Here is a 57,671-nt window from a genome sequence, read left to right as displayed (position 1 = left end):
TCAGGAACATTTTCATTTGCGCATGAGTAGTATTCTGAGCTTCATCAAGAATTACAAAAGCATCATCAAGTGTACGTCCTCTCATAAAAGCCAGCGGCGCAACTTCAATCACCTTTTTCTCCATAAAACCTTCCAGTTTTTCATGAGGAATCATATCTCTCAGCGCGTCATATAGAGGCTGTAAATACGGATCCAGCTTTTCTTTAAGGTCTCCCGGCAGGAATCCCAGACTTTCCCCTGCCTCTACAGCAGGCCTTGTCAAAACGATTCTTTTGACTTGCTTATCCCTTAAAGCTCTTGCCGCCAATGCGACACTCGTGTAGGTTTTACCTGTTCCCGCAGGACCAATGGCAAAAACCATATCCTTTTTCTCGGTTTCTTTTACCAGCTTCTTAAGATTCGTGGTTTTGGCCTTGATGATTTTCCCATTGACTCCTTTTACAATAATATCCTGATCAAAAATTAAATGTTTTTCATTCTCATCTTTGATATTCAGGACATTTTCAACATCTTTCAGCGCGATAGAATTGTTTTTAGAGATAAACTTTACAATATCATCCAGTTTTAGTTTAAATATATCTAAAGCTTCCTGATTACCCATCGCAAAGATAAAATGATCCCGTCCTGTGATTTTAAGCGTAGGAAAGCTTGATTTTAACAAATTGAAATATTGATTATTAACGCCATAGAAGGTCTTTACATCGACATCTTCCAAATCATATGTTAATTCGAACATGCAGTATTTTATTTTTATTAGATTTTAAAATTAAAGCTTTTTTTCAAATTTATGTCAATTCTTTTCTACAATCTTTCGGGCTTTCTTTTTATTTTAAATAACTTTGCAGTAAACACTATTTATTCTACACAAAGATCCATGTCAATTATCACCCTTACTTCGGATTTCGGAAATTTAGATTACAGAGTCGCCGCTGTGAAAGGCAAAGTTCTGTCTCTAAACCCTGAGGTAAATATCATTGATATCACCCACGACATCCAGGCATTCAACCTTATACAGACCTCGTACATTATACGAAATGCATATAAATACTTTCCTAAAGGCACCATTCATATCCTTTCTGTAGACAGTTTTTACCATAAATCAAGGAAAAATATACTCTATAAAGCAGACGGCTCCTATTTTCTGGCGGCAGATAACGGCCTTTTAGGTCTGGTCTTTTTCGATATTAAACCGGAAGCCATCTATGAGATCACTCTGAACAATCGTTTTGATGATATCGTGAACTTCACTTCTACCGACGTTTTTGTCCCTGCTGCCGTACATTTGGCCAACGGTGGACTTCCGGAAGTAATCGGACGGAAAATAGACTCGGCCAAAGAGCTCCTGTTTCCGAAACCCGTTTTCAATGAGTCTGAAAAGATGATCATTGGTGAAGTAACGTATATTGATAATTTCGGAAATATAATCTCAAATATCAGTAAAGACTTTTTTGAAAGCACCGGAAAAGGCAATGAAGGTTTCACCATAAAATTCAGAAATTTAACACTTTCAAGAGTCTTTTCAAGTCATACCGAGGTAGTTTCCGACTGGGAAAGGGAAACGGAATTCCACGGACAGTCGGCAGCGATCTTCAATGACAGTCAGCTTTTGGAGCTCACCATCTATAAAGGAAGTAAAAAAAACGGGGCCAAAAGCCTGTTTGGACTTAATGTAGGCGAGAATATTTATGTTGAATTCGTCTAAGATTATATATTTCATAAAAAAACCGATTTTTTTTATATATTTGTCAAAATCTAAAAATTAAAAATGGCAGAATACAAATTATTGCTTCCTTCCATGGGAGAAGGTGTTATGGAAGCGACAATTATCACTTGGTTATTCAATGAAGGTGATAATGTAAAAGAGGATGATTCCGTAGTTGAAATTGCAACAGATAAGGTAGATTCAGACGTTCCGACACCAGTTTCGGGGAAAATTATAAAAATCCTGAAACAGAAGGACGAAGTTGCTAAAGTTGGTGAAGCCATTGCTATTTTAGAAATTGAAGGAGAGGGCGGAAATACAGCTTCAGAGGAAGTAAAAACTGAAACTCCGACAGCCGCTCCGGATACTGAAACCTTAAAAACGATTGAAGAGCCGTTACAAGCTGCTTCAACAGTAGAATTCTCAGGAGACCTTTACCTGTCACCACTTGTAAAATCTATTGCACTGCAGGAAAACATCTCTGAATCTGAACTGAAGTCTATTAAAGGAAGTGGTTTAGAAGGAAGAATTACAAAAGAAGATATATTAGCCTACGTTTCCAACAGAGGAAGCCAGCCAGCTCAACAAGCTGCGCCTGTACAAGAGGCAGCTCCAAAAGCTCCGGTTTCAGCACCGGTTTCTACTGTTTCTGTGGCAGCAGGTGATGAAATCATCCCGATGGACAGAATGAGAAAGATCATTGCTGAAAACATGGTAAAGGCAAAACATATTGCTCCACACGTTACTTCTTTCATCGAAACAGACGTTACCAACGTTGTAAAATGGAGAAACAAGCATAAAGATATTTTCGAAAAACGAGAAGGTGAAAAACTGACTTTCATGCCGATTTTCGTGAAAGCGATTGTCAAAGCGATTCAGGATTTCCCGATGATCAATGTTTCTATCAGTGGTGAAAACATCATTAAGAAGAAAAATATTAATATCGGTATGGCCACTGCTTTACCAGACGGAAACCTTATCGTTCCTGTGATTAAAAATGCTGACCAGTTGTCACTTTCAGGTTTGGCAAAAGCCATCAATGATCTGGCTTACAGAGCGAGAAATAAAAAATTAAGACCGGAAGATACTCAGGGTGCTACGTACACGATTTCTAACGTAGGAAGTTTTGGAAACCTTATGGGGACTCCTATTATTCCTCAGCCTCAGGTAGCTATTTTGGCTATTGGTGCTATCGTTAAAAAGCCTGCAGTTCTTGAAACTAAAGACGGCGATGTGATTGCCATCCGTCAGCTGATGTTCATGTCTCACTCTTATGACCACAGAGTGGTAGACGGATCTTTGGGAGGAATGATGCTGAAACATGTTCATGATTATCTTCAGAACTGGGATCTGAATACGGAAATTTAATACCTGATGACTGATAAGTGACCCTTTATTTCAAAAGTTGTGCAGAGCTTGTCAAAACATCTTAAAATACAAAACCTTCGATCTTTTCGAAGGTTTTTCTATTAAAAGATTATCTGTACATTTGAGTCAGTACCAAAAGTAACCATATAACAGAATAATTTCAAATAAAAACACCAACCTATCTCAAAATATGAAAAGAGTAACTTTAATTGCAATCATTTCCTTATGCCTGATTATAGCAACTTATTTCGTCGAAATTATCATAGGCTTTTTCAACCTGGATAATATGATTTACTTATACCGTTTTTTTGGTGTATTAAACCTCCTGGGTTATCTGGGCATCTTACCATTCTTTATTAAGTTATATCAAAAACAACGATAATGGATAATGAATTAAGAGAGCTTTTCGAGATCAAAGAAGATGATAAAATAAGTGTTTCAGAAAAGAAACAAAATGTTCTGCATCATATTCTGATCCGTCTTGCCATATTTATAGCCGGAACTATTGGTTTTACAGCGGTGATATTGAGTGTGAGCGGGTGGGATGTTTTAGGTTATCTTATCATTATGTTTGCTTTTCATGTTGTATGGTTTGTTTGCATTCTTATTGAAACATTCATTCTGCACATCAATAAAAAATACATTCTAAGGAATGCCAATCTGATATTTTCGGCTGTTGTACTGATTCTTTATGGTATAGCATATATTGCTATTTTCAATCCACAGTATTAATCATTACTCTCATCAATACAACATGAAAAGCTTCCTAAAAATGGGAGGTTTTTTTGATTTTTAAACTGGTAGAAGGGATATTATTACACCTTTTTTCCGTATTGGATAAAATGAATCTTTGCTTAGTCGTATTCCTGGGTATTGGAATTATGATGAAATAATTTTATCTTTAAAAACATTCAAATCTATATTAATGGAACTAGATTTCAGAAAACTACATGCTGCTAAACTATTTGATTTTTCTAAAGGAGAAGAAGAATTAATTCTGGAAATATATGAGAATCTATTTCAAAATTATGATCTTTCTGTCATTGATATTGAAAATTCGCCTTATAATGATTTTAAAACTGATGATGAAATCCCTTTGATCACTCCTAAAATCTGTTACTTTATTACAGACATATACAGGAAGTTTTCTTTTTATCTTTTCATAGTAAGCAAAACAGGAACAACGGTAAAAGGAGCACGTACAACCCGTGAATATGACAGTCTCCAGATCTGGGGACTAAAAAAATTAAACGAAGATTTCGGCTTCATCACCATCAATAAAAAGAAGCTCGCTGATAAAATAGCAGGAATTTTCAGCAGCTTTAATATTAATTTCAATAAAGATTTGGACTTTAAAGATTTCTATGTTTTGGGAAGTGACCAGTATAGAACCCTATCATTTTTAACTTCCGAGAGAAAAAAAACAATCAAAGCAGTTCCTGATGACGAGTTCCAGCTGACCGTTAAAAACGACCTGCTAAGTTTTGGACTTCCCAAAGAACTTTCTGTAAACAACGCTTTAATGACAGCTGCTTTTTTAAAAGAAATCTAATTCTATTCCATAAAACAAACAAATGCTGAAAATTTTCTCCCTCCTACGAAAAGGCCTGAAAAAGTCTTTTGACAATATCCGAAACGAGCAGCTGAAGAACAACTTGCTTCAGGCTATTCCTTTCTGGATTGGCTCTGTGATCACCGGCTTTTTTGCAGTGATGTATGCCAAGATATTTGCCTGGGGAGAACATCTGCTGAATTTTATGATGAACTGGCATGCGTGGATGATCTTCATCATTGCTCCAATCGGTTTTGTCCTTTCGTGGTGGCTCGTGAAAGAATTTGCTCCATACGCCAAAGGAAGTGGTATACCACAGGTGATGGCTGCTGTAGAACTGGCCAATCCAAAAGAACACACAAAGATCAGGAACCTTTTAAGTCTAAAGATCATTGTATTTAAAATCATCTCATCCGTTGTTCTGGTGATTGGAGGAGGCGCTGTGGGACGCGAAGGACCAACCATCCAGATTGCAGGTTCCGTTTTCAGGAAAGTCAATGAATATCTTCCGCACTGGTGGCCGAAAATCTCCAAGAAAAACATGATTATGACAGGCGCAGCAGCAGGACTTGCAGCGGCATTTAACACCCCACTGGGCGGAATTGTATTTGCGGTAGAAGAACTTTCCAAAACGCATATCAATTATTTCAAAACGGCCTTGTTTACGGCGGTAATCATTGCAGGTTTAACTGCCCAGACATTAGCCGGATCTTATCTGTATTTAGGATATCCGAAAACAAACGATGTTTCTTTAATGGTCATGTTTCCCATTGTTCTTGTAGCGGGAACCGCCGGAATTCTGGCCAGTCAGCTTTCTGTAATGATGCTTAAGATGAGTGACTGGAAGAAAAGGAAACTTAAAACCGATAGAGCCAATGTCGTTTTTCTTGTGATCTGTGCACTGTTCATCGCTTCTATCGCCTACTTCATCAACAGGGAAATCCTGGGATCCGGAAAGGAGATTATGGAACGGGTCCTTTTTACAAAAGATAAGCATGAAGACTGGTATGTCCCGATTTTAAGAATGCTCGGCCCTGCCCTTTCTTTCACATCAGGCGGTGCAGGCGGAATTTTTGCTCCTGCTCTGAGTGCCGGCGCCAGCATAGGATCCGTGATCTCCGGAGCCATCCATTTAACCCCCAACGAAACCAATGTGGTGATTCTCGCTGGAATGGTGGCCTTTCTTACCGGAATTACCAGAGCTCCGTTTACTTCAGCGATTATTGTACTGGAAATGACGGACAGGCATTCCCTTATTTTTCATTTAATGCTGGCGGGAATGGTCTCCTCCATTGCTTCTATTTTGGTGAGCAGACATTCTTTGTACGATGTAATTAAGGTGAATTTTCTGACGGAAATCAGGGAGAAGGAGTAGTTTCGGGATAAGTAGGTTGATTAAAGTTTACTATACTTATCTTCTTTTGTTTTTTGAGATCTGAAAATCTTTCTTCTTTTCTCTTTGTTCTTTCTATCTATCACTTGTAGAACCAGTTGATTTCTGCTCACAAATGTTCATACAACTATTGTATATTCAAAATATATTCTCTAATTTTGCACCTCGAAATAATTAACAAATTCATTTAACATTATGAACAATTACGAAACTGTTTTCATTTTAACTCCCGTTCTATCTGATGCTCAGGTAGAGGAAGCAGTGAAAAAATTTGAAGATCTTTTAAAAGAAAAGAACTGTGAAATCGTTGCCAAAGAAAGCTGGGGACTAAAAAAATTAGCTTATCCAATTCAATTGAAAAAGAATGGATTCTACACTTTAATTGAGTTTAAAGGTGAAGGTACTGTAGTTGCTGACCTAGAATTAGCATTCAAACGTGACGAGAGAGTAATCCGTTACCTGACTACAAAACTTGACAAGCACGCTGTTGAGTACGCTGTAACTAGAAGAACTAAAATCAAAGCGGCTAGAGCTTAATTATTAACCCTATTTTTTAAAAAAGACAAGACATGGCAATAGACGAAATGGCTAAACAAGCCTCTGCTGGAGGAGAATCAGAAGTAAAATTCCTTACTCCACTTGATATCAATACAAAATCTGAAAAGAAATATTGTAGATTCAAAAAATACGGAATTAAGCACGTTGATTACAAAGATGCTGATTTCTTATTACAGTTTGTAAACGAGCAAGGTAAGATCTTACCAAGAAGATACACTGGAACTTCTTTAAAATACCAAAGAAAAGTTTCTGCTGCGATCAAAAGAGCAAGACACCTTTCTTTACTACCTTACGTAGCTGACTTATTGAAATAAGACAAAAAAATAAATAAAAGAAGAGGGCAACCTCTTCTTTTGTTGCTGAATAAATAATTTTAATTCTAACTTAATTTAGATTAATAGATCTCAGATTCCAGATTTCAGACTTAATGTCTACTATCTAATGTCTAATATCTAGCATCTAAATTCTAAAAAAGGACAACAACAATGGATATCATCCTAAAAAAAGACGTAGAAAACTTAGGACTTGAGTTTGATACAGTAAGCGTAAAGCCTGGTTATGCTAGAAACTTCTTACTTCCTCAGGGAATTGCACTTTTAGCTACTCCTAAAAACAAAGCAGCTCTAGAAGCTACTTTAGAAGCTAGAAAAGAAGAAGAAGCTAAATTAATCGCTGCAGCTAACAGTGTAGTAGATCAATTAAAGAAAACTTCTATCACGATCCCTACAAAAGTAGGTTCTGGTGACAAGTTATTCGGATCTATCAACAATTCTGACCTATCTGCTGCTCTTGCTAAAGCTGGAGTTTCTGTAGAGAAGAAATACATCAAAATTCCAGGGAACACAATCAAAAGAACTGGTAAAGTGACTGCAAACATCAGACTACACAGAAATGTTGAGTACAACTTCGAATTTGACGTTGTATCTGACGCTCCGGTAGAAGCTCCTAAACCAGCTGCTCCTAAAGCTAAAGTAGTAGTAGAAGAAACTCCTTCTGAAGAAGCTTAATCGCTCCAGAGATTTTCTCAAATATATAAACCACTTCGTCTGAAGTGGTTTTTCTTTTTTAATCCTTGGAGAAGCTTAATCCCGCTATCCACTCATACTCCTCACGCCAACACGCCAGCTCCAAAATCCTTCTACTTTCCTGCTTCCAGTTGCGGGGTAACCGTTCCTATCGGGGCTAGGGCATTCGTCGCCATCATTACTTTTTGTCATTGCGAGGAGCGTAGCGACGAAGCGATCTCAAAACACATCAACTCTCTCACTCACCTATTCCCTCTCAATTTCTGCTGATATTCACTCGGAGCAACTCCTATTACTTTTTTGAAAATAGTACTGAAGGAAGACAAACTGTTATACCCTACCATCATGGCGATCTCATACATATTATATTTCCCTTCCAACATCAATTCCAAAGAACGGGTGATTCTCAATGCCCGCAAAAACCGGACGTAATTCATCCCTAAAATCTCTTTAAACTTCCGGGAGAGCGTTCTTGTACTCATTCCGAATTCTTTCGCCGTAGATTCTATCGTAAGAGGCTTTTCAAGGTTGGCATGAATGTATCTGGCAATCTTCAGCAGCGTTTCATCTTTTGGAAACGGATGCTGGACCGGAAAAGCCAGTTTTTTATCTCTTTTTTCAAGAAGAATTCCTTTTAAAGCTTTGAGGAAATAATATTTTGGAACATCATTTTTTGTGATTTTCCCATTCCAGTCTTTTGTATACAAAATCATTTCCCTAAGCAAGTGACTCACTGAATAAATATTAATTTCATCAAAAAAGCCATTTTCATGGTCTTCTTTTTTAAAATAAAAATTGTAAAGATCTACCTTGGGACTGGTTGAAAAAATATAATGAGGTATACCCGCCGGGATCCACATAAAACATCTTGCCGGAAGATACCAATGCTTGAGATCTGTAAATACATGCACTATCCCTCCCTCTGCGTACACCAGCTGGGCAGAACTGTGATGGTGAATCTCTGTGGTAACGTTTCCTGCGAGCACATTATAGACATAAAATTCTGCATCTTCCTCTTCTACTGCTTTAAAATGGCTGTCGTTCATAAAATAAAGGTAGGAAGAAAATTCCATAATGGCGTAAATGAGCAAATCTTTTTCTGTTTTCACAAATCGGGTCCGATGCTCTCTATCGTAACTTTGCAGCATCAAAATCACTTTAGCAAAAATTATTTAAATAAATTATGAATATGATATTTAACGCATGCAGATATCAGTGCATGTCGTTGTGCTTACTGCTGACAGGCAGTTTTTTACACTCACAGATGATCGACTACCAGCGTCTCAGTCTTCAACAGGCCATAGAGACTGGTTTGAAAAATAACAAAAACATTCAGATAAGCCATTTAAAACAGGAAATGTCTGTCACTAGGGAAAAAGACCTTGCGATGGAAAAATTACCGGATATTGAGTTTCATACCAGCTACAATCAGGTGACCAATCTTTTCCAGCATCAAAATGGTTTTTTCAATAAGGCTACCAAATATGATATTATCAACGGAATGTATGATTTTACCCTGTCTGCATCGATTCCGGTGTATATGGGCGGAAAAATCAGAAATACAGAGAAAAAAGCATCCATTGACACGGAGATCTCGGCATTGAAAACACACCGGAATGAGAGACAGTTTAAAATGGAGATCATTACAGCCTTTCTTCAGATCCATCATTTAAAAGAACAGCAGAGCCTTATCAATGACAAGATGAGGGAAGACTCTATCAACATCAAACAGGTAAAATCTTTAAAAGCCAATGGGGTGGTTACAGTCAATGAAGTTTTGAGAACTTCTTTACAGCTTTCCAATCATACCATGAGCCGGACGGAACTGGACAATGACATCCAGATTGCGGAACATAAGCTTAAAACCATCCTTTCGCTTCCGGAAAACCAGGAAATGCATGTAGACACCGAAGATCTTATCTCTGATAAAACAGTGATCCCTTATATTGATGAATTAACAAAAACCGCTTTAGCCAAGAACGAATCGGTGGAAATGACCCATAAAAACCTATCGTTAAAGGTACTGGATCAGAAGATCACGAAAGCGAATTATTTACCGAAGATTACAGCAGGTGGAGAATATTTTATAAAGTACCCCAATATGATGTTTTTCCCTCCTGAGCCTTATGCCTACCGTTTGGGAATGCTGGGCGTAAACCTTACCTACCCCATTGAAAATCTGTACAAAAACAAGTATAAAATGCAGGAAGCCAGGGAGAATATTGATCTGGCAAAACTTCAGATTGAAGAAAACGACGAAAATGTAAGACATACCGTTTACGAGGCCTATAAAAAGTTTGAAGAAACCGACCAGAAAGTAAAAATCGCAGAAGAAGCCATTGGCCAGGCCAAAGAAAACTATCGCATTGTAAAAACAAAATATGCTAATAAACTGAGTCTGATCACCGAGCTTATCGACGCCGATAATGCTTATCTGGAAGCTGAATCTAATCTAATCTCCGTAAAAATTAACCGACAATTAAAATATTACCAACTCCAGTACACGATTGGGAACTTATAAAAACTATGGCAAAGAAACAACTGACACAAAAGGAAAAAAGAATTAATAAAACGATCACGCTCCTGGCCTGGATCCTTATCATCAGCGGGATTACAGGAATGGTAAGTTTCTATCTTTTTTCAAGAAAAAATGTCACCACCAATGATGCTCAGATCGAACAATATATTACCCCGGTTTCCAGCAAGGTTTCAGGATTTATTAAAACCATACAGTTCGACGAAAACCAGTTTGTCCGTAAAGGGGATACATTAATCATCATATATAACAGAGAATTCGTTAACCAGGTTAAAATGGCCGAAGCAGGCCTTCACGCCAATGCTGAAAACATTACCACCATAGAAAGTGGAGTCAATACAAAAGAAAGTGATTCTAAAATCATCGATGCCAAGATCGCTTCCGCAAAAATCGATATATGGAGAACAGAACAGGATTTTAAGAGGTATAAAAATCTAGTTTCAGAAGATGCCGCAACCGAACAGCAGTTTGAAAATGTAAAAGCTTCCTATGAGCAGGCAAAAGCCAATCTTTTAGCTTTAGAACAACAGAAAAATGCAGTAAGAGCGGGCGCCAACGAACAACAGACCAAAGTTGCTCCCGTGAAAAGCCAGATCCAGCAAAGTTCTGCAAGCCTGAACAATGCCAAACTTTTCCTTTCATACACCGTGATTACAGCTCCTTATGACGGCTGGGTCGGAAAGAAAACAATCCAGGAAGGGCAACTGATCAAGGAAGGTCAGGCTCTGGTACAAATCGTGAGCAAAGAAAAATGGATCATTGCCAATTACAAAGAAACGCAACTAGGACAAATCGATCCAAAACAGGAAGTAACAATCACCGCAGATGCTTATCCTGATCTTGAATTTAAAGGGAAAGTGGTTTCCGTTTCGCCTGCATCCGGTTCACAATTTTCTCTGGTAAAACCGGATAATGCTACGGGAAACTTCGTCAAGATCGAACAGAGATTCCCGGTAAAAATTATTCTCGATAACAATCAAAATAACGAAAAACTACTTTCCGGAATGAATGTTCTGGTGAGTGCGAAGAAAATATAGTGATTTTGTGTGAATGTTAGAGAATGTGAGGGTGTGAAAGTTATTAGAACCGGAAGGTATTAATGCAGAAGAATACTTTAATAATGATCACACCAGCGCATTTCAAATAATCACACTTTCAATTCAATACATAGCCAGATTAGATTTTTTTTTTAGCGAAAAGACAGAACTGCAGTGACAAGCTTCTGATGATTCATTAGCGTTTGTCATTTACCTTTTACTTTTACAACCTGCTCTTTTGTCTTTTCGCTTTTTTTCAGAAAAATTCAAGAAGGCCAATTCACAAATTTATCTACCTGCTTTATAGCATCATCAAGTCACCACATTAACACATCCTCATGCAGCATAATACCGTTTATCATCAATGGGTGCCCCAATGGCTGAAACTGCCTCTTTTGGTACTCGCCCTGTTTCCCCATCTGATGCTGTTATCCATTTTACATTCCAACAGTGCCTTTACCTCTTCTTTTATGGATGTAGATTCAGATGACATTCAATATTTAATGATTCTGATGTACGGGACATTTGTAGTCACCCTTTTAGTTTTACAGAGATTTATGTCTTACTTCAGTGTGAAATATTATATCCTGCTGATGTCGTCCGTTTCTGTAATCATTCTATACGCTTTGTCCGTCACCAACAATTATCAGGTCATCCTGATTATCCGGTTTTTGGAAGGCATTTTCGGATTGATGGAAGGCGCCATCTTTCTACCACTGATCATCGCTGAATTAAAAACAAAACACGCTAAGGTCATAGCCTATCTTTTGATGTACACCATCATGCTGACGGGCGGAACAATTACAACTTCCTTACTGAAATCCAGTATTGAAAATTATAATTTCCAGCATATGATTTTAATGATGGTCTATTTTCACATTTTTGTCCTGATCATTGGCATCGCTCTTTTCAATACCAACAGATTTTTCCCTAAAATGCCCCTTTACCAGTTGGATATTACGAGCTGGTTCCTGTTATGGGCTTGTCTGCAGTCGGGAGGATATGCTATTATTTATGGTAAAAGACTGATGTGGTTTGAGTCTGATACGATTATCCTATGTCTTTTTATATTTCTGCTTTCAGGAGGATTATTTATGCTTAAACAAAGGAATTCCAAAAGACCGATCTTTCATTTTGAAGTGTTCACCTCAAAGAATGTCATTGCCGGAATGATCCTGTTTTTTATTTTTTACCTGATCCGCTCCGGGCTGAATAATGTCTACAGTATTATGGCTACCGTATGGAAATGGCCTTGGGATTATATTGTGAACATTCAATACTGGAATGTAGCAGGAACTTTATTGGGTGTGGTTTTATCAGGAATATGCCTGATACGGGGCGTTTCCTCAAGAATTGTTTTCTTTACCGGATTTCTGCTGCTGGCTGTGGATTGCGCATGGTTTACCTATACTTTTTATCCTGACACTACCCTTTCCACGATCTGCCCGCCTTTATTCCTGCAGGGAATTGCACAGGGATTATTGTTCACGCCTTTGGTATTCTTTTTAATTTCAGGAATGCCGGAGCAATACGTGGCCAATGCGACAGCTTTAGGAACAACAACCCGTTTCTGGACTACCGCGATTGGGTATGCATTGATGCAGAATTTGATGCTATTTTTAACGTTAAAACATTATGATACGTTGAGCTTTAACCTGACCGATACCAATCCTGTTTTCTACAGCCAATGGAGCCAATTGTTTGGGGCTAATCTGTCTAAACTTCCTGTAAATGAATCTTTATCCATGACTGCCGGAGCATTTAAAGCAAAAATAACCGCCCAATCTATCCTTCTTTCCAATATGGAAATTTTCACCGGACTGTTCTGGCTGGCTTTGATCACAGCATTCGCTTTACTACTCTATCATCCTGTGAAAATTGCAGTGAGAAATATTATGTAATTTTTAGGCCGGAAATTTGCTGTAATTCCTGAAATTTGATTGTATGAAAATTCAGGAAGTCGTATCGAATCAGAAAGCTTTTTTCAACACCCAGCAAACGAAGAACATCAAGTTCAGGAAAATGTATCTTGAAAAACTTCGCGATATCATTATCAACAATGAAAATCTTTTATGTGAAGCCATTCACAAGGATTTTGGCAAGTCAAAGTTTGATACTTTTACCACGGAACTTTCCTTTGTTCTTAATGATATTGATTATTATCTAAAGAATCTGAACTCCCTTTCAAAACCGAAAAAGGTAACCACCAATCTGGCCAATCAGATCGGAAAAAGCAGTATTCATCCTGAACCTTTGGGCTGCGTTTTGGTTATTGGTGCATGGAATTACCCGTACCAATTATCACTCTCTCCTATGATTGCTGCATTGGCTGCAGGAAATTGTTGTATATTAAAACCGAGTGAAATCGCTGAAAATACAATGAAAGCAATGGCAAAACTCATCAATGAAAATTTTCCTCCTGAATATCTATATGTTTACGAAGGCGGTATTGATGAAACCACAGAACTTTTAAAGTTGAAATTCGACAAAATATTCTTTACCGGAAGTACTAAAGTTGGAAAGATTGTCTATAAAGCTGCTGCAGAACATCTAACACCCGTAGTTCTTGAATTGGGTGGAAAATCTCCTGCCATTGTAACCAAAGATGCTGATCTTGAAATTGCCGCCAAAAGAATTGTATGGGGCAAATTTCTTAATGCCGGACAAACCTGCGTGGCACCTGATTACCTGCTCGTTGAAGAATCCATCCATGAGCAGTTTATGGAAATGTTACGAAAGTATATCACAGAATTTCAATACGGGCCGGATGCTGAACAGTACACAAGAATTATCAACCGGAGAAATTTTGATCGGTTAGTCAAGCTTATTCCTGAAGACAAACTTTATTTCGGAGGAAATTCCGACACAGAAAAGCTGTACATAGAACCTACTCTTTTAAATAATATCAACTGGGAAGATGATGTGATGCAGGAAGAAATTTTCGGTCCGATATTGCCTGTCATTAGTTTTACGAACTTTAATTTGATTCTTACAACCATTTTGGAGCTGGAAAAACCGCTTGCCGCTTACCTTTTCACCCGGAATTCAGAGGAAAAAGAAGCTTTTAAGTCGAAACTTTCTTTTGGTGGCGGGTGTATCAATGATGTGATCATGCATTTAGGCAATGACCGGCTGCCCTTTGGAGGTGTTGGAAACTCCGGTATCGGAAATTATCATGGAAAGTATGGTTTTGAAGCTTTTTCGCATCAGAAATCTATTCTCGAAAAAGCAACCTGGGGCGAACCGAGCATTAAATATCCTCCCTACACGGAAAAGAAGTTAAGCTGGATTAAGAAATTGCTTTAATTATTCCCTTTATTGAGATTTATATATAATACTTTGTATATTTATGGTGAAACTTTAAATATATACAATTATGAAAAATTTAAAAAAGTTATCTCGTAAACAGCTAAAAATGTTTTCTGGTGGCAGTTCATGTGCTGGTACTTGTTCAGATGGTTCCTTCGTATCTCTAAGTTCTTGCACTTCGTGCTTGGATTATCAGGGAGGAGGTGTGGCCTGTTTTAATTCACACGATAATAGTATACATGTGGAAAATTGCTAATCTAAAAAAGAGGCTATTCTTTTGGAATAGCCTCTTTATCTTATCTTAAATAGTATCGCTTAAGCTTTACCTGTTTGTAAAAACTTTTTTACTTTTTCTTTACTATATCCTTTTCCTTCCTCTAAAACTTCGCTTTGTTGTACATTTAATTTTTTTCCATTCTTATCTAATATGATAAAAAAGGGATAAAATTGTTGTTCATTTATATTGATGTATTGACTAAAAACTTTTTCGTTCTTGTTTTCCGGAGAATAGTTCAGATGATAATACAGATAGTTCTTATCTACAGTTTCCTTTAGTTCAGGAGTATTTTGGACAAAATTATTAAAACGGAGACACCAGATACACCAGTTTCCACCAGCCTGGATGATAATATTTTTTCCTTCTTTTTTAGCCTGGGCAACCAGCTTTTTAATATCAGCCTCTGCATTTGCTTTAGGGTCGTAAGGTTTGGGAAGTTTTGCCTTCTCCTCACCTGCTTTCTTCTTCGCGTCAAGCTCTGCATGATCAGCTTTTACCAGAAGTGCATTATCCTGCTTTCTTGCTTCCGGTTGATTTTTGGTATCCTGAGAAAAAGCAAATACGCTTAATCCAAGAAAGGCTATGATCGACAATTTTTTCATAACATAAAAATAAAAAAATAATACTTATTACAAGCAAAAATAGAACCATATTTTTTTTATCACTAAATTTGCATGTTTTATGAATTTCTTAATCAAAATATTATATTTCATTTCTAAACTTCCGCTTAAAGTATTATACATTTTTTCGGATGTTATTTTCTTTCTAAATTATTATTTGGTAGGATATAGAAAGAACGTGATCACCCAAAATCTACGAAACTCTTTTCCTGAAAAGTCAGAAGAAGAAATTGCCATTATAAGAAAGAAATTTTATGAAAATTTCTCAGATTATCTGGTAGAAACCATTAAATCTTTCAGCATTTCCGAGACAGAAGCCAGAGTCAGAATGCAGCACATCAATCAGGATGTGTTTCACGAAGCTAAAGCTGAAGGCAAAAATATTATTATGCTTGCCGGACACGTCTTTAATTGGGAGTGGATGAATGCTTTCGCCAGGATTATTCCGCAAAAACACTGCCACCCGGTATACAGAAAGGTAAACAGCGATTTCTGGGAAAATCAGATGAAGAAAGTGAGAAATAAGTTTGGAAATGAAGCACTGGAGGCCAATGAAGTGATCAAGAATATCTTCAGGTCTAAAAATGACGGCGAATCAGCTTATATGTTTGTTGCAGACCAAACTCCACATGTAGCCCATGTGAACTATGGATTAGAATTTTTAAACCAGAAAACGCCTGCATTTATCGGATATGATAAACTGGCTACCAGAATGGACCTTGCTTTTATTTATTGTGAAATGAAAAAAGTAAAACGAGGCTATTATCAGGTCAATTATCATAGAATTTATCCTGACGGTGAAAAGTTTACAGAGCATGAAGTCGTAAGAAAATTCCATAAACTTCTTGAAAACACGTTACACAAACATCCGGACAATTACCTATGGTCGCACAGAAAGTGGAAATATCAGGATTCCATTAAAACATTTGATGCTGAAAAAATATAATTCTCATGCCTAAAAATTTAGCAGTTGTCATTTTAAACTGGAACGGTAAAAACTGGCTCGAGAAATTTCTTCCAAGTGTAGTCAGCTTTTCTCAGAATGCCGATGTTTATGTCATTGACAATCTTTCTACCGATGATTCTATAGCATTTACAGAAACTCAATTTCCCACCGTAAAAATCATTAGAAACGATAAAAACTATGGTTTTGCAGGCGGATATAATGAAGGTTTAAAGGAAATAAAGAACGAATATTACTGTCTTCTGAACTCTGATGTAGAAGTTACTGAAAACTGGATAAATCCCGTTATGGACCTCTTTGAAAAAGACCCTTCCATAGCCGCTATTCAACCTAAAATTTTATCTTTCAACCATAAAAATCACTTTGAATTTGCAGGGGCTGCAGGAGGCCTTATAGATAATCTGGGCTATCCTTACTGCCGTGGACGTGTTTTTGATGATGCGGAGGAAGACAAAGGACAATACAATGACGAAACGGAAATCTTCTGGGCTTCGGGATGTTGCTTTTTCGTGCGTTCCAAAGATTTTTGGGAACAAAATGGTTTCGATGAAAGGTTTTTTGCCCATCAGGAAGAAATTGATCTTTGCTGGAGACTTATTAATTCAGGAAAGAAAATTTTCTATACCGGAAAATCAAAAGTCTACCACGTAGGCGGTGGAACACTGAACAAACAGAGTGCACAGAAAACTTATTTAAACATCAGAAATAATCTTTCGATGATGCTGAAAAACCTCCCATTTCCCCAACTGGTAGGACTGATATTCTTCAGGCTGTGTTTGGATGGAATTGCGGGAATTTATTTTGGATTAAAAAATGGGTTTCCCCATCTTTGGGCGGTTGTACGAGCACATTTTGGATTTTATGCCCAACTTCCTGGAACATGGAAACTGCGTCAGAACCACCAAAAAAGTGAATTCTACCAATCAAAATGGTTGATTTTTAAACATTTTTTAGGAGGCAAATAACCGTTTTATGATCCTGATGTCTGTTCCGGGATAAGGTTTAACTTTGATAAAAATAAGCGCGGGCTTTTCTCTAAAGTAGACTATTTTTCACCGAACAAACAGACAAAGTAGTTTAAAATTATGGGATGTTTTGATTTCGGAAAAAATGTATAACTTACACTTTAATAATTTTAAATTCTACCCTTTAAATTTCAAACTGTAAATCATCGATTTCTGCTATTTTCAGGCAGTATCAGGACATTCATCATTCATAACTCTTAATTTATCACTTAAAAAAAATGGATTTCTGCGCAATAGATTTTGAAACAGCCACTCACGAAAAAAATTCGGCCTGTGAAATGGGTATCTGTGTTGTTCAGGACTCCAAAATCGTTGAAACCAAGACTTGGCTTATAAAACCACCGAGTTTTCCTTATTTCAGCAGATTCAATATTGATGTTCATGGGATAAAACCCGAAGATGTAAAGGACGCCCCTACTTTTGATGAGATCTGGTATGAAGCTGAAGAAATGATGTACGGATCGCTGATGATTGCCCATAATGCCAGTTTTGATGCCGGTGTTTTAAGAGGGTGCTTTGAACATTACGGGATGTTTACCCCAAAACTGAATTACCTTTGCAGCATTCAGCTGGCCAAAAAATCATGGAACTATCTTCCTAAATACGGACTAAAACATCTGGCTGAACACCATCAGATCAGTCTGAATCATCACCGGGCCGGAGATGATGCGGAAGCTTGTGCAAAAATCGCTCTGTTGGCTTTTGAAAAGTTAATCATCACTCAAAATGAAGAAATACATGATTCCTTTTTAAGTAAATACGTTAAGAAACTATAACCTTAAAATGTAAAAAGTTTTTACTCCCAGCTGCTATACTCATCAATATGTACCCTAACCTAACCCTGCTGAGAACGCTTTCTTTAAAATTAAAGGCCTTAAATGTATCGAATGGACAAAGATTTACAGTTCTGAGGGAAAACTCATTCAGCAAAATTCTGCTAATTCCAAAATAGACGTTTCCAGCCTGTCAAAAGGAGGACATTTCTTAGAAATCAAATCTCAACAAGGTCTAAGCAGACATCAATTCATCAAGGAATCATACTAATTGCTTAAAACTTCGGACAACAGATTAAACTTCGGGATGTCTATCTCAAAGGTTTCCTGTGTGTCCATGTTTTTAACAAGGTATTTTCCGCTCATATTTCCTACACCGGACCGAAGCATTACATTGGAGAAGTAAGCGAAATTTTCGCCTATTGGAATCTCTGGTGTTAATCCGATTACTCCATCACCTATAATCTCAGTGTATCCAAAACCTACGTCGAAGATCAGCCATTTTCTTTTAATTACTTTAATAGGAAAACTGCCGTCATTTTCTATTGTAATATTATACTTGAAGACGTAACGGTTTTCAGATGGATAACTGTTTTTACTATCATATTCAGGTAATACTGAAACTTTGATATTGGAAGTCATTTTTGAGAACATCATCTTAGTATTTCTTTAACAAATACAAAAATCTCGCCTTTTTTAAGGCGAGATTGTAAGTTATAGTATAATTGTATTAAAATCTATAATCCAAGGCCTTTTCTTTCGTCACCTCCCATTAATATTTCAACAGGGTTGTCGATACCTTCTTTTACCGCTACAAGGAATCCTACAGACTCTTTTCCGTCGATAATTCTGTGGTCATAAGACATAGCCACATACATCATTGGTCTGATTACTACCTGTCCGTCAACAGCTACCGGTCTCTGGATGATATTGTGCATTCCTAAGATAGCAGATTGTGGCGGGTTGATAATAGGTGTAGATAACATAGATCCGAAAGTACCACCATTGGTAATGGTAAATGTACCTCCCGTCATTTCATCAACAGTAATTTTACCGTCTCTTACTTTGGTAGCAAGATCTTTGATGTTCGCTTCTACTCCACTGAAAGACATGTTTTCAGCATTTCTCAATACCGGAACCATTAATCCTTTAGGGCCTGAAACGGCAATTGAAATATCGCAGAAGTCATAATTGATTTTGAAATCTCCGTCGATAGATGCATTCACATCAGGATACATTTGTAAAGCTCTTGTAACCGCTTTTGTAAAGAAAGACATAAATCCTAGTCCAACTCCATGTTTCTGAGCAAATTCTTCTTTATATAATTTTCTTAATCTGAAAATTTCAGACATATCAACTTCGTTGAAAGTCGTCAACATCGCTGTTTCGTTCTTTACTGAAACCAATCTTGAAGCGATTTTTCTTCTTAGAACTGAAAGTTTAGTCGTCGTCGTTGTACGTGCACCGGTTGCAGTTGCAGGAGTTCCTCCTAAAGCAGGAACTGCAGCTAATTCTGCATCAGTTTTAGTAACTCTTCCGTCTCTTCCGCTTCCTGAAACCTGTCCTGCCTGAATCCCTTTCTCGTCAAGGATCTTTTTAGCTGCAGGAGATGGAGCTCCCGTTGCATAAGTTTGTGGAGCAGATACCGGAGCAGCTGGTTTTGGAGCTTCCTGTTTCGCTGGTTCAGCAGCTTTTGGAGCCTCTTCCTGTTTTGGAGCTTCCGCAGCTGGAGCGCTTCCGCCTGCAGGTTTAGGAGCATCCACATCAATTAAACAAACTACCTGACCAACCTGTACTACATCACCCTCTTCTGCTTTTAATGTAATTACACCGCTTTGTTCAGCTGGTAATTCAAGAGTTGCTTTATCTGAGTCTACTTCTGCGATGGGCTGATCTTTTTCTACATAATCACCATCTTTCACAAGCCAAGTTGCAATTTCAACTTCTGTAATGGATTCTCCCGGTGAAGGAACTTTCATTTCTAAAACTGACATATTGAGTATTTTTTATTTTTTAATTGGGTATTATTCTTAATTACGCTGTAACGGGTCTTTTTGCAGGAGCATCATCTCTGTCGAAAACTCTGTTGATCACTGCATTTTGGTTTTTCTCAAACATTTTGTGACTTCCCGGAGCCGGAGCACCACTTGGTACCGGAGAGACTACCTGAATTCCTGTATCTCTGAAGTTTCTCAGGATATAAGACCAAGCTCCCATATTTTCCGGTTCTTCCTGAGCCCAAACCAATTGTGTTCTGTTGTCATATTTGCTGAAGATAGCATCTATTGCATCTGCCTGAAGCGGATATAACTGCTCCAATCTTACCAATGCAATATTTTCACAGTTCAGTTCTTCTTTCTTCGCCAATAATTCGAAGTATAATTTACCTGAACACAATACTAATTTTTCAACTTTTTTAGGATCTGCCGTAGGATCATCCAATATTGGCTGGAATGAACCATTTGCAAAATCTTCTAATGGAGAAACCACTTTCGGGTGTCTCAATAAAGATTTAGGGCTCATCACAATCAATGGTTTTCTGAATGACCATTTAAGCTGTCTTCTTAATAAGTGGAAATAATTGGCAGGTGAAGTGATATTGGCTACCACCATATTTTCGTTCGCACAAAGCGTTAAGAATCTTTCTAATCTTGCTGAAGAGTGTTCTGCTCCCTGACCTTCTGAACCGTGAGGCAATAACATCACCAACCCGTCCTGGATCTTCCATTTTTCTTCTGCTGCAGCCAGATACTGGTCAACAATGATCTGAGCACCGTTTACAAAGTCTCCGAACTGAGCTTCCCAGATCGTTAATGTATTAGGAGAAACCATTGCATATCCGTAGTCGAAACCTAAAACTCCGTATTCTGAAAGGTGAGAGTTGAATACATCAAATCTGCTTTCTGATACGTGTCTTAACGGGATATATTCTTCTTCAGTATCTTCAGTTTTTACCACCGCATGTCTGTGAGAGAATGTTCCTCTTTCAACATCTTCTCCGGAAATTCTTACATTGTGGCCTTCCACAAGAAGTGTAGCATATGCCAACCACTCTCCAAGAGCCCAGTCTAATGAATTTCCTTCGATAGCCTTAACACGGTTATCAAACAGTCTTGTAATTTTATTGATGAACTTTTTGTCAGCTGGAAGAGACGACATTTTAATCGCCAGTTCTTTAAGCTTTTCTAAGTCATATTTTGTATCTACAGGAATCTGAACAGCTCCTCTTTTTCCGATAGGATAATTGATCCAGTCATCTGCCATGAACAGGTCCATTGCATTTTTCTCGATCTCTTTGGAAGCATCAAAGTCTTTATCTAAAAGCGCTTTGAAATCTGATTCCATTTTTGCGATCACATCGTTGGAAGTAATGCTGTCCTTAAGTAATTTATCTTTATAAATTTCTCTTGGATTCGGGTGTTTTGAAATTAATTTGTATAAATTAGGCTGTGTGAATCTAGGCTCATCACCTTCGTTGTGGCCATATTTTCTGTATCCTAATAAATCGATATAAACATCCTTACCAAACTTCGCTCTGAAATCTGCTGCAAAATGCATTGCGTGAACTACCGCTTCAGCATCGTCAGCATTAACGTGCATTACCGGAGACTCCGTTACTTTCGCAATGTCTGTACAGTAGGTTGAAGATCTTGCATCTGCATAATTAGTGGTAAATGAAACCTGGTTGTTAACAACGATATGAACAGTTCCTCCTGTTTTATATCCTTCCAGTGTCATCATCTGAGCTACCTCGTAAGCAATCCCCTGACCTGCAATAGCACCGTCACCGTGGATCACGATAGGAAGGATCTTAGAACCGTCTCCTTTGTATTTGTCATCTATCTTCGCACGGCAGATCCCTTCTACAAGAGCAGCTACGGTTTCCAGGTGAGATGGGTTCGGTGTAAGGTTGATGGCTACTTCTTCTCCTGAAGCTGTTTTCACTTTTTTGGATGATCCCAAGTGGTATTTAACATCACCAGAGAATACATCTTCTTCGAATTCTTTTCCTTCAAATTCTGAGAAGATCTGCTTGTAAGATTTCCCAAAAATGTTTGACAACACGTTCAGTCTTCCTCTGTGAGCCATTCCCAGAACCACTTCATCTACTCCTAATTGAGAAGATCTTGAGATCAACTGATCCAATGCAGGAATTAATGTTTCTCCTCCTTCAAGGGAGAATCTCTTCTGTCCTACGAATTTGGTGTGAAGATAGTTTTCAAAAGCGACTGCCTGATTTAATTTTAGTAAAATCTCAGTTTTTTCATTTGCAGAAAGACTTGGGTGATTTTCGTTCACCTGAAGCCATTTCTTGATGAAATCTTTTTCTTCAACATTGTTGATATACGTGTATTCTACCCCGATAGAACCGCAGTAGATACTTTCCAAATGCTTGATCAGGTCCTGTAGTGTTGCAGGCTCTTTCATACCTGTTTCAACAGCACAGTTGAATTTTGTATTTAAATCCTCCTTGCTAAGACCGAAGTTCTCGATGTCTAAAGTAGGCGTATAGTGTCTTCTTTCTCTAACTGGGTTTGTTTTTGTGAACAAGTGCCCTCTCGTTCTGTAAGCCTCAATAAGGTTTACTACCTTGAACTCTTTTTTGATGTGCTCAGGAACTTCTCCGCTGGATACTGCCTGAGAGATTTGCTGTACTGCCGGGGCAGCATTGGCCGAAGCCTGAATGTATTGAATGCTATCATCATCTCCATAGTTCTCCAAAGCAAAATCGAAGCCTTGAAAAAAGGCTTTCCATGATGGCTCCAAAGAATCCGGGAATTTTAAGTACTGTTGGTATAAATCCTCAATTAACTGAGAATGAGCTGCGTTTAGGAATGAAAATCTGTCCATTATTACAGTTTATCTATTATTAAAATTTATTTGTAGAATTAATCTTCAAATTTAATAAAAAAAACCGAGTTAAGACAGTCTGAGACCGTTAAAAAAAATTAAGAAAAAAATTACTTAAAAAAAATTACTTAAACACTGATAATGAGAGCTTCATGTTTACCTCCTGCCCTTCGACCGGACGTTCAATAAAGGTCTGACGGACATCTCCGAAGCGCATCTCGTCTTTTTTGGCCTTCTGAATCAGCTGCTGAACCGCCTTTATTCTGCCTTCATAATTTCCTTTGTAGTACATCACATAGTTTTGAGAAGCATTGATGGTACGGAAATTAAAATTATTATCTGTTACTCCAATCTTCTTGGAAAGTGGAATTCCCAGGAAGTAAGAAACCTCTTTATCTTTGTAATTATCTGCATCGGTAATCAACACGGGAAAGCCAAATTCATCGTCTCTTTTACCCAGATCCATTGTCACATAGTTATAAATTTTACTATAATTCATGACAATATTTTTATAAAGATTCTCCTTTTTGTTGGATGTACTTACGTTGATCCCCAACAGAAGCTTGTCTTCTTCATTTTCTACCATCAGACTGTCATACTTAATGGAAGCCATCTGGTGATCTTTTTCTACTTTATTGCCAAGCACATTTTTCAGGTTGATCATGCTTTTGTTAATATTTTCGGCAAACCGGTCTTCGGTCCAGAAGTTTTCAACTCTTCTCAATACCGAAAGTTTTGGCGTATGTACCATCCAGGTGATCTTTGTTTTTTCTGCAGAAACCGCTTTAAACTGAACATCAACTACCGTAGGATTTTCGTTTCTATCCTCAAAAAGCTGATATCGCAGACTCTTTTGTGGATTTTCATAACGGATAAACATTTCACCGTCTGTATCGTTTTTCGGATCCACATAACTGATTGCACCGCCCTGTCCTTCATAGGGAGTGTAATAATCGATATCAATAGACTGAGAACTTGTGAAAAAATTGTTCCAGCGGGTGAATTGCTGGAGATTATTGAACTGGGAAAAGACTTTATCTACTGGATAATCAATCTCTTTTTCTATCTTAAAATCCTTGTTTTCATCTACAAAATAGTACATGGAAGCAGCATAAGCTCCTACCAGTAAAACAAGAATCACGGCTGTTATTTTAAAAAAACGCATTACACAAAAGTAAGACAAATAAAAAAAGTAACCAATATCTTAGTTATTCTTAAAAGTTTATTTCCAAAAAAAAACAAAATAAAAAAGTGAATTATCTCACCTCCTACTCTTAAAAAAAGTGCATTATAATTGGAAATTTTAATTATAAATATATTATTTTATAAAAATAACTCCACTTTTAAATAACGAAAAAATGGTCTGTTTTTTGATGAGTGAAAAAGCCTAAAATTAAATATTTTTCTATGAAGAAGTTATTTGTATTTCCTTTGATTTTATTTTTTTCAATGGGCTTTTCTCAGTATTCAATTTCAGAAATCCCTGAAGACGGTTATCTCAAAGACTTCGATATTGCAGTTGATATTATTCAAAAACAACATCCTAACCCTTACAGATTTCACGGCAAAGAAGCTATTATCAGGAAACTGGATTCTCTCCGTAATGAAATTAAAAAAAATCCCGGCTATATCAATTTGCTTATTAACAACCCTACAAGAATAATTGGTGATGGTCACAGTTCTTTTGGTACTGATCCCAACTATTTTGAGGATGTTATACATTCTACCTACTATTTTCCTCTTTCAACGTATGTCCATAATGGTAACATATATGTGAACGGAGCCAACAAATACGCTATTGAAACAGGCAGCCAGATCCTTGAAATTAATGGTTTAAGTGCAGATGCTATTCTGAAAAAAATCCCTAAAGCTGCAGACGGAAATATTAAAGTGGAAGATCTGGATATCCCTTTCAATATCCCTTTTATTTTAAAAAACAGCCCCCATGATTTTACGTTAAAATATAAAGCTTTAAATGGAGAACAAAAAACAGTGAAAGTAAATGGCATAAAATACCCTCAGTATTATTATGAAACCAAACATGCTGTATTACCTATTGACTTAGTTTCAGAAAGCTACGGAATTTATGGGTATAAAATAGATGCAGAAACATATTATTTATCCATAAAATCCTTCTCTTACGATGAAAGTTTTTTCTACGAAAGATTAAAAAAACATTTCCAGGAAATAAAAAATCTGAAATCTAAAAAACTTATCATAGATATCCGTAACAATTCAGGTGGGGCGATCAGCAATGTAGCTTTATTATATTCTTTTATAGCCAAAGATAAAAACTTTAATAACGAGTATAAATACGGAACTAAAGTTGTTGACATCAATTATACCGATTATTTGGTAGATCCCCAGACCAACCGCTATTATTCAGATAAAGACATTACAGATCAAAATAATTTTATGAGACAACGCTTTGACAAAGCAGAGAAAGGAGATTATTATTTTGGAAATTCAAGGCTTGACGATACTTATATAAAAAGCTATCCAAGAGACGCGTTGTTTTTTGATGGCAAGACTATACTGCTGACCAACAACCGCACCTTCTCTGCTGCCACTTATTTTGCGTCTTTATTCAAAAGTGAAAAAAGAGGAGAAATTGTAGGAAAAGAAACCGGTTCTTGCAGTAATTTTACTACTGCTGCATGGTTTCTCACTTACAGGCTGCCTCATACTAAGTCTACTCTTTCCATTCCACGGACGGAAATTTTCTTTAATAATCATGATAAAGAAAATGTTGCCAAATGTACAGGTGTAATCCCTGATTACACTGTTAAAAGTGACTATTTTTTAAAATCATTAAAGGAACATAAAGATCCGGAATTGGAATATTCCTTAAACCTGCTTTCTCAATAAAAAGATCGATATTTATATATACAAAAGAGGAGACCTTTGCTAGTCTCCTCTTTTTATTTTGGGTATTTTTTTATTAACCTATATGAGTTCCCGGAAGAATCACAGCATCTTTTTTCACAACTACAATTCCGTCCTGAATAGAATGTGTTCCGAAGTCGCCATCCTGTAGATGTTTTCCGCCAATAATTCTTACATTATCTCCGATATAGCAGTTTTTATCTAAAATTGCTTTTTCGATGTAACAATATTTTCCGATGCCCATGTTTGGACGACCTTTTCTGTCGTTAAGAACAATTTCTGTTGTATTCTGGTAAAAATCAGCACCCATTACGTAAGAATTCACAATGGTACTTCCTTTATCTATCCTGGTTCTGTTTCCAATCACAGAATTTTCAATTTTATCAGCCATAATAATACATCCGTCACCGAACACAGCCTTACTTACATAGGAACCATTGATTTTTGACGGCGGAAGCATTCTCGCTCTTGTATAAATTGGCGAAGATGAAAATAAATTAAACTGAGGGAAATCCTGGCAAAGATCTATATTGGCTTCATAAAAAGATTCGATGGTTCCAATATCTGTCCAATATCCTTCAAACTGATAGCTTAACGTTGTATACTTCCCAATAGAGTTTGGAATAATATCTTTTCCGAAATCATCTCCTGCTCCATCTTCAAACATTTTTTTAAGAATACTTTTCGTGAAAATATAAATCCCCATCGAGGCCAGATATTCTTTTCCTTTATGTTTATTTTCTTCTGAAACTTCAGATTTTAAGCCTTCCAGAATCTCATAGTCAGGTTTTTCATAGAAAGAGGTGATGTTACCGTCATCATCAGACTTTAAAATCCCGAATCCTGTAGCATCTTTAGCAACCACCGGAATGGTAGCAATCGTCACGTCGCCTCCGTTTTCAATATGGAAATCCAGCATTTCCCTGAAATCCATCTGATAAAGCTGGTCACCGGAAAGGATCAGAATATAGTCATAATCATACTTTTCAAGGTGTTTCATCGACTGGCGGACCGCATCGGCTGTTCCCTGATACCAGCTTTCGTTTTCTACATTCTGCTCGGCAGCAAGAATATCTACAAATCCTTTGCTGAAAATGTCAAAGTGATAAGAATTCTTGATATGTGAATTTAAGGAAGCTGAATTGAACTGTGTTAAAACCAGGATCTTATTCAGTCCAGAATTCAGACAGTTGGAAATAGGAATATCTACCAGTCTGTATTTTCCTGCAATAGGAACTGCCGGTTTTGATCTTGAATATGTTAACGGGAATAATCTTGTCCCTCTGCCGCCTCCCAAAACAATGGAGATTACATTTCGTTTCATAGGTATCTTGCGTTTTATTGAATTAAATTTACTGTTCTATTCTTAGTGTTTACTGCCAATCTAAAGCACTCTTTATTTTCGTATTTGAGTTCATTATTATACACAATGACTTTAAATTCACCTTCATTATTAAGTTCAAACACTTTTTTGTCTACATTATAGACCTCAATGTAATGCTTTTTAAGCTCTTCTCTGAACAATTTATTCGTGATCAGAACATCCATGACATCTATCTTTTTCATGGCAAAATCATGCAGATCTTTATCATAAGCTGCCATCCAATGTTTTCCGTATTCTTTCTCTATTGCAGCAAACGTTTTCTTATTGGCTGCCTTTATTTTATTTGTGATATCACCATCAATAGTACAGCCTCCAGCATCTATAGATTTAATTTTCCATTTTTCAGAAATACCTTCTACAGCTTCACCTCTATCCATATCTTTAAGGCCTGCTCCATAAACCCAGTAATATCCGCCATGGTAACTTCCCTCATCTTCTTTACATGAAAAAAGCAGGATCATGATGACAAAAAGAAAACCGGAAACCTTCATCACATCAGTTATTGTATAAAGCTATATATTTTTCTGCAGATTTCTCCCATGCAAAATCAAAATTCATGTTGGCATGAATAAGTTCTTTCATCACGCCTTTCTGATTATAAATTCCCAGCGCCCTGTTCATCGCATGAACAATATCATCTACACTCGGATAGGTGAAATTAAGACCTGCGCCTCCCGTGGAAATATCCTCCACTGTATCTCTGAGGCCCCCGGTATATCTTACGACCGGCACAGTACCATATCGCATAGAATACATCTGGTTCAGTCCGCAAGGCTCTACTCTTGATGGCATCAGCAGAAAGTCTGCCGAAGCGTAGATTTTATGGGAAAGATGCTCTTTATACCCCAGATCCAGAGCAAAATTGGTATAGGTATGCTCATATTCTTTGAGCTTATTTTCAATATAGCTGTTTCCTGAACCCAAAATCATAATATTTAATGCACCATAGCTTTGTTTTATGCTCTTCCATACCACATCTGGCAGGAAATCTGCTCCTTTTTCCGTAGCAAATCTTCCTATAAAAGCAAACAATGGAAGTTCGGGCTTCAGACCATATTCTTTGCAGAGTTTTTCTTTATTTTTCTTCTTTTGGGCAACCGCATTTTTACTATTAAAATTGAAATCCAGCATCGGATCTGTTTCAGGATCCCAAACTTCTGTATCAATGCCGTTGATGATTCCGTATGCTTTTCCGAATTCTTCGCGCACCAGACTTTCCAATCCCCGGAAGCTGATAAAAAGTTCTTCCAGATATCCTTCAGAAACTGTTGTAAAGGCATGGGAACATTTGATCATACTCGCCAGTGGATTGATAAAACCGTTCCAATCCATCAAACCCCATTTGTAAGAATCAAAAGACGGCATATAATTCGCCATATTCCAGCTCATCATCCCCTGATACTCTCCGTTATGGATTGTCCCTATTGTTTTTACTCCCTTTAAAAATGCAAATTCTGGGCAGTGCTGGGTCATAAAAGGCACCAGTCCTGTATGGTAATCATGACAGTGCAATACATCCGGACGGACCTTCATAGCGCTCAGCCAATGAAGTACACCATGTTGAAAAGCGATAAACTGAAAGCTCTCATCATGATAGCCGTAAGGATTTTCCCTGTCCAAAAGTCCCGGAATTTTCACCATATACAATTCAAATCCCAAAACATCCGATTTCTCCTTCATCACCTGAACCTGCAGCATATCCGGTCCCTGATGGATAAAACCATCAAAAACGATGTCAAATTTATGATCATGAACAAAAGGCTTGTTATACCAAGGCATCACCACCTTAGCGTCTATTCCCTTTATTTTATTCTGATATTTCGGCAGTGCTCCCACAACATCTGCCAAACCGCCTACTTTGGCTATTGGATAACATTCTGTACTTAAGTGATATATTACCATAATTTCAATGTCATTTGTATTTCGTCCGTTTTTTTGTCCTCAGCAGCATTATGATTTATTTCTTATGCTTTATTCTGTGTAATTTATACTTTTTATCTTTTTTCAGTCTTAGAATGATTCCCGCCAGTGGAGGAAGTTTTATGGTAATGGATTTTGGATGCTCCATCCATTCTTCATGTTTTTCACTCAAAATGTCGGCATCTGTACCGCTTCCATTGTATTTGTTGTCATCAGAATTGAGAATAACTTCCCAATGGGTTCCTGCATTTACTCCAATTTTATATTCCAAAACCTGTGGGGTCAGATTCAAAACGACCATCAAAACATCATCTCTTTTTTCACCTTTTCTCAGATAGACATAGACAGAATTCTCAAGATCATCAGCTTCTACCCACTCAAAACCGCTCTTATTAAACTGATTTTCATAGAAAGCAGATTCATCACGATAAAGATGATTCAAATCTTTTATGAGGCTTTGTATTCCTTTATGAATCGGATACTCCAGGAGGTGCCAGTCTAGGCTGCGGGTGAAATTCCATTCACCAGTTTGCGCAAATTCATCTCCCATAAAGAGGAGTTTGGCTCCCGGATGGGTATACATATACACGTAAAGCGCACGGAGATTGGCGAATTTCTGCCATTCATCACCCGGCATTTTATAGATTAAACTTGCTTTTCCGTGAACCACTTCATCATGTGACAATGGCATCATATAATTTTCATTATACATATACACGGAAGCAAATGTAATTTTATGGTGATGGTATTTCCTGTTTTCAGGAGCTTCTTTAAAATAATCCAGCGTATCATGCATCCATCCCATCATCCATTTCATTCCAAAACCTACTCCCCCGTCATGAACAGGCTTGGTAAGCAAAGGAAAATCTGAACTTTCTTCAGCAATCGTAATGATACTATCTCCAAATTCTTTATAAACCGCTGTATTAAATTCCTGAAGAAAAGCTTTCGCTTCAAGGTTTACATTTCCACCTTCTATATTAGGTTCCCACTCTCCTTCATTTCTCGAATAATCAAGATGAAGCATTGATGTAACGGCATCTACACGAAGTCCGTCGGCATGATACCGTTCCAGCCAGAACATCGCATTGGAGATCAAAAAAGATTTAACTTCATTCCTGCCATAGTTGAAAATATAGGATTTCCAGTCGGGATGAAAGCCTTTCCTAGGATCTTCATGTTCATAAAGGTAAGAACCGTCAAAACGGTGAAGTCCGTTGGCATCTCCCGGAAAATGGGAAGGCACCCAATCCAAAATAACCCCAATGTCATTTTTATGAAGCTGATCAATCAGAAACATCAAATCCTGCGGAGAACCAAAACGGGAAGTAGCAGCATAGAACCCGGTAATCTGATATCCCCAGCTCGGATCATACGGATATTCCATAACAGGCATAAATTCTACATGGGTAAAGCCCATCTCCTTAGCATAAGGAACTAATTTTTCAGCAATATCTCTGTAATTGAGATATTTATCGGGAGCACCACCCTGCCTTACCCATGAACCTAAATGAAGTTCGTAAACAGATATCGGGGCATCCAGACTGTTATTTCTCCATCGCTTTTCCATCCAGTCTTCATCACTCCATTCATACCAGGTCGTGGAAACCAGTGAGGCTGCCTGCAAATTTTGCTCCCAGCTCAAAGCATAGGGATCACTTTTCTCAAGAATTTCGCCTCTGGCCGTTTCTATAGCATATTTATATAAAGTACCCCAGGTGAGTCCGGTAATAAAACCTTCCCAAATCCCGGATCCATCCCATCGGGGAAAGAGAATATGATCCTGATGATTCCAGTTATTGAAATTCCCTATGACGGAAACTTTTTTTGCATAGGGAGCCCAAACCGAAAAATAGACGCCTTTTACACCGTCTTTTTCAACAGAATGTGCACCAAATTTCCCATACAGCTTATAATGTCTTCCTTCTTTGAAAAGGTAGACATCATGGTCCGTAAACAGTGTATAGGTTTTAACAGAATTCATCAAGATATTATTGTACTTTATTTTTCTTTGAAACTACGAAAATTCCCTGCAATAATGGTTAATAATTAATCAAATTATTATTATGTTAATTACTACCTTTTTGGCACATTAATCAAATATATTATTTTTTACATTCATTTTTTTATGATTTTAAAACAATCTTTTTTATAAATTTAGCTACCAATTTATATTAAACACATAGGATGAGGTTTGAACTTTATAGCGAAGAAAGCGACGACAGAACGGTGTACATCACCGGAAATTTTAACAACTGGAACCCCAGAGACTCCAATTATCAGCTTAAACAGCTGGATCCGAACAATTATTTCATAGAAATCGACAGTGAAATTCTTCCCGATACCGTGGAATACAAATTCACAAAGGGAGGCTGGGAAAACGTGGAACTCGATAAGTACGGAAATATCACACCCAACCGCAAAGCTGAAAAAGCAAAGGGGAAAACATCAGATATCATTGAAAAATGGAGGCTCAACTGGGGTCCTTTCAAAAAAGAGTTTTTTCCGATTGCAGAAGTTATTTCTGACGAATTCTATATTCCTCAACTTGAACGGTACCGAAAAGTATGGGCAGTTCTTCCGTATGATTATTATGTTGCCGACAAAAGCTATCCTGTGCTTTATCTTCAGGATGCCCAAAACCTTTTTAATGAAGGAAGCGGCTACGGAAACTGGGAAATCGATAAAAAACTATCTATCCTTGCGGAATACGGCCGTGGTGACGTTATTATTATTGCCATAGAACATGGTAGTGAAGAACGCATCAAGGAATACATCTTTGATAACGACAATGTCGCCAATGGATCGGAGGGCAAAAAGTACATTCGCTTCATTACAGACACACTGAAGCCTTTTGTGGATGAACATTACCGTACCAAGAAAGATCGTGACAATACAGGAATCGGAGGCAGCTCTTTGGGCGCTTTGATCAGTATTTACAGTGGATTCCTCTATCCGGAGGTTTATTCTAAACTGCTGATTTTCTCCCCTTCGCTTTGGGTGGAGCCTAATAATAATTTTCCAATGATGAACTTCAGAGTTCCTTTTAAAACAAAGATCTACCTCTACGGTGGCGGTCAGGAAGGTTCTAAAATGGTAAAAAGAATCCATGTTTTTGAAGAATATTTAAAACGTTGGGAAAAGAAGAATCTTTTTGATTTTGAATTTAAAACCAGTATCAATCCGGAAGGAACCCACAGTGAATTTTACTGGTCACAGGAGTTCCCGAGAGCCATTGAATGGCTGTTCTATGACAACATAGAAAACCCGGTAGAAGTAAAACCACAACAACAGAGCATTAAAAATTAAGCTTATGAAATTAATCAACAAAAAAAATAAAAACTACACCCAGATCTTTCAACTTTTTACGGAAGAAGAATGGACAAAATCCGGCAAAAATTACAATAAAAATGTGGCTTCTTTTTTCTCCGGAAAGAAAAATGAGGTATTCATTCATACGGATACCCAAAGTATTACTTATCTGATCGGTTTAGGAAAATCTGCGCTTCAGAATTTCGAAATCCAGCAGGTAGCTGTTAAATTTTCTCAAACGCAGAAAGAAAAGCTTCAGGCCATTCCTACCCTTGTTTTGGCAGATTTCCTGAAAGAAAAACAATTTGAGGAGTTTGTCAAAGGTTTACTTTTAGGGACATACAGCTATCCTTTTGATAAAAAACATGCGTTCTGGAACGCCAAATTTGAGATTCATTTTGAAAATTTAAGTCAGAAAAAATTAGATGCGATAAGTTCAAAAGCTGAAGCACTGGCTAACGGACAAACGGCCTGCCAGGAATGGCTGAACAAACCTGCCAACCTTAAAAAACCGGATATTTTAAGTCTGTATCTTAAAAATTTAGCAAAGAAATACGATTTAAAATACACGGCATTCAATAGAAAAAAATGTGAGGAACTGGGCCTTGGCGCTTACTTATCGGTCAATCAGGGAAGTGCATATGACGCTGCTTTCACAATCATAGAATACAAAACCACCGTTAAAAATGCCAAAACATTTGGCCTGGTAGGAAAATGCGTCCTTTTTGATACAGGAGGTATTTCCCTGAAGAACCCGGACAATATGCACTATATGAAGTCTGATATGGGCGGTGCTACTGCAGTTATAGGAACACTGATCTATGCTGCAGAAATGAAACTTCCGGTGAATATCGTTGCGGTACTTCCTATAACGGACAATGTTATTTCTGAAAATGCTTTCCTTCCAAGCGACGTTATCACGGCTTATAACGGAAAAACCATTGAAGTATTGAACACAGATGCAGAAGGTAGAATGATCCTTGCAGACGGACTTTCTTATCTGTCCAAAAACTATAAAACAGATTTCCTTATTGATCTTGCTACTTTGACGGGAAGCTCCGTCCGAATGTTTGGAGATACTTGTGGTGCAATGTTTTCCAATAATGATGATCTGAAAAACCTTCTGATAAAAACCGGAGATATTACTAATCAGAGGGTATGGAATCTACCTCTTTGGGATGTCTGGAAAGATGATATCCAGTCTGACGTCGCAGACCTTAAAAACATCTCGATGAAACCGATTGGTGACTGTATTGTGGCTGCTAAATTTTTGGAACAGTTTATTGAAAACCATCCTAAATGGGCGCATCTGGATATCGCAGGCGTTGCTTTCGGAAATACGGGATATGCAAAGGAAAAAGCAGCAACCGGCTTTGGAGTACAGCTACTGGCCGATTTAATTGAAAATTATCACTAAAAATTAGTTTTTTTCAAAATTTCTCTGTATACTTGATTATAGATTCTCAAAAACGTAGTTTATTTCTATTTTTAATACCAATTAATCAATAGAAATTTACTTTCATATTTGATAATTTACTAAAAATAAAAAAACATTATATGGAGGAGAAAATTATAGTATGTATTTCGTGCTATTACAAGGGCTATGACTTCATGGATGAAATGAAGAAGCTTGGCAATAAAATAATCTTAGTAACATCAGAGAGTTTTAAAGAAAAAAACTGGCCCTGGCATGCTATTGACGAGGTCTTTTACATGACTGAGCTAAAGCCTTCTGTCTGGAATCTGGAGCATCTTGTTCAAGGGTTTTCGCATCTGATGAAAACCCGTAAAATACATGCCGTAGTGGCACTTGATGATTATGATGTAGAAAAAGCTGCATTGATCAGAGAGACATTCCGTATTCCCGGAATGGGTCAAACTACACACAGGTATTTCAGAGATAAGCTGGCCATGCGTCAAAAAGCAAAAGATTCAGAAATCAGTGTTCCGGAGTTTACGGCCGTTTTCAATAATGATGAAGTCAACAACTTTACAGAAAAGGTTCCTGCCCCATGGGTATTAAAACCACGTTCGGAAGCATCCGCATCGGGCATTAAAAAGTTTTCATCCAAAGATGAGCTTTGGGCTGAACTGGATGCGCTCGGAGAGGAACGTCATCTGTTTTTGCTCGAAAGCTTTAAGCCGGGAGATGTTTACCATGTAGACAGCCTGACTTTTAATAAAGAAATTGTTTTTACCTCTGCTTCCAAATATCTGGCCCCACCTATGCAGGTTTCTCATGAAGGTGGCGTGTTCAGATCGAAAACATTGGGAAGATATTCTGAGGAATTTAAAGCGCTTGATGAGGTCAATGCAAAGGTTCTTTCCAGTTTTGGACTTCTCAACGGAGCTACCCACACTGAATTTATCCGGGGAAAAGCTGATGGAAAATGGTATTTTCTTGAAACCTCTTCCAGAGTTGGTGGTGCACACATTCCCGATCTTGTTGAAGCTTCAAGCAATATTAATATCTGGCGCGAATGGGCAAAAATTGAAGATGCCCTGCTGCGTGGAAACAGCTACCAAACCTCAAAACCTACAGGGTACTATTCAGGACTTATCGTTGCCCTGATCAAGGACAAACATCCAGATTACAGTGTATTTGAAAGTGAAGAGGCTATAAAGTTTCTTCCAATCGATCACCACGTTGGAATTGTCTACAAATCCAGTGATCCGGATATTATACAGGAAAGATTAGACAGCGCTGCAGAAAAAATTCAGGCAGAAATGCTGAATATTCTGCCGCCTAAAAGTAAACTGACAAGCTAAACACATTATAATCAAAGAAATTTATCAATGCCGCATATAGAACATACAGATTATTATTCGAATATATTAGGAACAAGTCTTAAGGTAGAAGTTACAGGACATTATGGTCATCCGATCATTATGTTTCCGACTTCTCAGGGACAGTACACCCAAAATCATGATTTCCATCTTAACGGAAGCATCAATTGGTTTATAGAACAAGGGAAAGTAAAGCTTTATAATGTTCAGACCATTGACGCGTGGAGTTTCTATGATGAAAAGATTTCACCCCAGAAAAGGATAAAGAATTATGAGCTGTATATGCAGTTCCTGATTCAGGAATTTATCCCATACATCCAGAAGATCCACAAGACACACCGTGTAGCGGTAGCCGGAGCAAGTTTCGGAGGTTATCATGCCGCCAATTTTGCTTTCAGGTTTCCGGATGTAGTTTCTCATCTATTTTGTCTTTCGGGGGCATTCAGCATCAGAAATTTTATGGATGGATATTCGGATGAGCTGGTCTATTTTAACTGTCCGAAGGAATTTGTCAAGAATGATGAAGCATGGAAATACAAGCATATGCACATTGTTCTGAGCACTTCCGACCAGGACATCTGCAAGGATAAAAATCTTGAAATGGCAGAGATCTTGAAGGCAAAAGGAATAGATTTCTGGTACGACGAAAAAAAATGGATCAATCACGACTGGCCATTATGGAGAATGGTATTTCCTACATTTATAGGTGCTTTTTTTTCATAAAAAACAGTACATTTAAGAAGATAAAATAATAACACATATACCAATTTAAAAACAGAAATTATGGCAAAAAAAGTGGGAATTCTATTCGGTATGGAAGATACATTTCCTTGGGCGTTTATCGACAAGGTGAATGAACTGGGTGGCGGAGAAATCATTGCTGAACCGGTAAATATCGACAAACTAGAACAAGGTGCTGATTACGGCTATGCAGTAATTATCGACAGAATTTCGCAGGATGTTCCTTTTTACAGAGCTTATTTGAAAAATGCAGCACTTAACGGAACTTATGTAATTAATAATCCGTTCTGGTGGAGTGCAGATGAAAAGTTTTTCAATAATGCACTGATGTCAAAATTAGGAATTCCACTTCCTAAAACGGTACTGCTTCCTTCACACGAAAGACCTTCAGACACTTCAGAAACATCATTCAGAAACCTTAAATTTCCTCATGACTGGGAATACATTTTCGAATATGTTGGTTTTCCTGCGTATATGAAACCCCATGACGGCGGTGGCTGGAAAAGCGTATACAGGGTGGAAAATCCGGATGATCTTTGGAATAAATTAAGCGAGACCGAACAGTTGGTAATGATGGTTCAGGAAGAAATTGTTTTTGACGATTATTACAGGGTTTACTGTCTGGGCAAAAAATACGTTCACATTATGCCGTATGAACCGCGTAATCCTCACCATTTGAGATATGCTACAACGCATCAGACTCAGGGACAAGAACTGGAGAAATTATTAAAAACGATCCATGATTACACAATCACCATGAACGAAGCGCTTGGGTACGATTTCAACACGGTAGAATTTGCTATCAGAGACGGAATTCCATATGCTATCGATTTCTGTAACCCAGCTCCTGATGCGGACAGAAATTCTGTTGGCGAAGACAACTTTGCCTGGATTGTAGAGCATTCTGCTAAACTTGCTATTGAAAAAGCTAAAGAATACGTTCCCGGAAAACCTAATATTTCATGGGGTACTTTTGTAAAAGACTCAGTAAAATAAACATTAAAAAAACAAAAAAACACGAAAAAAAATGCATCAATTTACTATTGGAATCGAAGAAGAATATCAGATCATTGATGTTGAAAGCAGAGACTTAATATCTCATGTTTCGAAAATTATTGAGGGTGGCAAAGCGGTTTTAAGTGAAAATTTAAAGCATGAAATGCACGAATCCATGATTGAAATGGAAACCGGCATCTGTCAGAATATCAAAGAAGCCAGGGAAGAACTGACTAACCTGAGAAGACATTTAATCAATACAGCCCATGAACAAGGACTTCGGGTTTCCGGAGGAGGAACACACCCTTTTTCAAACTGGGAACATAATACCATTACTAACGGTGAACGTTACAATAAAATTGTAGATGATATGGGTGATGTTGCCCGCGGAAATTTAATTTTTGGGCTCCATGTACATATCGGAATCCCCAACCGTGAAGAAGGCGTAAGAATTCAGAATGTGATGCGTTATTTCCTTCCGCACGTCTATGCCCTTTCTACAAACTCACCTTTCTGGATAGGAAGAAATACTGGTTTCAAATCTTACAGACAGGAAATTTTTGTGAAATTCCCAAGAACCGGTATTCCCAGCTATTTCAATTCACTGGCTGAGTTTGACAGTTATGTAGAACTTCTGGTAAAAACAGGAACAATAGATAATGCCAAGAAAATATGGTGGGATCTTCGTGTGCACCCATTCTACCCTACCATTGAGTTTAGAATTTGCGACATGCCTTTACGAATAGAAGAAACGGTTTGTATGGCTGCCATCATGCAGTGTCTGGTCGCCAAAATCTATAAACTTCATCAGCAGAATTTAAGTTTCAGAAGCTACAGAAGACTGTTGCTCAACGAAAATAAATGGAGAGCTTCCAAAAGTGGTATCGAGGCCCATCTTATCGATTTCGGAAAAGAAGAATCTGTTCCTTATCCGCATTTGTTGAAGGAACTTCTGGAATTCATTGATGATGTTGTTGATGAGCTCGACTGCAGAAAAGAGGTTGAGTACGCATGGACCATTTTGGAAAACGGAACAGGAGCCGACAGACAACTTAAAGTATTTAATGAAACAGGCGATCTTACCAAAGTAGTGGATTATATGATCTCTGAAACGGAGTATGGCATAACACATGGCGAAATGTCTTCATAATATTTTTGGTAACTTTGTAAAAAATATGAAGTAGTATGAAAGATATTCGAATCGCTCTGGTGGATATGAACAACAACCATGTCAATCAAGGCTTTAGAAATATTAAAGAGATTTCGGAAGCATTCCAGAAAAGCTCTGAAGAAAATGTAATCATCAAAACATTTGATGTAAGGTTCAAGAATGAAATGCCGGACATTGAAGATTTTGACATTTTTATCTCTTCAGGCGGGCCGGGAAATCCACACAGAGAAGGCTTGGAGTGGGAAGACAGATATGCAGGTTTTCTGGATGCTGTTCTGGAACACAACAAGTACAATGAGGATAAAAAATATCTATTTCTGATCTGCCATTCATTCCAATTGGCAAGTATCCACTGGAAACTGGGTAATATCTGCAAGAGAAGATCTTATTCTTTCGGGGTAATGCCGGTCCACAAAACAGAGGAAGGCGAGAAGGAATTTTTATTCAAAAACCTTCAGGATCCTTTCTATGCTGTTGATTCAAGAGCTTATCAGTTCATCGAACCCAATATAGACCGTTTTGAGGAGTTGGGTATGGAAATTATGGCTATCGAGAAATCCAGACCCCATATCAATCTTGAAAGAGCTGTAATGGCAGTCCGTTTCTCTGATGAAATATTTGGAACACAGTTCCATCCGGAAGCTGATCCAAAAGGCATGATTGAAAACCTGAAAGACGAGAAAAATAAAACGGCAATGATCGAGAACTTTGGAATGGAAAAGTATCTTGAAACGGTAGACAGAATCGATGATGAAGACAAGATCATTCTTACCAGAAGCCAGATCCTGCCAAGATTTCTTCAGTCAGCAAAAAAAAACATTCTGAAAGGAAGTAAAGTTTTGGCTTAATCCTTTTTATACAATAAATGCTTCGGCTCCGCCCGGCAGGGCAATGCTAAAAAACAGTTAGCATCAGAGATGTCATACTGAGCGGGTCAAAGCATCATTAATAGAATGATATTGTATTAACCACAATACACTAAAATCGGGCAATCACTGTTCGATTTTTTAAAATCAAACCACAAAGAAAAAAATATGATCCCAAAATATAGAAAACAATTCAACCAGGAGTTTTCCCAGGAAAAATACGAACAGCTTAAAGAGCGCCTTGCTCAGAAAGGAGGTATTGCACCTGCATTCAGAATTTCAGAAAGTCCGCTTTTTCTTTCTCATGAATTTAAAAATAAACTTCTTGATGCCAGCGACAGTATTATAGACCAAATCAAGGAACTTCCTGCTGAGAATCTTTATAAGGCCGTTCCTGAAAATTGCAGGGTTCCCAACGACACTCTTCAACCCCATTTTTTCACGATAGATTTCGGAATCTGCAGAAGTGAAAACGGAGAAATAGAACCACAACTGATAGAGCTGCAGGCTTTTCCATCACTATATGCCTTTCAGAAAACTTTTGAAGAAACCTTTTGTGAGTTCTACCCTTTTCTTTCGGAGCTCAGAAACAAAATGCCTGATGATGAATTCACAAATCATTTAAAAAAACTGATCATAGGAGACGAAAATCCTGAACATGTTATTCTTCTTGAAATATTTCCGGAGAAACAGAAAACAGCAATAGATTTTACATTAACAGAAAAGTTATTAGGGATAAAAACCGTATGCCTTACGAAAGTAAAAAAAGAAGGCCGAAAGCTCTTCTATGAAAACGATGGACAACTTGTTGAGATCAAAAGAATCTATAACCGTGTCATCTTTGATGAGCTGGACAGAATTCCAGATTTAAAAGCAGGATTTGATTTCCGTGAAGATATTGACGTAAAATGGATCACGCACCCCAACTGGTTCTTTAAAATCTCTAAATTCCTTCTACCAATGCTGAAGCATCAGTTTGTTCCGAAAAGTTATTTTCTGCATGAATTTCCGGAGCATGAAAATCTTGACAACTTTGTTCTGAAACCTTTGTTTTCGTTTGCAGGAAGTGGTGTTAATTTAAATCCTACAAAAGAAATCACAGAGGCTATTGAAGATAAAGAAAACTATATTTTACAGAGAAAAGTAACTTACGAGCCTATTTTTGAAGATATTAACGGAGAGTTTTCAAAAGCAGAGATCCGACTGCTGTATTTATGGCATGAAGATGAGGAACGCCCTATTCTTCTGGAAAATCTGGGAAGAATGACAAAAGCAGCTATGGTGAATGTAGATTTTAACAAGAAAGATGCCATATGGATCGGAAGTTCTAATGCATTTTTTGTTGAGGAATAAACTGAACACCGATCTAATAAACAAAACAACCATCTTTAAATCTGAGAGATCAATAATGACCCTTAAAAATGTTGATGAAACAATTTTTCAGCCGCTTGGACTGAAACTTTTACATGCAGAGGAAGATAAAGAATCCAGAGAGTATTCCGGCTGTAGTTTTGTATTAAATGGTTTGAATATTAAATTCCGTACGTCTAAAATAACGCCGACTAAAACCGGTCAGTTCGTCACCATCTGGAAACGGAATGAAGGCGGAGAAACGGCTCCATTTGATTCGGATGATCCCTTTGATTTCTATTTGATCTCTGCATCACAAGATGATGACAAAGGCATTTTTATCTTCCCGAAGGAAATACTTGTCGAAAAAGCAATTTTGTCTCACGGAAACAGGATTGGAAAAAGAGGAATCAGGGTCTATCCAGGCTGGGATCTTACGGAAAGTAAACAGGCTCAAGCTACCCAAAAATGGCAGACTGTATATTTTATTGATGTTTCTCAAAGCCCGGAATCGTATCTTCAAAAAGCTAAATTATTATTTGATTTGAAATAAAAGTTGTTTAATCTGTCTGTTTTTCAAAGCAAATACTGATCTTAAAACTAGATATTTAAAATAAAAAAAAACGGCTGAAAATTCAGCCGTTTTTTGTATAATAGATTAGTTTACTTTATGAATTTTTATCGTCTTCGAGAATTTCCCTTGCCTGATATTCCTGTACAAGGTCGATTGCATTCGAAATAACATCACTTAAAGCGGTAATAAAAGTTCCGTCTTCAGCCATTCCCATAGCATGTTTTAAGGCTTCTATTTCTTTAGGAATGATCTCATAGCTTACATCTCTTCCAGCTTCGTTGATCCCGTCGATAATGAGCCCGTTGATCTCTTCTTCCGTCCGTCCTCTCAGGTGCTTTTCGTTTCTGATGATGATATAATCAAACATTCTTCCTGCTATTTTTCCGCACTCTCTGATATCACTGTCACGTCTGTCTCCTACTCCTGAAATAATACCTATTTTCTTTGTAGCTTCTACATTTTTCAGATAATCTTCGATGGCCTCATAACCGGAAGGATTGTGTGCAAAGTCAATCAACACCTTAAAGCTTTTGAATTTAAAAATATTCAGTCTTCCCGGTGTAAGCTGCGCACTTGGAATAAAAGTTCTCAGAGAATTGGAAATATCTTCAATTCCGAAACCATAAAGGTAACTCGCTAAACTTGCTGCCAAAACATTTTCGATCATAAATCGGGCCTTTCCCTCCATAGTAATCGGGAAGTCCTTAGCTTTTCCTATTCTGATTTTCCAGTCTCCTTTTTTGATGGTTACAAAACCTTCTTCATAAATGCAGGTGATCCGTCCTTCTTTAGCAAATTTTACAATATGAGGATTATTTTCATCCATACTGAAGATCGCGATATTGCTGTCGATATCATTCATGATCTTCATTGAATATTCATTGTCGGCATTCAGTACGCTCCATCCGTTTTTCTTCACACTGTCCAGAACGACTCTTTTTACCTTGGTAAGGTCTTTCAGGTTGTGAATGTCATTTAATCCTAAATGGTCTTCCTCAATATTGGTCAGAACCCCGATGTCACATTGTGAAAACCCTAGTCCCGAACGAAGAATACCGCCTCTGGCAGTTTCCAGAACCGCAAATTCAACGGTAGGATCTTTTAAAACAAATTCAGCAGAAAGCGGCCCTGTAGTGTCTCCTTTTGTCAACATGGTATTTTGAATATAAATACCGTCTGAAGTCGTGAAACCTACTCTATAGCCGTTGCTTTTTACGATATGCGAGATCAGTCTCGTTGTCGTTGTTTTACCATTCGTTCCTGTCACGGCAATAATAGGAATGGTATAAGGTTTTCCGGGAGGATACAGCATGTCTACCACCGGAGCAGCTACATTTCGGGGAAGACCTTCGCTTGGCGCCAGGTGCATTCTGAATCCCGGTGCTGCATTCACTTCAATAATGGCAGCTCCGCTCTCTTTCAGGGGCTGTGTAAGGTTTTCAGCCATAATATCAATACCGCAGACATCCAGACCTATAATCTTAGAGACTCTTTCAGCCATTGTTATATTTTCCGGATGCACCATATCTGTAACGTCTATGGATGTTCCTCCCGTAGAAAGATTAGCCGTTGACTTCAGATACACGATTTCTCCTTTCTGAGGAACCGTTTCAAGGGTATAATGAAGCTTTTCAAGAAGTTCCATGGTATCTTTATCCACTTCTATTTCTGTAAGGACATTTTCATGACCGTATCCTCTTCTCGGATCGCTATTTTCTTTATCTATAAGCTGCTGAAGAGTCATTTCACTGTCACCTACTACATGAGCAGGAACTCTTCTTGCTGCAGCCACCATTTTATTATTAATGACCAACACCCTGAAATCATATCCGGTAATGTATTTTTCTACAATTACTTTTCTTGAATATTTTTGGGCATGTTCCAATCCTATTTTTGCAGCTTCCCAATCGTTTACATTAATGGAAGAACCTTTTCCGTGGTTTCCGTCCAGTGGTTTCAAAACGATAGGATAACCTATTCTTCTTATAACATCATTTAAACCTTCTTCATCTATGATCAGATCTCCAATCGGAACCGGAATGGCAGCATCGTGAAGCATTTTCTTTGTCAGTTCTTTATTGCATGCAATATCTACCGCAATGGAGCTTGTTTTTCCGGTAATAGTAGCCTGAAAACGCTGCTGATTCACCCCGTAACCTAATTGTACCAAAGAGTTTGTTCCTAATCTGATCCACGGAATTCTTCTGGAAACAGCTTCTTCTACGATACTTCCTGTAGAAGGTCCCAGACGGACACGTTCTCTGATTTCCTTCAATTTGTGAATACAAGCCTGGATATCATATTCCTGATCATCGATTAAAGCCTGTGCTATTTTCACAGCTTCTTCACCGGCATAGATCCCGGCATTCTCTTCAATATAATTAAAGACAACATTATATATTCCCGGTGATTTTGTTTCCCTGGTTCTTCCGAAACCTACATCCATCCCTGCCAGCGTCTGTATTTCCAACGCTATATGCTCGATGACATGTCCCATCCAGGTTCCTGTTTCTATCCTATGAAAAAATCCGCCTTCTACTCCTTCTGAACATCTGTGGGTGATCAGAGATGGAATAAGTTTTTGGATTCTTTCTCTGAAACCGTCGATCTTATTCGTTGGATAATTTTCCATTTCTTCCAGATCCAATCTCATCTGTACCAGCTTCTTTCTTCTGATACTCCAGATATTTGGGCCGCGTAGTGCCTGTATCTTCTCAATTTTCATAATCTATTTGCATTTTTATCAGTTAACAATAACTCCTTCAAAAATCAAAGATAATGTAAAACCCTAAACGAAACTATACCACGTTTAAACATTTCTCAAAAAAGAATTAAAATAAATTAACAATCCTAAAACATTAAAAACCATTTAAATGTGGCACAGATTTCGCCAAATGTTAAATATTTTTTAAATTTGCACATATGATGAGACCCGTTGGAAAATTAATTATTATCGGAGGAGCTGTAAACAAAGGAAGCTTTGCAGAAACCGATTTCGATCAGAACATTGAAAAAAACCTTAATTTCTTTGAAAGAGGCATCTTGAGAAAGATCATTAACGAATCAAAGCATAAGGAAAACTCTGTCATCGAAATTGTAACGACAGCCTCCCAAATCCCTCAAATTGTAGGTACCGAATACAAAAAAGCTTTTGAATTTCTCGGTGCTAAAAATGTAAATATCCTTGACATCCACAACCGTGAAGAGGCCAATTCTGATGCTATGGCCGCAAGAGCCAATGCAGCTGATGTGGTAATGTTCACTGGTGGAGATCAGCTTAGGCTGACTTCTATTCTGGGTGGAACAAGATTTCATGATACTATTTTACTAAAATACCAGGAGCAGGATTTCATCTATTCAGGAACTTCTGCAGGTGCTGCCGCCGCTTCTGAAAATATGATTTATCAGGGAAGCAGCTCTGAATCACTTTTAAAGGGAGAGATCAAAACAACACAAGGACTTGGTTTGATCGATAATGTAATCATCGATACGCATTTTGTTCAGCGAGGCAGAATCGGACGTCTTTTCCAGGCGGTTGTCAACAATCCAAGAACATTAGGAATTGGATTGGGTGAAGATACCGGGCTTTTTATCCACGATGATATAATGACTGCTGTAGGTTCCGGACTTGTGATTCTGGTAGACGGAAGATTCATTAAAGATACCAATCTTACCAATATCAATCTGGGCGAACCTATTTCAATCGACAATCTTACTGTACACGTAATGTCTATGAATGACCATTACGATCTTACCACAAAGAAACTTACGATCGAGAATTCTCAGTTTAATCCGATACCGCAGGATAAATAAAAGTTAATGGTAAATGGTAAATGGTGAATGGTGAATTTCACCAGCTAAAATTTTTAACCTTATCTTTAAAATTGACAATTGACTTTCACAATTGACACCTACAACATATGAAAATAATAATCCACGGCGGTTTTTTCTCTGAAAGCGACCAAAGCCATGAAGTAAAAACAGCAAAACAAGATTCTTTACAACATATAACACAGAAAGCCTTTGAGTATCTTCAGTCCCATTCCGCTTTTGATACAGCAGCTTATGCCGTTTCTCTTTTGGAAGACGATCCCTTGTACAATGCGGGTATAGGTTCCCAGATTCAGAGCGATGGTGTGATCCGGATGAGCGCAGCTATCATGGATGGAGAAACTCAGAAGCTAAGCGGTGTCATCAACCTTCAGGATGTCAAAAATCCTATTTTTGTAGCGAAAGAACTGATCAAAGAAGATGACAGGGTTCTTGGCGGAAACGGTGCCAAAACGTATGCATCCGAACATGGCTTTGAAAACTTCTCAACTGAGATTCCTCAAAGAAGAAGTGAGTATGAAGCTAAACTTAAGACCGGCGGAAAAGGAACTGTAGGCTGTGTGGCTCTGGATAAAGAAGGAAAACTGGCCGTAGCGACATCCACTGGCGGAAAAGGTTTTGAGATTCCCGGGAGAATTTCAGATTCAGCCACAGTGGCCGGAAATTATGCCAATTCTATTTGTGCGGTGAGCTGCACGGGCGTAGGAGAAGATATTGTAAGCAATGCCACAGCCGCAAAAATAGTCACCAGAACTACAGATGGGATGAGTCTGGAACAGGCTTTTAATAAGACATTTACGGAACTTAAAACGATTGATGGCTTTGCAGGAGCTATTGCCATTGATAAAGATGGAAATATGTACCATCAGGATTCCTATCCTACGATGGTCTTTGCAAGTTTCGATGGTGAAAGTTTTCAGGTCTTCCAATAATTTTAACATTTTTTTATCATCTGATTGAATTTTTTGGCACGTATTTTACATGTTTATCAGTAACAAATTTTAATTTAAATACAACATTTTAAAAATAGAAATCATGGGAAATAAGACAAAAGGATTATTAGCTTTATTAGGTATCGGTGCAATAGCATTTTGGAAATATAAAAATTCTACTCCTGAAGAGCAACAAGCTGTAAAAGATAAAATCAATACTGCAAAGGATAATTTAAACAAATGGGGAAATGACGTAAAAAGCAAAGCCAATGACGTTGCATCCCAAGTTCAGAACAAAGTAGATGAGGCTAAAACAAAAGCTGAAGATTCTTTAAACTAAGAGCAGATTAGTTTTTTTAACATTCATATATAGAAAGTCATCATAGTCTTAGGATTATGATGACTTTTTTATGGTATAAACAAAAAAAGTTTTACTTCTTCTGCCCTCTCAAGCTATACACCATAGGGATTTTATTCCCTAAATGTAAAATCCTCCATTTTCCCTTTTCAAATTCTTCTACATGATTAAAACACGGATATGGCGACCAGTCAAACTCTTGAAAAATCTCCAGCTCTATCTTGTGATTGATCAAATTCTGCAAAACCTCAGCTAAAGAATGGTTCCACATCACATATTCCTGAACAATATCCGCCGACCTATCTGCATAGGTTCCTTCATAGGTTTCTACAAGAGGCTTTTCATTAAAATAGTTGTAGGCTACTTTTGTAAAATCATCGTCGAACATCCAGACGATAGGATGAAACTCTGCCATCACGAACTTCCCATCCGGTTTTAGAAAATGATTAATCAATCCTGCCCATTTGTCGAGGTCAGGAAGCCAGCCTACTACCCCGTAGCTCGTGTAGACGATATCAAATTTTTCATCCAGAATATCTGACAGACTATAAACATCCGAACAGATAAATTTTGTATCAGTTTCGCACTTCTGTGTAAGATCCTGTGCAGCTTCAATTCCTTTGTCTGACAAATCTACGCCTGTCACGTCCGCTCCCATTCTTGATAGGGAAATAGAGTCCTGTCCAAAATGACACTGCAAATGCAGAATACTTTTACCTCTGACATCTCCTAAAAGATCAAGTTCTATCGAATTGAGTGAACTTCTACCCCGTAAAAATTCATCAACAAAATAAAAATCCGACTTCAGGTGTGGATCTACTTTAGCGTTCCAGGAGTTTTTATTGATTTCTAAGTAGTTTTCCATGGTTTTAATAGTTTAGGCAAATATAGCTAATGTTTTAAATCTTTTTATAGGGATTTACAGAGGTTATTTTGGCTCCCGGTAATGCCCTCCTCAGTTTTTCTATTTCACTTTCCGAAATTTTATTTCCCCAAAATTATAATTGCTTCAGGTTTTTAAGTTTTTCAATACCGGGAGGCATACTTTCCAGCTGACAATCTGAAAAGTCTATAACCTCCAGATTGGAAGCATTGTATAATTCATTTAGAGCCGCAGGAACAATTTTACTTTTTGATGCATAAAAGTACTTCAGATTTTTCATTCTATCTATTCCTCCCGGAATAGATGTAATCGTGTTGTTGCTATAACTGATCTTTGTTAAATTTTCTACATAATATAAAGCAACGGGAAATTCTCTAAAGTGGTTTCCATCCAAGTTTATTTCCGTTAAATTTTTGAGCATAGAAAGTCTTTCAGGAAGATTTTTCAGATGGTTTTTTGATAAATTCAGGGTTTTCAGGCTTTTCATTTCTCCAATTTCATCAGGCAGATTTTGCAGCATATTATTAGCAGCAGAAAATGTTTCAACTTTTTTTAATTTTCTAATGCTTTTCGGAATTGACAAAGGAGGATATTTAAACGCATTTTCTTTCATGGCCTGCTCATTTCTACCCGCTAAACTTAAAATTTTAAGATTCTGTAAATCTCCAAGATTTTCGGGGTAATTTTCTAAATACGGACAGAAAAACCGGAGTTCCTCCAGGTTCTTAAGTTTGAGGATCTGAGGAGGCATTTGTTTCATGTAAACTGAAAAAATACTCACTGTTTTCAATTTATTTAATCTCGCAAAGGAGCTGGGAAAATTAACAATCCCTGTTCGACCACTCATCGCAAATGTTTCCAGATTCTCCAGACGGTCTATATCCTTTGGAAGCTCTGTGAATTCTCTGTTGGTAGTAATACTTAATACCTTCATTTTTTTCCATCCCAAAATATGCTCAGGGAACTTATTGACATCATCCAGAGACACCACCTCACTTTCTTTACTGAGATCTTGGGGTTCAAAACGGTATGTTTCGGATTGGGCATTGCACATCAATACAATGGAAGTAAAAATGATGGCTATTATTTTTTTATTCATTAATTTTTAAACTTTAATAAATTATCAGAACTGCTATATGAAAAATCAAATACCAGGAATAACGATAGAAGTATAATTACTGTAAAGCTCCCATCCCATCGATTCGTAAAGCCTTTTTCCCTGCTCTGTCGCTACCAGAAAATTGTTAGTGATACCTTTTGATAAGGCTATTTTCTCAAGTTCCCGCATCAAGAAAGTAGCGAGGCCTTTTCTTTGGTGCTTTTCTTCGGTTACAATTCTGTCATAAACAGCCAGATCATCTACGAGTACAATACGGCCAATAGAGGCCAGTTCACCGTTTTCAGCAATGATTTTGATTACTGTTGTAGAATTATATTTTTCATACTCGATTCGATAGCCTTCACAAAGATTTGTATCAGAATTTTTCATCGGTCCGAAACAGGACATCATGTATCCGGGAGGTTGTATAATCCACTTTCCGGATACGGTATTTTTTACCTCATCCGGCGAAGCGCAGACTTTAAGATAGGTCCAAGGTTTATCAATTTGTTTTGAGAGTTCAATAAAATCATGATTGAGTTCAGAAAAAACATATCGTATTTTTTGTCTTTCCTCTCCTACTTCTACTTTAAAACCGGATTTATATCTGACCGGAAGCGGAAGCTTTCTGGACAACGACCATGCCTTCAGCCATTTTTCTACAATATCATGAGACACTTTGGTTTCCAGTGTTTTATGGTTTTATTTATGAAAGCTGATCCAGCAATTTCTTTTTCTGCTCTGCAAATTCTTCTTCGGTCAAAATTCCACTTTCTCTTAATTTTCCCAGTTTTTCAAGCTGTTCAAAAATAAGATTGGACTGTACTTCTTTTGTGGGAGCGATCTGCTGCTGAGTTTTAACCTGATTATAAATTTTGTTGATGAAACCGTAAAACCTTTCCGCATCCAGTCTGTCACAGAAACATTCAAATTCCACGACTTTATCTTCAGTATGCAATTTAATAACCGGAGATATCGGATTGCTTACAAAACTTACTTCAGTGATGGTTTCATTGGGGTAGGTATTCACCTTTACCGGTGCAAACATAGCCTTTGAGACAGAAACAATCCTTTTGGGAGTGACAAGTAAAACGCCTGCATCCACTGTCTTTAAGAACTGGGCATCTGTTGCCGCCAAAATGACTTCATCCACGGCAAGTATACGTGGCAATTCTTTGATTTCCCCTTTTGCAAACATGGAAAGGTTGGCGCCTATCTGCTCCATTTGATATTTTATTTCTTTCAGTCTTCTTTTATAAAGATCATGAGGCATATCACCTAGTTCTATAAACTGGACCAAACTATTCATCTGAACTTCTTCTGTTCTTTTTTGGAGTTGTTCTGTTTCCGGTTCTATTTTTCCTGTTTGAACAAGACTTTTGATATCATTGATACTAAACGCATTGAGGTTATACAGAAGTTCCTGATGGGTACTGCTTACTTTATCCAGGCATTTATTACATAGATTGCCTCCGTCTGAAAGTTTGTTTTCGCCTAAAAGCGTGTCTATGGACGTCAGTTCAGCGTTGCATAATGCACAGGTATTGCTCATTTTTTATGATATTTTAAAGTTTAGCCAGCAGCTTTTTCTTTTGTTCGGCAAATTCTTCTTCGGTAAGAACACCTAGTTCGCGAAGTTTTCCCAGTTTTTCAAGCTGATCAAAAATCACGGCGGGAGCTTCTTTCGATTCAGAATTCGGCTGAGATTGCTGAGGTTGAGGTACCGTTTGCTGCTGCTGCAGCTTCACTTGCATCTGTTGAAGTCTGATCTGATCCTCAGAACGGCCGATATAGTTCTGTACGGCATCAAAGAAGTTTTTTGCCGCACTCTTTATGTAAAGTTTAAACTCAGCCGTAAAACCGGGTGTATATACTTTTAGCGTTGAAGACATGAGGCTCGTATCATGCTGTACTGAACTGACTTTGTGAAGCGGAAATTCATTTTCAAAAACACCCCCGAAAAACTTTTTATCAACGAAAATGATTCTTTTCTCTGTTGATACTACAATTCCTTCCAGATTGTTATACAGATATTTCCCTTCTGCAATCGCGATAAGTTTTTCGTCTTTATCAAGAACATTAACCAATTCCTCTACTTCACTGTCTACGAAAAGGCTGAGTTTAGCCCCTGTAGCTACGATTTGGTCTTTGATCTCATCAAGTCTCGAAGGTGCGTCTGCTGTATAAGTGAACTGAATACTTTGAGATGGAGTTTCAACAATTCGGGGTTGGGCAATCTGTATGGTTTGAAATTCTTCAGTTTCGATGGCCATCTCCTGTTCACCGCCTCCGTTCAGTACCATACTCCTGATCTGGACAATGCTATAGTTTCCAAGGTCGGATACAAGATCTTTATTGATATTAGTAGCTTTATTCAGACATTTATTACACAAAATTCCTCCATCTGAAAGTTTATTTTCGCCTAAAAGGGTATCCATGGATGTAAGCGGAACTCCGCATAAAGAACATTCAGTGTTCATCTGGTTTTATGTTTAATAGTTTAATGATTAATGCCAAACAGTATTTGCATTAATCCAAATTACAAATTTGTGTTTACAATGAAAGATAATATTACAATCTTTCAAGCAATTTTTTCTTTTGTGATGAAAACACTTCCTCTGAAATCAGAAAAGTCACTCATTTCTGACTGTGCCCATGAAAAAAGATCGGGATTCATTTTTCTGATCTGATATTCTATATTTTCCATTAATCTCATTTTAGAGCTTCTCTATCAGTTTTTTCTTCTGTGCAGTAAATTCTTCCTCTGTTAAAATTCCACTTTCCTTTAGTCTTCCCAATTGTTCTAACTGATCCAAAACTGTAGGTTCGGATTGACTTTGAAAATATTCTTTGGGACGGGCCATAAAACCTCTTACTTTCTCACAAAATAATTCTGCATAATATTTCCCAACATTATCGATCTCAAGAATATTATCCGAGATATGAATATCTATGGAGGCCAGCATCAAAGACTTTTCATACTGTATAGAGCTGACTTTATCGTAAGAAAAATCTTCTACTTTCAATCCATACATGAATTCTTTGTCCACAAAAATCAATCTTCTTTCAGTGGCTACTAAAACGATATGATGATTGGTCAATTTATTTCTTCCTTCAATCAGATACACAATTTTTTCATTCTCTGAAAGTACTTCCGGCAATGCATGAATTTCTTTTCTGGCAAAAATGGTTGGATTGATATCTAATGTCTCCAGCTCATCTTTTATTTCGTCAAGTCTTGATTTTTCACTCATAATCAGTCGTTTTATTTTTGATTATTTATAGAGTTTTGGGAATTTTATTCCTTTCTCTAAAAACAATTTTTCATTCATCCTGTAATGGTTTTGTGTCATACGATTGAGATAATCTTTATATGGTTCCAAGTCAAATTCTTTTCTTAATTTATCAATATTTATTGAATCTACTAATCCATTTTTAGGAACAGCTTGCTCTAAATTATTATAATCCAACTGAGATCCAAACCTTTGTTTTTTGCCTAAATTTTTATTTACTCGATCTTCCAGTAGTGCGTAGTCGGATCTACGTACATTATTTTTTACAACTTCTTTCCTCATCTCATCTAACATTTGCTTTTGAAATTCAATATCATTATCTGCATGCTGTATTGAAATCCAAAAATTATTTGATGCTTCCTCTCCTACTTTATCAAAGCCAAGATAACCATATTTTGAAAACATTTTTTTGATTCGTTCCTGATTATCTAAACTTATACTATCTCTTTTAGCTAAAAATATCTTCCATGCATTTTTCTCACCATATTTATTTTTAAACATTTGTGGAGGAATTCCTGCATATTCCTGATCAACTTTCTTAATATATTCTAATTCTTTTATCACTCTGTCTCTATCTTTTTTAGAAATAGATTGAGCATTACAAGAAAGAAGACAAATGCTCATCGATAAAAAGAAAATGTTTTTTTTCATCATTTTTTGTGCTTATTTCAAAAACGCTTCCAAAGAAAGTGTTTTCTGTTCTCCGGCAGCAAGGTCTTTAAAAGTAACCGTTCCGTTTTTAATTTCTTCTTCTCCTAAGAAAACAAGGTTTTTAATGCCTTTCTTTTCCGCATAGGTAAACTGTTTGTTCAGTTTGGCATTTTCCGGATAAAGTTCAGCAGAAATTCCTTTTTGTCTCAGCTGCATGATCAGTTTTAAAGCTTCTACCGTTCCTTCTCCTCCGAAATTAGCAAACAAGTACTCTACTTGAGTTGAAGCTTCTTCTGGAAAGAGATTAAGCTCTTCCATCACAAGATAAACCCTGTCCAAACCAAACGAAACACCAATTCCTGGAATATTTTTAACTCCAAAAACTTCGGTAAGATTATCATATCTTCCACCGCCGCCGATAGATCCCATCGCTACCTCATCCGCTTTCACTTCGAAAATAGCTCCGGTATAATAATCCAGACCTCTGGCCAGCGTAATATTGAACACAAGGTTCTGCACATCTACTCCAAGATTTAAAGATTGGGTAAGGACAAATTCAAGTTCTTCCACTCCTTTCAGTCCGATTTCACTATCTGCAAACTTCTCTTTTAACTGAAGAAGGTTTTCCAGTGCATCATCCGACTGATTGAATAAAAATTCTAATTTATCAATAGATTCCTGAGAAATTTCTCTTTCCAATAATTCCTTTACTACCCCTTCCTTCCCGATCTTGTCAAGTTTGTCTAAGGCCACAGTAAATTCAATCAGTTTCTCTGTAATACCAGCATATTCTGCCAAACCGGAAAGAATCTTTCTGTTGTTCATATGGATGGTAACAGGAATTTTAAGATCTGAAAACGATTTCAGATACAGCTGAACCAAATCCACTTCCTGTAGCAAACTTTCGCTTCCTACCACATCCGCATCACACTGGTAAAACTCTCTGAATCTTCCTTTCTGCGGACGGTCTGCTCTCCATACAGGCTGAATTTGGTAACGCTTGTATGGGAATGTAAGTTTTCCATGATTCATCGCCACGAATCGCGCAAAAGGTACGGTAAGGTCATAACGAAGGGCTTTATCTGAAATTTGTGAAATCAGTTTCTGATGGTTTTTATTGTCCCAGTCTTCCTGATTCACTTTCGAGGCGTACTCTCCTGAATTTAAAATTTTAAAAATCAGTCGGTCCCCTTCTTCTCCGTACTTTCCTGTCAAAGTAGAAAGATTTTCAAAGCTTGGCGTTTCCAACGGTTGAAATCCGAATAACTCGAAATTATTCTGTAAAATATTGATGATATATTTTCTTCTGGAAACTTCCTGTGCTGTAAAATCTCTCGTTCCTTTTGCTAAACTTGGCTTCATTTGCTGTATGTCATTTTGATATATGCAAAAATAAGGAATTGAAAGGACTTTTCCGAAACATAAAAAACTGAGGAAGAAATCTTCCCCAGCTCTCGATGCATTAATCATTATTTAATCTAAAAAATCAGACGCTTTCAATGATTTCCAGGATCTCTTCACCATAGTTTTCAATCTTATGTTTTCCGAAACCTTTGATCTCAAGCAGCTCTTCTTTTTTCACAGGCTTATACTTAGCTACAGACATCAGTTCTTTGTTGCTCGCAATAAAATAAGTGGGGAGATTCTGTTCTTTCGCCTTCTCTGATCTCCAGTATTTCAGGGCATCTAAAATTTTCTCTTCATCGGAGTTTAAAACATCATTATCTGCAGAGTATTTTACTGCCTTTGGTTCTTTCACTATATTTTTAGCCGTTTTCAGCTCTTCAAAATACAGGACAACAGACCAATAAGATTCATCATTTACAAAAGCGGTTTCCACTTTTATAATTTCGTTTGCTTCCAGAAAGTGATCAAGCATTTTCTGATCTTTGTAGAGAAATTCTTCAGGAAGTCTGATTTTAAAAACTTTTACTTTCATCATTTGTGTTTTTAGAATTATTTACCTCCCAAAAGAAGAATTTCATCTACTCTGATCTCCGTAATATATCGCTTAACGCTATCTTTATCATCGTACGATCTGTACGTAAGCTTTCCTTCAATAGCAATTTCTTTTCCTTTGGGTACGTATTTCTGAAGGATCTCCGCTGCTTTTCCAAAGGCGATCAGATTGTGCCATTGTGTTTCTTCTACTTTTTCGCCTTTTGCATTGGTGTAATGATCGCTCGTTGCTAGAGACACGCTTGCTTTTACGTTTCCGCTTTCGAAGTTTACGGTTTCAACTTCTTTTCCTGTGTAACCAATTAATGTTACTTTGTTTCTTAGTGACATAGCTTTAAATTTTTAAGATTAATAATTCAGATCAGAGACGTTCACTGTGTTTCTCAAATCTCTGTTGCAAAGATTGTCACGGTGCAGCATCTTAATCGGTTATAAACTATTTAAATTCGCTTGTAGTCGTTTGTTGTCTTATATTTTTTTAAATCTTTATTAAATCATTTGTTATTAAATATAGATATGAACTTCAATACATTTCGATATATAATATTCTATTTTTAAGTTTAAAAAATTAGCTGTTCTTTTTTAAATCAAGTAATAAAAAATAACAATCAATTTCTTTCAAATAAAATTTTAAAACAATTTCATTATTTTTCTTGATTATCCTAAGAATAGTACTGAAGTCATTTAAACTTTTCCTATAAAAAAGGCTTGCTTATTTTTGTGTTGCGAAACATAAAAAAAGAAAGCAAGCCAATGATGTACCAAGTACTAGACAAAGATATTATAGGGAAAGATATGCTATAGAGAGAACTAATGCTTGGTTAGATAGTTTTCGATCATTGCTTAATCGTTTTGACACAACAGTATCGAGTTGGAAGTCTTTTAATTATATCGCTTTTATGGTTATAGCTCTGAACAAATTTTATAAATCTAAAAAAGTTTAAATGACCTCTATAATTAAAAACGATTGAAAAAACATTGCTACATATAGTTTTACCCGTTTTCAAACGGATAATTCCGTACCTTTGGGAAAACATCATCTATGAAAAGGAATATCGATATTTTTGAATTCCCTCTCAATCTCGGGCTTAGAAAAAAGGATCACGAAAATGAGCCCGGTGTAAAAAGACTTCCGGACTGGTTTAGAAAATTTGATTTTCATAAAGAAATCAATCCTAACCATATTTTCAGACTGGAAGCACCAGACTATTTGATGGAACCTGATCAGGAATCAGGTGTTTTAAATGCAGAAACTATCATTGACTATGCCCAAAAACAGGTAGATTTTATCTCGAAGAATCATCAGAAAAATACGTTCAGCATCATGCTTGGTGGTGATTGCAGTATTCTGATAGGAACTGCTCTCGCCTTAAAGAAGCTTGGAAATTTTGGATTATTTTATCTGGATGGGCATACTGACTTTATTCCGGCTCATCTTTCCGAAACCTCTGCTGCCGCAGGAATGGATCTTGCTATTATTACAGGAACAGGACATGAAAAATTAACCAATATTCAAGGGTTCAGGCCTTACTTTTTGGAAGAAAATGTCTACTGTGCCGGAAATGCAGAAACAGATGACGATGAATATGTGCAACAGATCACCAATTCTGATATCCATTATTTTGATCTGTACGAGCTTAGAAAAAATGGTTTCGGAAAAACGGCAGAAGATTTTCTAAAAATGGTCAACAGCAAAGCACTGGCTGGATTTTTCATTCATCTTGATGTGGATGTTCTGAATGATGAACTAATGCCTGCCGTAGACAGCAGAATGGAAGACGGAATCGATTATGATAATCTAAGGGAAATCCTGAAACCTTTGGTCCATTCTCCCCTATGCTTTGGAATAGAAATCACCGTTCTGGATCCTGATCATGATAAAGATGGAATATATACCCAACCGTTTGTAAAAAATTTAATTCAAATAATAAAAAATAAAGAAGATTAATGAAGAAGACTATCAAAAGAACATTCAGAGTTTCAAAATACGTTATATATAAGGAAACACTCGTTGACTACAAAGAACATTTCTGGTCATTTCTTGGAGCGTTCGTAGGAATTGGCCTCATTGCCTTTATCCAGTCCCATTCCGTATCTGCTACAGAAAATATATTCCTGATCGGATCTTTCGGAGCATCCAGTGTTCTGATCTATGGAGCTATCCAGAGTCCTTTGGCTCAGCCCAGAAATCTGGTCGGTGGACACGTTATTTCAGCTATTGTAGGAGTTACGATTTATAAGATTGTTCCTGATATCATCTGGCTCTCTGCACCGCTGGCCGTAGCATTTTCTATTGTCCTGATGCAATATACCAAAACGCTTCATCCACCAGGAGGAGCCACTGCGCTGATCGCGGTGAGTTCTGTAGGAAAGATTCCTGAACTTGGATACTGGTACGTTCTTTCTCCTGTTCTGTCAGGCTGTATCATTCTTCTTATTACAGCTTTATTATTCAACAATATGACCGCAAACAGAAGTTACCCTTCCCACAGCAGTTTCAAAAGGTTACTAAGAAAAAAACATGAGCATACACACAAAATGAAAAAATAAAAACATGGAATGTCTTGAATGTGGCGAAAAAATTATCGGAAGGTCTGATAAAAAATTCTGCAATGATGCCTGCCGGAATGCCTACAATAATAAGCAGAATAAAGATTCTACCAATCTGATGCGGAATGTAAATAACAAACTTCGCAAAAACTACCGTATCCTTATGGAACTGAATACAGATGGTAAAGCAAAAATTGCAAGATCCAGAATGGATGGCTTAGGTTTTGATTTTGATTATTTCACCAATCTGAAAGTTTATAAAAACGGCTCTGAATACAGGTTTATTTATGATTACGGTTATAAATTTTTAGAAGAAGATTTTGTTCTGATTGTAAGAAATCAGGCTTAATTCCACACCATCCAAAAATAGAGTATTATGAAAGAAATCGTTCTGATAACTGGTGCTGGCGGTATGATCGCCCGTGAGTTGTCTAAAAAAATAGAGAAAGAATATACTGTAAGATTCCTGACCCGAAAGAAAAAGCATGACCATGATTTTGAATGGGACATCAAAAATGGAATAATCGATGAGTCTGCTCTCGACAATGTTTCCCACATCATTCACCTAGCCGGAGCCAACATTTCTGAAAAGCGCTGGACTGATGAGAGAAAAAAGGAATTAATTTCCAGCCGTGTAGATTCAGCGGGACTTCTATTGAAAACTTTAAGAAAGAAAAATATCAAGCTTAAATCCTTCATTTCCGCATCAGGGATCAATTATTACGGAACGGTAACGACCAATACAATCTATACGGAAGAAGATCCACCCGGAAATGATTTTCTGAGCGAAGTGGTGGTTTTATGGGAAAGAGCGGCAGATGATTTTAAAGAACAGAATCTTGCCGAAAGAGTGGTCAAAATAAGGACAGCTGTGGTCCTTTCCAAAGAAGATGGCGCATTAAAGAAAATGCTCCCAACCATACAATACGGGATAGGATCAGCTTTAGGGAGTGGAAAGCAGTATATGCCATGGATTCATATTGATGATATCTGCTCTATTTATGAGGCAGCTTTGAAAAACACCAATATAGACGGGGCTTACAATGCAGTATCTCCCCAACACACCACCAATGAAAATTTGACGAAAAAGATCGCTGAAGTTCTGAAGAAACCTTTGTTTATGCCTAATGTACCATCA

55 protein-coding genes and 2 pseudogenes (2 of these 57 cut by a window edge) are annotated in these 57,671 nt (G+C 37.4%); 34 read left to right on the top strand and 23 right to left on the bottom strand.

Annotated features, from left to right (window positions below; translation table 11 throughout):
* On the bottom strand, window positions 1-736 hold the 5' portion of the coding sequence (locus HHL23_RS10295; protein ID WP_169234714.1) for a PhoH family protein. It extends 221 nt beyond the left edge of the window; only the first 736 of its 957 coding nucleotides appear in the window; it begins with the start codon at window positions 734-736; the stop codon falls past the left edge of the window.
* Window positions 737-874: 138 nt separating this feature from the next.
* On the opposite strand from HHL23_RS10295, the gene HHL23_RS10290 reads away from it, so the two are divergent.
* From HHL23_RS10290 to rplI, 8 genes are all read left to right on the top strand, one after another.
* Entirely contained in the window at window positions 875-1,702 is an 828-nt protein-coding gene (locus HHL23_RS10290; RefSeq protein ID WP_169234713.1) for an SAM hydrolase/SAM-dependent halogenase family protein, read from the top strand.
* 63 nt (window positions 1,703-1,765) lie between these two features.
* On the top strand, window positions 1,766-3,070 hold the full coding sequence (locus tag HHL23_RS10285) for a dihydrolipoamide acetyltransferase family protein (RefSeq protein WP_169234712.1): 1,305 nt from the start codon (window positions 1,766-1,768) through the stop codon (window positions 3,068-3,070).
* A gap of 381 nt (window positions 3,071-3,451) precedes the next feature.
* Window positions 3,452-3,802 (top strand): hypothetical protein, encoded by a 351-nt coding sequence (locus HHL23_RS10280; protein ID WP_169234711.1) that lies wholly within the window; start codon window positions 3,452-3,454, stop codon window positions 3,800-3,802.
* A 193-nt stretch (window positions 3,803-3,995) separates the two neighbouring features.
* Window positions 3,996-4,622, top strand: a complete 627-nt coding sequence (locus HHL23_RS10275) for a hypothetical protein (RefSeq protein ID WP_169234710.1) — start codon at window positions 3,996-3,998, stop codon at window positions 4,620-4,622.
* Window positions 4,623-4,644: 22 nt separating this feature from the next.
* A complete protein-coding gene (locus HHL23_RS10270) occupies window positions 4,645-5,997 on the top strand; it encodes a chloride channel protein (RefSeq protein WP_169234709.1) in 1,353 nt (450 codons plus the stop codon).
* Window positions 5,998-6,210: 213 nt separating this feature from the next.
* Window positions 6,211-6,552, top strand: coding sequence for a 30S ribosomal protein S6 (gene rpsF / locus HHL23_RS10265; protein WP_073336304.1), 342 nt, complete (start codon window positions 6,211-6,213; stop codon window positions 6,550-6,552).
* A gap of 32 nt (window positions 6,553-6,584) precedes the next feature.
* On the top strand, window positions 6,585-6,887 hold the full coding sequence (gene rpsR, locus HHL23_RS10260; RefSeq protein WP_034706728.1) for a 30S ribosomal protein S18: 303 nt from the start codon (window positions 6,585-6,587) through the stop codon (window positions 6,885-6,887).
* A gap of 171 nt (window positions 6,888-7,058) precedes the next feature.
* Window positions 7,059-7,580, top strand: a complete 522-nt coding sequence (rplI, locus tag HHL23_RS10255; protein ID WP_169234708.1) for a 50S ribosomal protein L9 — start codon at window positions 7,059-7,061, stop codon at window positions 7,578-7,580.
* Between the two features lie 260 nt (window positions 7,581-7,840).
* Here the strand turns inward: rplI and HHL23_RS10250 are convergent, their stop codons facing one another.
* Window positions 7,841-8,746 (bottom strand): helix-turn-helix domain-containing protein, encoded by a 906-nt coding sequence (locus tag HHL23_RS10250; RefSeq protein WP_194306294.1) that lies wholly within the window; start codon window positions 8,744-8,746, stop codon window positions 7,841-7,843.
* Window positions 8,747-8,781: 35 nt separating this feature from the next.
* Between HHL23_RS10250 and HHL23_RS10245 the strand changes: the two genes are divergently transcribed.
* The 4 genes from HHL23_RS10245 to HHL23_RS10230 all read left to right on the top strand — a co-directional run bounded on the left by HHL23_RS10245 (window position 8,782) and on the right by HHL23_RS10230 (window position 14,477).
* Window positions 8,782-10,119 carry a TolC family protein gene (locus HHL23_RS10245; RefSeq protein ID WP_228464700.1) on the top strand — a complete coding sequence of 446 codons (1,338 nt, stop codon included), beginning with the start codon at window positions 8,782-8,784 and terminating at the stop codon, window positions 10,117-10,119.
* A 5-nt stretch (window positions 10,120-10,124) separates the two neighbouring features.
* The gene (locus tag HHL23_RS10240; protein WP_169234706.1) at window positions 10,125-11,171 is read left to right on the top strand and encodes an HlyD family secretion protein; all 1,047 of its coding nucleotides are present in this window, start codon (window positions 10,125-10,127) and stop codon (window positions 11,169-11,171) included.
* A gap of 338 nt (window positions 11,172-11,509) precedes the next feature.
* Window positions 11,510-13,072 carry an MFS transporter gene (locus tag HHL23_RS10235; protein ID WP_169234705.1) on the top strand — a complete coding sequence of 521 codons (1,563 nt, stop codon included), beginning with the start codon at window positions 11,510-11,512 and terminating at the stop codon, window positions 13,070-13,072.
* Between the two features lie 43 nt (window positions 13,073-13,115).
* On the top strand, window positions 13,116-14,477 hold the full coding sequence (locus tag HHL23_RS10230; protein ID WP_169234704.1) for an aldehyde dehydrogenase: 1,362 nt from the start codon (window positions 13,116-13,118) through the stop codon (window positions 14,475-14,477).
* A 318-nt stretch (window positions 14,478-14,795) separates the two neighbouring features.
* On the opposite strand, the gene HHL23_RS10225 is transcribed toward HHL23_RS10230, so the two are convergent.
* Entirely contained in the window at window positions 14,796-15,359 is a 564-nt protein-coding gene (locus tag HHL23_RS10225; protein ID WP_169234703.1) for a thioredoxin family protein, read from the bottom strand.
* Window positions 15,360-15,438: 79 nt separating this feature from the next.
* Here HHL23_RS10225 and HHL23_RS10220 point away from each other — a divergent pair, with 79 nt between their 5' ends.
* From HHL23_RS10220 to HHL23_RS22920, 4 genes and pseudogenes are all read left to right on the top strand, one after another.
* The gene (locus tag HHL23_RS10220) at window positions 15,439-16,323 is read left to right on the top strand and encodes a lysophospholipid acyltransferase family protein (protein ID WP_169234702.1); all 885 of its coding nucleotides are present in this window, start codon (window positions 15,439-15,441) and stop codon (window positions 16,321-16,323) included.
* Between the two features lie 5 nt (window positions 16,324-16,328).
* Complete coding sequence (locus tag HHL23_RS10215) at window positions 16,329-17,306, top strand: glycosyltransferase family 2 protein (RefSeq protein ID WP_169234701.1); 978 nt, start codon at window positions 16,329-16,331, stop codon at window positions 17,304-17,306.
* A 278-nt stretch (window positions 17,307-17,584) separates the two neighbouring features.
* The gene (locus HHL23_RS10210; protein ID WP_169234700.1) at window positions 17,585-18,142 is read left to right on the top strand and encodes a 3'-5' exonuclease; all 558 of its coding nucleotides are present in this window, start codon (window positions 17,585-17,587) and stop codon (window positions 18,140-18,142) included.
* 70 nt (window positions 18,143-18,212) lie between these two features.
* A pseudogene (locus tag HHL23_RS22920) lies at window positions 18,213-18,410 on the top strand (T9SS type A sorting domain-containing protein); the annotation flags it as partial.
* Here the strand turns inward: HHL23_RS22920 and apaG are convergent.
* The 4 genes from apaG to HHL23_RS10185 all read right to left on the bottom strand — a co-directional run bounded on the left by apaG (window position 18,407) and on the right by HHL23_RS10185 (window position 24,131).
* Window positions 18,407-18,796: a Co2+/Mg2+ efflux protein ApaG gene (gene apaG / locus HHL23_RS10200; RefSeq protein WP_169234699.1), complete on the bottom strand. Its 390-nt coding sequence runs from the start codon at window positions 18,794-18,796 to the stop codon at window positions 18,407-18,409. The pseudogene HHL23_RS22920 and the gene apaG sit on opposite strands and share 4 nt — an antisense overlap.
* Window positions 18,797-18,876: 80 nt before the next feature.
* The gene (gene odhB, locus HHL23_RS10195; RefSeq protein WP_169234698.1) at window positions 18,877-20,133 is read right to left on the bottom strand and encodes a 2-oxoglutarate dehydrogenase complex dihydrolipoyllysine-residue succinyltransferase; all 1,257 of its coding nucleotides are present in this window, start codon (window positions 20,131-20,133) and stop codon (window positions 18,877-18,879) included.
* A 40-nt stretch (window positions 20,134-20,173) separates the two neighbouring features.
* A complete protein-coding gene (locus tag HHL23_RS10190) occupies window positions 20,174-22,990 on the bottom strand; it encodes a 2-oxoglutarate dehydrogenase E1 component (RefSeq protein ID WP_169234697.1) in 2,817 nt (938 codons plus the stop codon).
* Between the two features lie 124 nt (window positions 22,991-23,114).
* Window positions 23,115-24,131: an SRPBCC domain-containing protein gene (locus HHL23_RS10185; RefSeq protein WP_317174683.1), complete on the bottom strand. Its 1,017-nt coding sequence runs from the start codon at window positions 24,129-24,131 to the stop codon at window positions 23,115-23,117.
* A gap of 266 nt (window positions 24,132-24,397) precedes the next feature.
* Between HHL23_RS10185 and HHL23_RS10180 the strand changes: the two genes are divergently transcribed.
* Complete coding sequence (locus HHL23_RS10180; RefSeq protein ID WP_169234695.1) at window positions 24,398-25,858, top strand: S41 family peptidase; 1,461 nt, start codon at window positions 24,398-24,400, stop codon at window positions 25,856-25,858.
* Window positions 25,859-25,931: 73 nt separating this feature from the next.
* Here HHL23_RS10180 and HHL23_RS10175 read toward each other — a convergent pair whose 3' ends face one another.
* From HHL23_RS10175 to glgB, 4 genes are read right to left on the bottom strand one after another with little or no spacing between them, the layout of a single operon-like run.
* A complete protein-coding gene (locus HHL23_RS10175) occupies window positions 25,932-27,200 on the bottom strand; it encodes a glucose-1-phosphate adenylyltransferase (protein WP_169234694.1) in 1,269 nt (422 codons plus the stop codon).
* 14 nt (window positions 27,201-27,214) lie between these two features.
* Window positions 27,215-27,751, bottom strand: a complete 537-nt coding sequence (locus HHL23_RS10170) for an FEKKY domain-containing protein (RefSeq protein WP_449386648.1) — start codon at window positions 27,749-27,751, stop codon at window positions 27,215-27,217.
* 4 nt (window positions 27,752-27,755) lie between these two features.
* Window positions 27,756-29,162 (bottom strand): glycogen synthase, encoded by a 1,407-nt coding sequence (locus HHL23_RS10165; protein ID WP_169234692.1) that lies wholly within the window; start codon window positions 29,160-29,162, stop codon window positions 27,756-27,758.
* Between the two features lie 55 nt (window positions 29,163-29,217).
* Window positions 29,218-31,164, bottom strand: coding sequence for a 1,4-alpha-glucan branching protein GlgB (glgB, locus tag HHL23_RS10160; RefSeq protein ID WP_185194869.1), 1,947 nt, complete (start codon window positions 31,162-31,164; stop codon window positions 29,218-29,220).
* A gap of 203 nt (window positions 31,165-31,367) precedes the next feature.
* Between glgB and HHL23_RS10155 the strand changes: the two genes are divergently transcribed.
* The 9 genes from HHL23_RS10155 (at window position 31,368) to HHL23_RS10115 (ending at window position 40,956) form a co-directional block, all read left to right on the top strand.
* Window positions 31,368-32,489 carry an alpha/beta hydrolase-fold protein gene (locus tag HHL23_RS10155; protein ID WP_169234690.1) on the top strand — a complete coding sequence of 374 codons (1,122 nt, stop codon included), beginning with the start codon at window positions 31,368-31,370 and terminating at the stop codon, window positions 32,487-32,489.
* A 4-nt stretch (window positions 32,490-32,493) separates the two neighbouring features.
* Window positions 32,494-33,909 (top strand): leucyl aminopeptidase family protein, encoded by a 1,416-nt coding sequence (locus HHL23_RS10150; protein ID WP_169234689.1) that lies wholly within the window; start codon window positions 32,494-32,496, stop codon window positions 33,907-33,909.
* 140 nt (window positions 33,910-34,049) lie between these two features.
* The gene (locus tag HHL23_RS10145; protein WP_169234688.1) at window positions 34,050-35,261 is read left to right on the top strand and encodes an ATP-grasp domain-containing protein; all 1,212 of its coding nucleotides are present in this window, start codon (window positions 34,050-34,052) and stop codon (window positions 35,259-35,261) included.
* A gap of 27 nt (window positions 35,262-35,288) precedes the next feature.
* Window positions 35,289-36,002: an alpha/beta hydrolase-fold protein gene (locus HHL23_RS10140; protein ID WP_169234687.1), complete on the top strand. Its 714-nt coding sequence runs from the start codon at window positions 35,289-35,291 to the stop codon at window positions 36,000-36,002.
* Between the two features lie 60 nt (window positions 36,003-36,062).
* Window positions 36,063-37,016, top strand: coding sequence for an ATP-grasp domain-containing protein (locus tag HHL23_RS10135; RefSeq protein WP_169234686.1), 954 nt, complete (start codon window positions 36,063-36,065; stop codon window positions 37,014-37,016).
* A gap of 31 nt (window positions 37,017-37,047) precedes the next feature.
* Window positions 37,048-38,166, top strand: coding sequence for a carboxylate-amine ligase (locus HHL23_RS10130; RefSeq protein WP_169234685.1), 1,119 nt, complete (start codon window positions 37,048-37,050; stop codon window positions 38,164-38,166).
* A gap of 35 nt (window positions 38,167-38,201) precedes the next feature.
* Window positions 38,202-39,035, top strand: coding sequence for a type 1 glutamine amidotransferase (locus HHL23_RS10125; protein WP_169234684.1), 834 nt, complete (start codon window positions 38,202-38,204; stop codon window positions 39,033-39,035).
* Between the two features lie 186 nt (window positions 39,036-39,221).
* Window positions 39,222-40,406 carry a hypothetical protein gene (locus HHL23_RS10120; RefSeq protein WP_169234683.1) on the top strand — a complete coding sequence of 395 codons (1,185 nt, stop codon included), beginning with the start codon at window positions 39,222-39,224 and terminating at the stop codon, window positions 40,404-40,406.
* Between the two features lie 55 nt (window positions 40,407-40,461).
* A complete protein-coding gene (locus HHL23_RS10115) occupies window positions 40,462-40,956 on the top strand; it encodes a MepB family protein (protein WP_194306293.1) in 495 nt (164 codons plus the stop codon).
* Between the two features lie 115 nt (window positions 40,957-41,071).
* On the opposite strand, the gene cphA is transcribed toward HHL23_RS10115, so the two are convergent.
* Window positions 41,072-43,702, bottom strand: coding sequence for a cyanophycin synthetase (gene cphA / locus HHL23_RS10110; RefSeq protein ID WP_169234682.1), 2,631 nt, complete (start codon window positions 43,700-43,702; stop codon window positions 41,072-41,074).
* Between the two features lie 197 nt (window positions 43,703-43,899).
* On the opposite strand from cphA, the gene HHL23_RS10105 reads away from it, so the two are divergent.
* From HHL23_RS10105 to HHL23_RS10095, 3 genes are all read left to right on the top strand, one after another.
* Window positions 43,900-44,790, top strand: a complete 891-nt coding sequence (locus HHL23_RS10105) for a cyanophycinase (RefSeq protein WP_394354153.1) — start codon at window positions 43,900-43,902, stop codon at window positions 44,788-44,790.
* Between the two features lie 107 nt (window positions 44,791-44,897).
* The gene (locus HHL23_RS10100) at window positions 44,898-45,740 is read left to right on the top strand and encodes an isoaspartyl peptidase/L-asparaginase (protein ID WP_169234681.1); all 843 of its coding nucleotides are present in this window, start codon (window positions 44,898-44,900) and stop codon (window positions 45,738-45,740) included.
* 103 nt (window positions 45,741-45,843) lie between these two features.
* On the top strand, window positions 45,844-46,080 hold the full coding sequence (locus HHL23_RS10095; RefSeq protein WP_169234680.1) for a YtxH domain-containing protein: 237 nt from the start codon (window positions 45,844-45,846) through the stop codon (window positions 46,078-46,080).
* 91 nt (window positions 46,081-46,171) lie between these two features.
* Here the strand turns inward: HHL23_RS10095 and HHL23_RS10090 are convergent, their stop codons facing one another.
* From HHL23_RS10090 to HHL23_RS10045, 11 genes are all read right to left on the bottom strand, one after another.
* A complete protein-coding gene (locus tag HHL23_RS10090) occupies window positions 46,172-46,963 on the bottom strand; it encodes a class I SAM-dependent methyltransferase (protein WP_185194868.1) in 792 nt (263 codons plus the stop codon).
* A gap of 133 nt (window positions 46,964-47,096) precedes the next feature.
* Window positions 47,097-48,080 carry a leucine-rich repeat domain-containing protein gene (locus HHL23_RS10085; protein ID WP_169234679.1) on the bottom strand — a complete coding sequence of 328 codons (984 nt, stop codon included), beginning with the start codon at window positions 48,078-48,080 and terminating at the stop codon, window positions 47,097-47,099.
* A gap of 45 nt (window positions 48,081-48,125) precedes the next feature.
* The gene (locus tag HHL23_RS10080) at window positions 48,126-48,758 is read right to left on the bottom strand and encodes an N-acetyltransferase (protein ID WP_317174682.1); all 633 of its coding nucleotides are present in this window, start codon (window positions 48,756-48,758) and stop codon (window positions 48,126-48,128) included.
* A 28-nt stretch (window positions 48,759-48,786) separates the two neighbouring features.
* Window positions 48,787-49,632 carry an SHOCT domain-containing protein gene (locus HHL23_RS10075; protein ID WP_169234756.1) on the bottom strand — a complete coding sequence of 282 codons (846 nt, stop codon included), beginning with the start codon at window positions 49,630-49,632 and terminating at the stop codon, window positions 48,787-48,789.
* A gap of 13 nt (window positions 49,633-49,645) precedes the next feature.
* On the bottom strand, window positions 49,646-50,560 hold the full coding sequence (locus HHL23_RS10070) for a PH domain-containing protein (protein ID WP_169234755.1): 915 nt from the start codon (window positions 50,558-50,560) through the stop codon (window positions 49,646-49,648).
* 101 nt (window positions 50,561-50,661) lie between these two features.
* Window positions 50,662-50,787 carry a hypothetical protein gene (locus tag HHL23_RS22740; RefSeq protein WP_262889233.1) on the bottom strand — a complete coding sequence of 42 codons (126 nt, stop codon included), beginning with the start codon at window positions 50,785-50,787 and terminating at the stop codon, window positions 50,662-50,664.
* Between the two features lie 10 nt (window positions 50,788-50,797).
* Window positions 50,798-51,334 (bottom strand): PH domain-containing protein, encoded by a 537-nt coding sequence (locus tag HHL23_RS10065; RefSeq protein WP_169234754.1) that lies wholly within the window; start codon window positions 51,332-51,334, stop codon window positions 50,798-50,800.
* Window positions 51,335-51,355: 21 nt separating this feature from the next.
* Complete coding sequence (locus HHL23_RS10060; protein WP_169234678.1) at window positions 51,356-52,027, bottom strand: DUF6624 domain-containing protein; 672 nt, start codon at window positions 52,025-52,027, stop codon at window positions 51,356-51,358.
* A 9-nt stretch (window positions 52,028-52,036) separates the two neighbouring features.
* Window positions 52,037-53,386 carry a histidine--tRNA ligase gene (gene hisS / locus HHL23_RS10055; protein ID WP_169234677.1) on the bottom strand — a complete coding sequence of 450 codons (1,350 nt, stop codon included), beginning with the start codon at window positions 53,384-53,386 and terminating at the stop codon, window positions 52,037-52,039.
* A gap of 124 nt (window positions 53,387-53,510) precedes the next feature.
* On the bottom strand, window positions 53,511-53,966 hold the full coding sequence (locus tag HHL23_RS10050) for an HRDC domain-containing protein (RefSeq protein WP_228464698.1): 456 nt from the start codon (window positions 53,964-53,966) through the stop codon (window positions 53,511-53,513).
* Between the two features lie 14 nt (window positions 53,967-53,980).
* Complete coding sequence (locus tag HHL23_RS10045; protein WP_169234676.1) at window positions 53,981-54,313, bottom strand: single-stranded DNA-binding protein; 333 nt, start codon at window positions 54,311-54,313, stop codon at window positions 53,981-53,983.
* Between the two features lie 452 nt (window positions 54,314-54,765).
* Between HHL23_RS10045 and HHL23_RS10040 the strand changes: the two are divergent.
* From HHL23_RS10040 to HHL23_RS10020, 5 genes and pseudogenes are all read left to right on the top strand, one after another.
* Window positions 54,766-54,927 (top strand): annotated as a pseudogene (locus HHL23_RS10040) (IS5/IS1182 family transposase); the annotation flags it as partial.
* Window positions 54,928-55,025: 98 nt separating this feature from the next.
* Window positions 55,026-55,931 (top strand): arginase family protein, encoded by a 906-nt coding sequence (locus HHL23_RS10035; protein ID WP_169234675.1) that lies wholly within the window; start codon window positions 55,026-55,028, stop codon window positions 55,929-55,931.
* Window positions 55,931-56,533, top strand: a complete 603-nt coding sequence (locus HHL23_RS10030) for an HPP family protein (protein ID WP_169234674.1) — start codon at window positions 55,931-55,933, stop codon at window positions 56,531-56,533. Before HHL23_RS10035 ends, HHL23_RS10030 begins: the two co-directional genes overlap by 1 nt.
* 4 nt (window positions 56,534-56,537) lie before the next feature.
* Entirely contained in the window at window positions 56,538-56,882 is a 345-nt protein-coding gene (locus HHL23_RS10025; protein WP_169234673.1) for a hypothetical protein, read from the top strand.
* Between the two features lie 27 nt (window positions 56,883-56,909).
* A protein-coding gene (locus tag HHL23_RS10020) for a TIGR01777 family oxidoreductase (protein WP_169234672.1) crosses the window boundary here: on the top strand, window positions 56,910-57,671 show its 5' portion. Its footprint extends 156 nt past the window's final position; the window shows 762 of its 918 coding nt (coding positions 1-762); its start codon is at window positions 56,910-56,912; the stop codon falls past the right edge of the window.

Origin of the sequence: Chryseobacterium antibioticum (genome assembly GCF_012927325.1) — a bacterium.
GTDB lineage: Bacteria > Bacteroidota > Bacteroidia > Flavobacteriales > Weeksellaceae > Chryseobacterium > Chryseobacterium antibioticum.
Note: the sequence above shows the minus strand (reverse complement) of the source record. Positions and strands in the feature narration are given on the sequence as shown.

Coding starts and splice junctions, on each gene's coding strand:
- HHL23_RS10290 (WP_169234713.1), top strand. CDS start 875: ATGTCAATTATCACCCTTACTTCGGATTTCGGAAATTTAGATTACAGA.
- HHL23_RS10285 (WP_169234712.1), top strand. CDS start 1,766: ATGGCAGAATACAAATTATTGCTTCCTTCCATGGGAGAAGGTGTTATG.
- HHL23_RS10280 (WP_169234711.1), top strand. CDS start 3,452: ATGGATAATGAATTAAGAGAGCTTTTCGAGATCAAAGAAGATGATAAA.
- HHL23_RS10275 (WP_169234710.1), top strand. CDS start 3,996: ATGGAACTAGATTTCAGAAAACTACATGCTGCTAAACTATTTGATTTT.
- HHL23_RS10270 (WP_169234709.1), top strand. CDS start 4,645: ATGCTGAAAATTTTCTCCCTCCTACGAAAAGGCCTGAAAAAGTCTTTT.
- rpsF (WP_073336304.1), top strand. CDS start 6,211: ATGAACAATTACGAAACTGTTTTCATTTTAACTCCCGTTCTATCTGAT.
- rpsR (WP_034706728.1), top strand. CDS start 6,585: ATGGCAATAGACGAAATGGCTAAACAAGCCTCTGCTGGAGGAGAATCA.
- rplI (WP_169234708.1), top strand. CDS start 7,059: ATGGATATCATCCTAAAAAAAGACGTAGAAAACTTAGGACTTGAGTTT.
- HHL23_RS10250 (WP_194306294.1), bottom strand. CDS start 8,746: ATGCTGCAAAGTTACGATAGAGAGCATCGGACCCGATTTGTGAAAACA.
- HHL23_RS10245 (WP_228464700.1), top strand. CDS start 8,782: ATGAATATGATATTTAACGCATGCAGATATCAGTGCATGTCGTTGTGC.
- HHL23_RS10240 (WP_169234706.1), top strand. CDS start 10,125: ATGGCAAAGAAACAACTGACACAAAAGGAAAAAAGAATTAATAAAACG.
- HHL23_RS10235 (WP_169234705.1), top strand. CDS start 11,510: ATGCAGCATAATACCGTTTATCATCAATGGGTGCCCCAATGGCTGAAA.
- HHL23_RS10230 (WP_169234704.1), top strand. CDS start 13,116: ATGAAAATTCAGGAAGTCGTATCGAATCAGAAAGCTTTTTTCAACACC.
- HHL23_RS10225 (WP_169234703.1), bottom strand. CDS start 15,359: ATGAAAAAATTGTCGATCATAGCCTTTCTTGGATTAAGCGTATTTGCT.
- HHL23_RS10220 (WP_169234702.1), top strand. CDS start 15,439: ATGAATTTCTTAATCAAAATATTATATTTCATTTCTAAACTTCCGCTT.
- HHL23_RS10215 (WP_169234701.1), top strand. CDS start 16,329: ATGCCTAAAAATTTAGCAGTTGTCATTTTAAACTGGAACGGTAAAAAC.
- HHL23_RS10210 (WP_169234700.1), top strand. CDS start 17,585: ATGGATTTCTGCGCAATAGATTTTGAAACAGCCACTCACGAAAAAAAT.
- apaG (WP_169234699.1), bottom strand. CDS start 18,796: ATGATGTTCTCAAAAATGACTTCCAATATCAAAGTTTCAGTATTACCT.
- odhB (WP_169234698.1), bottom strand. CDS start 20,133: ATGTCAGTTTTAGAAATGAAAGTTCCTTCACCGGGAGAATCCATTACA.
- HHL23_RS10190 (WP_169234697.1), bottom strand. CDS start 22,990: ATGGACAGATTTTCATTCCTAAACGCAGCTCATTCTCAGTTAATTGAG.
- HHL23_RS10180 (WP_169234695.1), top strand. CDS start 24,398: ATGAAGAAGTTATTTGTATTTCCTTTGATTTTATTTTTTTCAATGGGC.
- HHL23_RS10175 (WP_169234694.1), bottom strand. CDS start 27,200: ATGAAACGAAATGTAATCTCCATTGTTTTGGGAGGCGGCAGAGGGACA.
- HHL23_RS10170 (WP_449386648.1), bottom strand. CDS start 27,751: ATGAAGGTTTCCGGTTTTCTTTTTGTCATCATGATCCTGCTTTTTTCA.
- HHL23_RS10165 (WP_169234692.1), bottom strand. CDS start 29,162: ATGGTAATATATCACTTAAGTACAGAATGTTATCCAATAGCCAAAGTA.
- glgB (WP_185194869.1), bottom strand. CDS start 31,164: ATGAATTCTGTTAAAACCTATACACTGTTTACGGACCATGATGTCTAC.
- HHL23_RS10155 (WP_169234690.1), top strand. CDS start 31,368: ATGAGGTTTGAACTTTATAGCGAAGAAAGCGACGACAGAACGGTGTAC.
- HHL23_RS10150 (WP_169234689.1), top strand. CDS start 32,494: ATGAAATTAATCAACAAAAAAAATAAAAACTACACCCAGATCTTTCAA.
- HHL23_RS10145 (WP_169234688.1), top strand. CDS start 34,050: ATGGAGGAGAAAATTATAGTATGTATTTCGTGCTATTACAAGGGCTAT.
- HHL23_RS10140 (WP_169234687.1), top strand. CDS start 35,289: ATGCCGCATATAGAACATACAGATTATTATTCGAATATATTAGGAACA.
- HHL23_RS10135 (WP_169234686.1), top strand. CDS start 36,063: ATGGCAAAAAAAGTGGGAATTCTATTCGGTATGGAAGATACATTTCCT.
- HHL23_RS10130 (WP_169234685.1), top strand. CDS start 37,048: ATGCATCAATTTACTATTGGAATCGAAGAAGAATATCAGATCATTGAT.
- HHL23_RS10125 (WP_169234684.1), top strand. CDS start 38,202: ATGAAAGATATTCGAATCGCTCTGGTGGATATGAACAACAACCATGTC.
- HHL23_RS10120 (WP_169234683.1), top strand. CDS start 39,222: ATGATCCCAAAATATAGAAAACAATTCAACCAGGAGTTTTCCCAGGAA.
- HHL23_RS10115 (WP_194306293.1), top strand. CDS start 40,462: ATGACCCTTAAAAATGTTGATGAAACAATTTTTCAGCCGCTTGGACTG.
- cphA (WP_169234682.1), bottom strand. CDS start 43,702: ATGAAAATTGAGAAGATACAGGCACTACGCGGCCCAAATATCTGGAGT.
- HHL23_RS10105 (WP_394354153.1), top strand. CDS start 43,900: ATGATGAGACCCGTTGGAAAATTAATTATTATCGGAGGAGCTGTAAAC.
- HHL23_RS10100 (WP_169234681.1), top strand. CDS start 44,898: ATGAAAATAATAATCCACGGCGGTTTTTTCTCTGAAAGCGACCAAAGC.
- HHL23_RS10095 (WP_169234680.1), top strand. CDS start 45,844: ATGGGAAATAAGACAAAAGGATTATTAGCTTTATTAGGTATCGGTGCA.
- HHL23_RS10090 (WP_185194868.1), bottom strand. CDS start 46,963: ATGGAAAACTACTTAGAAATCAATAAAAACTCCTGGAACGCTAAAGTA.
- HHL23_RS10085 (WP_169234679.1), bottom strand. CDS start 48,080: ATGAATAAAAAAATAATAGCCATCATTTTTACTTCCATTGTATTGATG.
- HHL23_RS10075 (WP_169234756.1), bottom strand. CDS start 49,632: ATGAGCAATACCTGTGCATTATGCAACGCTGAACTGACGTCCATAGAC.
- HHL23_RS10070 (WP_169234755.1), bottom strand. CDS start 50,560: ATGAACACTGAATGTTCTTTATGCGGAGTTCCGCTTACATCCATGGAT.
- HHL23_RS22740 (WP_262889233.1), bottom strand. CDS start 50,787: ATGGAAAATATAGAATATCAGATCAGAAAAATGAATCCCGATCTTTTT.
- HHL23_RS10065 (WP_169234754.1), bottom strand. CDS start 51,334: ATGAGTGAAAAATCAAGACTTGACGAAATAAAAGATGAGCTGGAGACA.
- HHL23_RS10060 (WP_169234678.1), bottom strand. CDS start 52,027: ATGATGAAAAAAAACATTTTCTTTTTATCGATGAGCATTTGTCTTCTT.
- hisS (WP_169234677.1), bottom strand. CDS start 53,386: ATGAAGCCAAGTTTAGCAAAAGGAACGAGAGATTTTACAGCACAGGAA.
- HHL23_RS10050 (WP_228464698.1), bottom strand. CDS start 53,966: ATGATGAAAGTAAAAGTTTTTAAAATCAGACTTCCTGAAGAATTTCTC.
- HHL23_RS10045 (WP_169234676.1), bottom strand. CDS start 54,313: ATGTCACTAAGAAACAAAGTAACATTAATTGGTTACACAGGAAAAGAA.
- HHL23_RS10035 (WP_169234675.1), top strand. CDS start 55,026: ATGAAAAGGAATATCGATATTTTTGAATTCCCTCTCAATCTCGGGCTT.
- HHL23_RS10030 (WP_169234674.1), top strand. CDS start 55,931: ATGAAGAAGACTATCAAAAGAACATTCAGAGTTTCAAAATACGTTATA.
- HHL23_RS10025 (WP_169234673.1), top strand. CDS start 56,538: ATGGAATGTCTTGAATGTGGCGAAAAAATTATCGGAAGGTCTGATAAA.